This is a genomic window from Nitrospirillum amazonense, assembly GCF_007828035.1.
In the GTDB taxonomy this organism is placed as follows: Bacteria; Pseudomonadota; Alphaproteobacteria; order Azospirillales; family Azospirillaceae; genus Nitrospirillum; species Nitrospirillum amazonense.
This window is the reverse complement of sequence record NZ_VITV01000003.1, coordinates 456,030-511,336: the sequence shown is the minus strand read 5'-3', so window position 1 is coordinate 511,336 and position 55,307 is coordinate 456,030. Positions and strand designations below refer to the sequence as shown.

Genomic DNA, 55,307 nt, shown 5'->3' with positions numbered 1-55,307 from the left:
GGCGGGGGGCAGCACCGGATCGGCGTCGAGGACGGGCATGTCCGCAGGCGGCCATTTACCTTCCAGCCGGCCGCCATCGAGCCGGGCAAGCGTACGCTCCAGCGCGTCATCGGCCAGCGCCACGGGACGCTGGCTGTTCAGCAGGGCGCCGCCCAGCGCTTCCCACACCCGCACCTGGTGGCGGCAGACGGGGCAGAAGTCCAGATGGGTGGCCACAACCAGCGCGGGGCCATCGGCCAGCGTGCCGGCCGCGTGGCGCGACAGCAGCTCGGCGTCGGGATGGTGGGTGGGGCAGGGCAGGGAGGGGGGTGGGCGCATGGCAGCGATCATCGTTCAGTCCCCCCGGGATCGATCACGCCGCGCAGGCGGGCCATGGCCAGGCGCAGGCGCGACTTGACCGTCCCCAGTGGAATACCCAGGCGGCGGGCGATGTCCGGGTGCGGCGCGTCTTCAAAAAAAGAAAGCCGCACGACCGCCAATTGATCCGGGGGCAGGGTGTCGAGGGTGGCGCGCAGGCGGTCCGCCGCCTCCGCCGCGGACAACAGGTCGTCCGCCGGCTCAGGCTCGGACGGCGTCAGGCTTTCCTGCGCCACGGCGGCCTCCGCCGCGCGGCTGCGACGCGCCGCGTCGATGCGCAGGTTGCGGGCGATGGTGAAGATCCAGGTGGCGGCCCGCGCGCGGGATGGGTCGAAGATGGCCGCCTTGCGCCAGACGGTCAGCATAACCTCCTGCGCCAGCTCCTCCGCCTCCATGGACGGCAGGCCGGTGGTCAGGAGATAGCTTTTTATACGGGGGGCATAATGCCGGAACAGGGCCGAGAACGCGGCGCGGTCGCCCTGTGTGGCGATGGCCCGCAGGTGGCGGGCGTGCACATCCTCCAACACGACCGTGCCAGCCGTGGCGCCGGCCGCGGCGCGGCCTTCCGGCAGGATACCATCTCCACCGCCGGTCAAGCGGCCGTCCCCCGGCCGGGGCCAGGACATGCCGAGCCGGCCGGTCGATGGCCGGCGGCGGGGGGATGCGGTTCGAAGGGTGCGAGCGTCATGCATGCCACTCTATACGAACCACGGCGGATTTGGATCAGCCGCTGTAGCGACTGATCCAGCATTCACCCTGGCGCGTATAGGGGGCACAAGCTTTTACTGCCGGGCGTGGGAGGCATGGGGCCGATGTCGGACATGGATGCGGACTTGGCGGATGCAGAGAACCCCGGCGTCCCAATGTCCGGCCACAGCGGCCTCTACCGGGGCTGGGTGGCCCACCGCCGCACCTGGCCGCGCCGCCACCATTTGCGTTATCGCGTCTGGTCCATGCTTCTGGACCTGGATGAGCTGCCGGCCCTGCACCTGCGGCTTCGGCTTTTCTCCCACAACAGTTTCAATCTGCTGTCCTTTCATGACGCGGATCATGGGGACGGTTCCGGCAGGCCCCTAGCGGACCAGGTGGCGGGCCTGCTGGCCGAGGCCGGAGCGGGGTACGACGGCGGCGCGATCCGGCTATGGTGCATGCCCCGCGTCCTGGGCTACGTCTTCAACCCCATCAGCATTTATTTCTGCCATCGCCGCGACGGCACGCTCTGCGCCCTGGTGCATGAGGTGAACAACACCTTTGGATTGCGGCACAGCTACGTCATCCCGGTGGATGCCCAGGCCACCGCCGATGGCGTGGTGCGCCAGCACTGCACCAAACACCTTCATGTCTCTCCCTTCCTGGACATGGACGCGCGGTATGAGTTCCGTGTGTCCCCGCCCGCAGAGCGCTTGACCGTTGCCATTCAGGTGCGCCCTGGCGAGGACCGGGACGGTCGGTCCGCGCCCATTCTGTCGGCCTGCTTCAGCGGGCGGCGCCTGGCGCTGACTGATGTCGGCGTCCTGGTTGCTTGGGTGGCGCAGCCGCTGCTGACCTGGAAGGTCGTGGCCGCGATCCACTGGCAGGCCCTGAAGCTGTGGCTGAAGGGGGTCGGCTTCCGGTCCAGCCCGCCGCCGCCGCCCCGCTCCGTCACCATCGTCACCTCCGCCGACCCTGGCCTCTAGGACTTCACCACCCATGTCATTGGACGTCTCTCCCACCCCCGTGGCCTCATCCCCATCCCTGCAACGGCTGCCTGCCGCCCTGGTGTCGCGCCTGATGGCGCGGCTGGCGGTGGGGCAGGTCACGGTGCGGTTGCCGGACGGCACTCGGCTGACGCGGCGGGCGGCGCAGCCTGGGCCCGAGGGCGTGTTGGAACTCCATCGCTGGCGCGCCGTGCGGCGGTTGGCGCTGGGCGGCGACATCGCCTTCGCCGAGGCCTATGCCGATGGCGATTGGTCCAGCCCCGACCTGCCGGCCTTGCTGGAACTGGCGGCGCGCAACATTTCGCGGCTGGACGGCGCCATGGCCGGTACGCCGCTGGCCCGCATGATGAACCGGCTGCTGCATCGCGGCCGCGCCAACACCCGGGCCGGCAGCCGCCGCAACATCATCGCCCATTATGATTTGGGGAATGACTTCTATGCCCGCTGGCTGGACCAGGGCATGGCCTATTCCTCCGCTCTCTATACGTCTCCCAATCAATCGCTGGAGGCGGCGCAGGCGGTCAAGCTGGACCGCATCGTCCAGCTGCTGGGCATCAGCGGCGGGGAGCGGGTGCTGGAGATCGGCTGCGGCTGGGGTGGCTTGGCGGAACGGATCGCGCGCGAAGGCTGCCATGTCACCGGCTTGACCTTGTCGCCCGCCCAGCTGGCGGCGGCGCAGGACCGGTTGATCGAGGCCGATCTGGGCTGCCGCGCGGATCTGCGCCTGCAGGACTATCGCGACGTCACCGGCACCTACGACCGCATCGTTTCCATCGAAATGCTGGAGGCGGTGGGGGAACGCTACTGGCCACTGTATTTCCGGACGCTGCGCCAGCGCCTGTCCGATGACGGGGTGGCGGTGCTGCAGGTCATCACCATCGACGATGCCCGCTTCGAGCATTACCGCAGCAATGTCGACTTCATCCAGCGCCACGTTTTCCCGGGCGGCATGCTGCCGCCCCCCGGCCGCCTTGCGCGGGAGGCGGCGGCGGCCGGGCTGCGACTGGACGGGGCGGAAACCTTTGGCGACAGCTACGCCCGCACCCTGGCGGAATGGCGTCGCCGCTTCCATGCCGCCTGGGCCGACATCCAGGCCCAGGGCTTCCCGCCCCGCTTCCGCCGGCTATGGGATTATTATCTGGCGTATTGCGAGGCGGGATTCCGCGCCGGCCTGATCGATGTGGGGCTCTATCGCCTGGTGCCGGCGTCCGGTGCTTGAGGCCTATCAGGCCACCCTGCGCAGGGGCTCGCGTACCGACAGGCGCACCTTCATGCCGGCGCGGGGGGCGCCCAGGGTGATGCCGCCCTCCGGCACCTGGGCGGCCAGCGGCCCGGATAGCGCTTCGATGTCGAAGGTGGTGACCAGCATGGCGGCCAGGGCCGTCAGCTCCGCCGTCGCCAGCTGTGCCCCGATACAGGTGCGCGGGCCGGCGCCGAAGGGCACATAGGCGAACTTGTCCGGCTGCGGGCCTTCCAGGAAGCGGGCGGGCTTGAGGTCCAGCGGGTCCGCCCACTGGTCCGGCTGGCGGTGCAGGGCCCAGGGGCACAGCAGGATCGAGGCGCCCTTGGGAATGGCCACGCCCGACACCACGTCGTCGGCCAGGGCCGTGCGGGCGAACCACCAGGCACTGGGGTAGAGGCGCAGCACCTCCTGCACCAGGGCGCGGGTGCGGGGCAGCTCGCGCAGTAGGCCGGGGCGCAGCTCCCCGTCGGCGGGCAGCCTCTCCTCCACCTCCTGCCGCAGCCAGGCGGCCAGATCCGGTCGCCGGGCCAGGGCGTAGGCCAGCCAGCAGCCGGCGGTGGCCGTGGTTTCGAATCCCGCCACCAGGGCGGTGATAGCCTCGTCCCGCATGACCGCCGGGCCGTACTCCGCGACCAGGGGGTGCAAGGCCGCCAAGAAGCCCTTGGGGGCCTGGGCGAAGCCGGCGATCTGGCGCTCCATTTCCGCGATGGCGCCGCGGAAGGCCCGGCCTTCCCGCGTGGGCAGGTACATATCCAGATCCACCAGCCGCCACATGGACAGGCTGAGATGGCGATGGGCGACGCAGCCCGCCCGGTAGATGGCATCCGCGGCCGCCGCGTCCTCCAGCCGTTCATGGAACAGGGCCGCGATCACCATGCGCATGGTCAGCCGGCCCATCAGGCCATGCAAGTCGATCTCGGACCCGCTGGTCCGTGCCAGGCCCGCCGCCTCCCGCGCCAGCACGCACAGGGCCAGCTCCAGCCCGTGGTTCAGGCGGCTTTGCGAAAAGGCGGCCTTGGCGGCCTGGCGCGCGGCTTCCCAGCGCGGGCCGCTGGCGGTCACCATGCCCTCGCCGAACAGGGGGCGCAGGCGCGCCTGTTCCGCCCCCTTGCCATAGGCGTCACGGTTTTCCACGAGCACGCGCTGGAAGCCCGCCGGATGGCTGATCAGGAAGGCGGGCTTGGGGCCCAGGCGCAGGGCCACAGGGGCATCGGCACCGATGCCGTGGCGCTCGACGAAGCCGATGGGATCGGCGGCGAAATCGGGCAGATCGCCCAGCAGGGCGCGCCGCAGGGTGGTGATGAAGCTCATGGATTGGTCTCCGTCAGGCGGCGCGCGGATCGGCGCCGGCGGTGATCCTGGATGAGGGGCTGCCAGCGTAGGCCGGCACATCCAGGGCGATGATCACGGCATGGATATCGCCCTTGTGGCCTTGGCCGACATGGATGGGGGCGGTCTCCTCCGTCACCGGCAGGCCGCACAGGCGCACAAAGCGGCCGAAGGCTGGTTCCACCACCGCGATCAGGCGGGTGGCAGCGCGCGCCACGCCGAAGGCGCCGATGGCCTGCACCAGCACCTTGCCGACGTCACGCCGATGGGCCACGTCGGGGCAAATGACGAAGCGGCTGATTTCCCACACGTCCGGGGCGTGGGGGGCCGGTCTATCCCCCAGCAACATGGGAAAGTCGCGTTCCAGCAGATAGGGTTCGGTGGTGGGCAGCGCCCGCCAATAGCCCACCATGCGGCCCCCCTGCAGGGCCGCGCAGTGCCAGGCCTTCCGGTCGAATCCGTCGAACTCCAGCAGGTCGACCGAGGCCACGTCCCAGCCTAAGCCTTCACGAAAAACCCGGTGCCGCAGCCGCCAGGCTTGGGCCAGCAGCTCCGGCGAGTCCGGTCCTGAAAAACTCACGACGCGCAACGATGACATGGTCCAACTCCGCCCGTTTTTCCGGGGTCAGTACGACATCGTTAGGGGCTTCGAAAAAGCTGGGCAAATGCCGGGGTATTCCCCTCGCGCCGGCCGTGTCGAGGCATCCACCCGCGATGAAGAGATGGCCATGCAAAAGATTGAGGAGATGTTGTCGGCCTTCACGTCCGCCGGAACCTTGGACGCTTTGAAGACCGCCCTGGACAGGCAGGTCGCCAATTTGGGCTTCGATGCCGCCAGCTACGTTGATGTGCGGCGCCTGCCGATTGCCGAGGAACCCGTTCCGTTCTACCAGACGTCGTTACGACCGGATTTTCTAGAGACCTATTTGGCAGAGGATCTTCTGGGGTACGACCCGGTGGTGAACCGGGCGGCCACCACCAACGCGCCCTTCACCTGGGCCGATGTCCCGGAATTCCGGCCGGCCAAGGGCGGCGGCCGGGGGGCGCGCAACCGGGCGCGGCAGGTCATGGATATCGCCCGCGACTTCGGTTACCGCCAGGGTTTCGTGCTGCCGCTGCATGCGGTGGATGGCCACGGCTTCCCCGCCTCCGCCCTGATCAGCCTGTTCTGGCGCCAGGAACCGGAGCTGCTGGACCGGCCGGAACACCGGCCCGCCTGGCTGCGGCTGGCCGGCTCCTTCTATCATGAGCGGGCGCTGAACCTGCGCCGCGAAACGGCGTTGCCGCCCTTGGTCCCGCCCTCGCTGACGGACCGTGAGAGGGAATGTCTGGTGTGGGCCTGCCGCGGCAAGACACGGGCAGAAACGGCCGACATCATGGGTGTTTCCGACCGTACCGTGGAATTCCACCTGACCAACACCATGCGCAAGCTGGGGGTGCACAGCAAGTACCACGCCATCGCGGTGGCGGTGCAACTGCGGCTGATCGCGCCATAAAAAGGCGGCACGACTGATCCGGATCAAGTGATGCGGCCGGCGCATGGTTTATGGCTGGAGGCAGATCCTGATCCGGACATCGCCCGATGCACGACCATCTGTCCCTGCTGCAATCTGCCCCCCTCAGCCTGCCCGCGCTGATGGCCGCCGTGTTCATGGCGGGCCTGACCGGTGGCTTCGGCCATTGCGTGGGCATGTGCGGCCCCTTCGTGCTGGCCCAGGTGGGGGCGGCGGGTGAGGCGTCCGGTCCGGCGCTGGCCCGCGCCGGAGGCGCCTTGCTGTTGCCATATCATCTGGGGCGCTTGACCACCTACGCCGCCCTGGGCGCGGTGGCGGGCGGCCTGTCCGGCCTGGTGGTGCAGGCGACGGAGTATCGCTGGCTGCTGGCCCTGTTCCTGGGCATCGCGGCGCTGCTGTTCCTGCGCCAGGGACTGGCGGGCCTGGGCCGGGTGGCGCCGCGCCTGTTGCGCCTGGTTCCGGCGGGGCGATTCAGCCTGGGGACGGCAGGGGCCGCCCGCCTGACGGCCTTGCTGGCGCGGCCCCTGCGGGGCCTTTTCGCCGACCCGCGCGGCCTCAACGGCTATTTCCTGGGCGTGCTGCTGGGCTTCATTCCGTGCGGCATGGTCTATGCCGCCCTGGCGGTGGCGGTCAGCAGCGGCTCCGCCGCAGGTGGCGCCCTGGTGCTGGCGGCCTTTGCCGTCGGCACTGTGCCTAGCCTGGTGACTGTGGCGGTGGCGGGGCGCGCCGTGGGGCGGCAGTTCGCCGGCCTGGCCGCCTGGATCACCCCGCCGCTCATGCTCCTGAACGCGGCCCTGCTGTTCAGCCTGGCTTTCGGCGTGCTGGACCGGGCGCCCTTCTGATCACGCCGCGCACAGCGCCCGTGCCCGCTCGATGGCGGCCAGCACGTCCCGGCGCCGGGTCCAGGGCAGGAAGTGGCCGGCCCCCTCCAGCGTGCGCACCTCCACCATGGCATGGGTCAGGTGGCGCTGCAGATAGGCGACGTTGCCATAGGGCGATTCCCGGTCGGCGGTGCCGTGCAGGATGACGACGGGGCAGCGCAACTGGCCCAGATCGCGCGCCAGGGCGCGCAGTTCCGGCACGATGGTCAACAATTCCCGGTTGGCATTGCGCAGGGGGCGGGGCAGCAGGCGGCGCCACGGCTCCCGGTCCGCCCAGGGCTGCAGCGGGTGCTGGTGTTCCAGGTCCGGATCGAAGGAGGTCGCGACCAGCACCAGTGCCGCCACGCGGTGCGGCTGCTCCAGGGCCAGGCGGGCCACGACCGGACCGCCCATGGAATGGCCTACCAGGATGGCCGGCGGATTGGCCGGGTTCAGCGACAGCAGCGGCGTCAGGCGCCCGGCCTGCGCCTTCAGCCCTATCAGCGCCTGTTTCGGCTCGCTGCGGCCGAAGCCGGGCCGGTCGGGCGCCAGCAGCGACACCCCCTGGGGCCCGTGCCCCAGGAACCAGCGCCAGCCGCCAGCGCTGCCCGGCGTGCCGTGCACCATGATGATGGGCCTGGCGGCCTGCTCCACCGGATCGGGCCCGGCGGCCAGCACGCTCAGGCCGTGGGCGCCCACGGATAGCCGGTGGACCTGATTCATTCGGATCCGCCGTCGCCCTGGCGGTAGGGGCTTTCGGCCATCAGCGTCTCGATGTCGGCGGCCACGCCCTCCCGTTCCCGCTCCACGAAATCGGCCACGGCGCGGCGCAGGGCGGGATCGACGATATAGTGGGCGCTGTGGGTGGTGACGGGCAGATAGCCGCGCTGCACCTTATGCTCCCCCTGCGCGCCGGCCTCCACCCGTTTCAGCCCGCGCGCGATGGCGAACTCGATGGCGCGATAGTAGCAGGCCTCGAAATGCAGAAAGGGGTAGTCCCCGGCCGAGCCCCAGTTGCGGCCGTACAGGGTGTCATGGCCCATCAGGTTCAGGGCACCCCCCACCCAGCTGGGGCGGCCTTTCGCATCCGGTCGGGCGGGATCGCGGGCCATGACCAGAACGACGCTGTCCGCCATCTCCGCTCCCAGCCGGTGAAAAAAGTCCTCCGTCAGGTAGGCCCAGCCCCACTTGCGGTCGCTGGTGGCGTTGTACAGGCGGAAGAAGGCGTCCCAGTGCTCCTCCCGCAGCTCGGCGCCGGTCAGGGTCAGCACCTCCACACCGCTGTCGGCCACGGCCTGGCGTTCCTTGCGCACTGCCTTGCGCTTGCGGCTGCTGAAGGCGCCGAGGAAGTCGGCGAAGTCGCGGTAGCCGCGGTTCTCCCAATGGTACTGGATGCCGTGGCGGTCCAGCCAGCCGGCGCCCGTCAGCGCGGTCCTGTCTTCCGGGGTGGGGAAGGTTACGTGGACGGACGACAGCTTGTTGTCGACCGCCGCGGCGCGCAGTGCCGCCACCATCAAGCGGCGCACGCCGTCGGGATCGGGGCAGGCGGGATCCGCCATCAGGCGAGGCCCGGTCACGGGCGTGAAGGGGACCGAGACCTGGAGCTTGGGGTAATATTCCCCGCCGGCGCGCTCATAGGCGTTGGCCCAGCCCTGGTCGAACACGTATTCGCCGTAGGAATGGGACTTCAGGTACAGGGGCGCCGCGCCCACCAGCCGGCCCTGGGCGTCGCGCACCGTCAGATGCTGCGGCAGCCAGCCGGTCTTGCGCCCGACGGAGCCGCTGTCCTCCAGGATGCGCAGGAAGGTATGGCGGGTGAAGGGATGGCCGGGATAGGCGTCATTGGCCGCGAGCCGGTCCCAATCCGCCGCGTCCAGCGCGCCGATGCGCGGCGCCACGGCCACCTTGAGACCTGTCGTCCAGTCGCTGCTTCCATCCGCCATCACGCTATCCCGCTCTACCGGCACCCGACGTAAATAGTCGGGTGCCGACGGGCATTTAACAAGGGCGGGCGAACAGGTATGCGGCTTCAGGCCACTTCCAGGATCGCTTCCACTTCCACGGCCACGCCCAGGGGCAGCGAGGCGGCGCTGACGGCGGAGCGGGCATGGCGGCCGGCGTCGCCGAAGACCTGCACAAAGGTTTCCGAGGCGCCGTTGATGACCTTGGGCTGGTCGGTGAAGTCGGCGGTGGAGTTGACGAAACCCACCAGCTTCACCACGCGCACCACGCGGTCCAGGTCGCCGTCCAGGGCGGCCTTGGCCTGGGCGATCAGGTTCAACGCGCACAGGCGGGCGGCTTCCTGCCCCTGCTCGACGGTGAAATTGTCGCCCAGCTTGCCAACGCAGCGCAGCTCCCCATTCCAGAAGGTCACCTGGCCGGACAGGAACAGGGTGTTGCCGGTGCGTACGGCCGGCACATAGGCCGCCACCGGGATGGCCGGGGTCGGCAGTTCGATGGCGAGTTCTTTCAGACGGGCGTCGATACGGCCGGCCATGGTGTCCTCCAGTGGATCGTTACGATTGAAACGGTTCTTGCGGCCGGACCATAGCGCCATCCGGCGCCGGCAGCCAGCCGCGGCGTGTGAAGCTATCGCGTAAAAGCCGGGTGGTCAGCACTGCCATGGCCGCACCCCCCAGCACGTCGGACGGATAGTGCGCGCCCACCCACAGCCGGGTGGTGGCCAGCGCCAAGGCCAGCGCCAACAGCCCCAGGCGCCCGCGCGGCCAGAGGATGCCGACCGACAGGGCCAGCGCCACCAGCGTGTCGGCGTGGCCCGAAGGGAAGGAATAGTAGCGGAAGCCCATGTGGAAGGGCTGGGGCCAGATGGCGCCTTCGGTCAGGAACACCACCGGCCGGGGGCGGCCCACCACGGCCTTGACGGCGTCCACCGCCAAGCCGGAGAGGGCGACCGCCAGGAACACGAAGGCCACGGCCCCCAGCCAGCGGCCCAGCCGTTCGCGTTGCGCCCCCTCCGCCTGGGCGCGGGCGGTCACCAGGGCGATGGCCGCCAGGCCCAGGGGCACCAGGCTGTAGAGGCTGTCGCCCGTCCGCGTCAGGTGATGGCTGAGAGCCCTGGTCCAGGGCGGCAGATCGGCCGCCCACCGGGTGAAGGGCCGGTCGACCCACAGTACCAGGCCGGCCTCCAGCACCAGGAAGCCGGCCCAAGCCATCAACGTCCTGCGGTTCACGGCTGCGGCGTCGCCTGTGCTGGCTGGTCCGCCGCCGGCGGCTGGGGCGCAGGTTCGGTCGCCGCTGGCGCGTTCTGGGGGGCGCCGGCGCGGTACAGGGCCAGGTTGGCCCAATTGCCCCGGGAATAGTTGAAGCCCCGGAAGTGCTTGACCAGCTCCGGCGACAGGCCGCGCGCGGCCAGCTGGGCGGCGAAGGCCGGCTCTTCCTTGTCGCGCACCAGCGCCAGGGCGCAACCGGGATCGTCGGCCAGGTGGTTGGCCACCATGTCGGGCTCACCCAGCTTGGTCTTGGTGCCAGCCAGGAAAACCAGGCTGGGCTCGGTGTAGCCGGCGGCGGCAAGCGTGGTGGTGGGACACAGGCGGTGGTCGGCCACGGCCTGGGCGATGGTGGGGCTCAGCCACATGGCCTTCAGGCTGGGCATGACCAGCCCCAGGATGGAGATCATGCTGAGGGCGCCGCCCGCGGCGACGCCCAGGGTCAGCCGCTTCAGGCAACCGATGCGCTCCAGCACCACGAAGGCGATGCCGGTGGCCAGCGCCAGGCCGCCGGCGACGAAGCCGGCCGGTAGGTTGGTGCCCTCCAGCCGCAGCGGCGCGCCGGCACCCAGCACGGCCAGGGCGGCGGTGATGATCAGATAAAGGATGACGACCGCCCAGCGGCCGATGCGGCCGGCCAGCGGGGGCCGGACACGCTCTTCCCGGGGGACGTTGCGGTTGGCGGCCTTCTCGGCCGCCGCCTTGGCGTCGATGCGCGACAGCAGCGCCGCCATCCCCAGCAAGGCCAGGGCGGGGAAGGTGGGCAGGACGTAGTGGGGCAGCTTGGTCGCCACCGCCTCGAAGATCAGCCAGGTGGGCACGATCCAGGCGAGGCAGAAGCGCACGGCGTCGTCATGGCGGCGGCGCCAGGCCCAGGCGGCGCCCAGGCCCACCAGCAGGCTGCCCGGCCAGAAACTGAGCCAGAAGGTGATGAGATAGTAGCCGGGCGGGCCGGCGTGCTTCTCCTGGCCCGAATTCACCTTTCCCAGGAACTCGTGCCCGATGGCGTCGGCGAAGAACTGCCCCTTGGTGGCGATGGCGATCAGGATGGCCCAAGGTAACACCATGGCCAGCACGATGGCCAGGCCGGGCAAGGGGCGCAGGCTTTTCAGCCAGGACCAGTCGCGGTCGGCGAAGCCCAGGGTGATGATGCTGCCCAGCACGGGCAGCAGGATGACCGGCCCCTTGATCAGGATGCCCACGCCCAGGGCGATCCAGAAGGTCAGCGTCAGGCCCCAGGTGGGGGGCATGGGCTTGCGCCGGTCCAGATAGATGCGGCCCAGCGCGCCCATGGCGGCCACCACGGTGGCGAGCAGCACGGCGTCGGTCTTGGCCATGCGCGCCTCGACGCTCAGCAGGACGCAGACGGACATCAGCAGGGCGGCGCCGAAGCCGGCGGTGGCGCCGAACAGCAGCTGACCCGCCCAGGCGGTCAGCAGCACGGCGGCGACGGCGCCGATTAGCGAGGGCAGGCGGTAGGCCCAGATGGGCGTGGTCTCGGGGTCATGCTCGCCGGTGACGGCCTGCACCGCCGTGACCGTGGCGCTCTGCAGCCAGTGAATGCCCACCGGCTTCTTGTTGCGCGCCTCATCCTGGAAGCGGATGGAGACGAAGTCGCGGGTTTCCAGCATCTGCCGCGTCGCCTGGGCGAAGCGGCTCTCATCCCGGTCGAAGGGGGGGATGGTGGTGAAGCCCGGCAGGAAGGTCGCCAGCGCCAGCAGCGCCAGGATGACATAGTGCACGGGCCGCAGGACGGCGGGGCGGAAGGTGTCGTTCATCGATCGGGCGTCCCGTCAGGTCGCGGCGGCGGCTTCGGCGCGCTTGTGCTTATGGATCAGGTGCAGGTTGCGGGCATAGACCACCAGGCCGGGCAGCTGGCCGATGATGATGACCAGATCGGGCTTCAGCAGGCCGTACAGCAGCACGAGGGCGCCGCCCGCCAGGCTGAAATACCAGAAGGTCACGGGCACGACGCTGCGGCCGGCGCGCTCGCTGGAGATCCACTGCACGATGAAGCGCGACATGAACATGGCCTGGCCGAACAGGCCGAAGGCCGCGATCCAGCCGTTCTTGCCCAGCGCTTCCTGCCACCAGTGCATCAGGAACTGGGCGATGTGGTCCCACACCATGGGTCAGACCTCCCGAACCGTGCCGGGCATGGTGTTCCGCCGCAGCATCCACAGCATGCCCAAGAGGTCGAAGAAGCCGACGAAGGCGCGGCCGATGTTGGTGTACTTGGACCGGCCGGCATGGCGCTTGCGGTCATTGATGGGCACGTTGGCCATCTTCCAGCCGCTGTAGGTCGCGACCGTGGGGATGAAGCGGTGCACGGCGTCGAACTGCGGCAGTTCCAGCATGGCCGCGCGGTGGACCAGCTTGAAGCCGCAGCCCGTGTCGGGGCATCCGTCGCGCAGCAGGGCGCGGCGGATGCCGTTGCCCAGGCGCGAGGTGATCTTCTTGGCCAGGGTGTCGTCGCGGCGGCGGCGGATGCCGCACACCACCTTCACCTCCGCGTCCCGTTCCACCGCCGCCAGCATGGGCGCGATATCGCGAGGATCGTTCTGCATGTCGCCGTCGACCATCATGATCCAGTCGGTCTTGGCGGCATGGCAGCCCGTGCGGATGGCGCGGCTTTTGCCCGCCCGCTTGCCGTGGCGCACGACGCGCACGAAAGGATACTTGGCCTTGGCCTGCTGCAGCTCATCCGGCGTGCCGTCCGTGCTGCCATCGTCAACGAACAGAACCTCATAGTCCCCGGGGTAGGGAGCGACGGCTTGCAGTTCTTCCAGCAGCGGCAGGATGTTCCCCTGCTCGTTCAGGACGGAAATCAGGATGGTGTAGCGCAAACCCATCACCTCGGGGCACGAAGGGCATAAAAATGGACCGGGCCGCCGCCTGGCGAAGGCGGTCCGGATCATTTGGGCCAGAAAGCTACAGATTGCCGCCAGCGTCAACAAGGGCGGCCTTGTCCCGCCGGCCGCATAGGGCAGGGGTGCCCTGCGGCGGGGCGCCTTGAACGGCGCCGCCCCCGGGGTCTCGCGGCGTGTGAGGGATGGGTTGGTCAGGCCACCGAGGCCAGAGGGGGAGCCAGCGGGGTACCCAGGGCCAGGACGTCGGCGACGCTGACGCTGCGCACGCCGGCCGCCATCCAGTCACGGCGGGCGGCGGTGAGCGAGCCGTGCAGGTCGATGGCGCGGCAGGCGTCCTCCACGATCAAGGCCTCGAAGCCCAGGCGGGCGGCGTCGGTGGCGGAGTAGGCCACGCAATAATCCGTGGCCAGCCCGGCCAGGTAGACGCGGTGGATGCCGCGTTCCCGCAAGGCGCCGGCCAAGCCCGTCGGCGTCACCCTGTCGTTCTCAAAAAAGGCGGAATAGCTGTCGATGTGGGGGCGGAAGCCCTTGCGCACCACCAGCTGCGCCTTCTCCACCGCCGGCGCCAGCCCGGGGTGGAACGCAGCACCGGCGGAGCCCTGGACGCAATGGTCGGGCCAGAGCATCTGCGGGCCGTAGGGCATTTGCACCATGTCATAGGGCCGATGCCCGGGATGGGCGCTGGCGAAGGAGCGATGGCCGGCCGGATGCCAGTCCTGGGTCAGGATCACGGTGTTGAAATGGGCCGCCAAGTCGTTGGCCGGCCCCACCACTGCGTCGCCGTCCTTAACCGCCAGGGCGCCCCCGGGACAGAAGTCATTCTGAATATCAATCAGGATCAAGGCATCGGTGTCAGTGTGCATGAGGACGACCTAGCGTTAAAAAGGGCGATTTCCGCGAGAAGGGCGTGTCGCGGGATGGCGTTCAGTGAACATCGTGCCCAAAGGCGCCGTCGCCTTCACACGGGAGAGCCATTCACTGAAACACATCGTACATGAAAAAACCCTCCCGAACCGCAGTTCGGGAGGGCTGATTCTTTTAGGATTATGGCACTAGGCCCTCTGTCCAGCAGGGGCTTACTTCAGGATACGGTTCCACCAGCCCTTCTTGGGCTGTTCCACCACCGGGTTCAGCTCCACCGAGGGGTGGATTGCCGGGGTGGCGGTCTCGGCGGGCGTGGCCTCGGCCGCGGGCTCCACCACCACCGGCTCGGCCACCGCCGTGTCGGCTATGGGCGCGTCAGCTACAGGCGCTTCGACCGGGGCTGCCTCAGCGACCAGAGCATCCGCCGGGGCGTCCACGGGGGCGGCCTTTTTGCGGCTGCGGGTGGCGCGCTTGGGCTTGGCCGGAGCCTCCTCCGCGACCGGCTCGGCGGCCGGGACCGCTTCGACCGGGGCAGCCTCAGCCACCGGAACCTCGGCGGCGGGAGCCTCCTCCGCCACCGGTGCGGCCTTTTTGCGGCTGCGGGTGGCGCGCTTGGGCTTGGCCGGAACCTCCTCCGCGACCGGCTCGGCGGCGGGGGCCGCTTCGACCGGGGCGGCCTCGGCCACCGGAGCTTCGACGGCCGGCGCGTTCACCGGGATGGCGTCGGCGGGGATCGTCTCCACCGGCTCGGTGGCGGGCACAGGCACGGCCTCGCCTTCGGGCGATATGGTCACGCCCTCGGCATCGACAGAGTCCTCGCCCTCGGCACCAGCCTCTTGATCCTCACCCTCGGCGGCGCCCTCGACACCGTGACGGCCGCGACGGCGGCCGCCGCGCTTGCCGCGCCGGCGCTTCTTGCGCTCGCCATTGGCGTCATCGCCCTCGGCCGTTTCCACAGATTCGGCACCTTCGCCATCGGCATCCTCGCCAACGGCCAGGTCGGCCTCCTCGGCGACGGGCTCACCCTCCTCGGCCGCGTCCACGGCCTGCGGCGCGCCCTCGTACCGGTCCTGACCACCGCCACGGCGGCGGCGGCGGCGGCGGCGGCGGTCATGGCCATTGCCTTCGCCGTTGGCGGCTTCGGCCGTGGTCTCTTCGACCTCGTCTTCAGTGACCTCGTCCTCCACCTCGTCCACGTGCTCCAGCGCACGATCGGTCTCGGCGTAGATGCGCTCGGCGCTCACGGCGGCGGCGGGCTGGTCGTCAGCGGCCGTGCGGGCGCGGATGCGTTCCAGACGATGGTCCGGCGGTACCAGGCTGTCGTCGGTCGAGAGGAAGACGCGCAGGCCATAGCGGCGCTCGATGGCCGTCAAGGCGTCGCGCTTCTGGTTCAGGATGTACAGCGTGACCGAGCTGGCGGCCGTCACCGTGATTTCGGTGGAACGGCGGCGGATGCCCTCATCCTCAATGGCGCGCAGGACGGCCAGGGCGGCACTTTCCAGCGACCGCACCATGCCGGTGCCTTCGCAGTGGGGGCAGCGCTCGAAGTTGATTTCCTGCAGCGACGGGCGCAGTCGCTGGCGCGACAGCTCCATCAGGCCGAAGGGCGAGATGCGGCCCAGCTGGATGCGCGCCCGGTCGGCCTTCATCGCCTCCTTCAGGCGCTTCTCGACGGCGGCGTTGTTGCGGCCGTCCTCCATGTCGATGAAGTCGATGACGATCAGGCCGGCCAGGTCACGCAGGCGCAGCTGGCGGGCCACCTCCTCGGCGGCCTCCAGGTTGGTGCGCAGCGCCGTCTCCTCGATGTTCCGCTCCTTGGTGGCGCGGCCGGAGTTGACGTCGATGGCGACCAGGGCTTCCGTCTGGTTGATGACGATGTACCCACCGGAGCGCAGCTGCACCACCGGGTTGAACATGGCGTCGATCTGGTTTTCCACCTGGAAGCGGTGGAACAGCGGAATGTCATCCGTGTACGGCTGGATCTTCTTGGCGTGGCTGGGCATCAGCATGCGCATGAAGTCCTTGGCGGTGCGGTAGCCCGCAGCGCCCTCCACATGCACCTCGTCGATGTCGCTGGCGTACAGGTCGCGGATGGACCGCTTGATGAGGTTCGCTTCCTCGTAGATTAGCGCCGGAGCCACCGCTTGCATGGTCTGCTCGCGGATGTTGTCCCACAGGCGCATCAGGTACTCGAGGTCGCGCTTGATCTCCTGCTTGGACCGTTCCATGCCTGCGGTGCGCAGGATGACGGCCATGCCTTTCGGGATGTCCAGCTCCTCCAGCAACTCCTTCAGGCGCTTGCGATCCTGGGGGTTGGTGATCTTGCGGCTGATGCCGCCGCCCCGGGGAGTGTTGGGCATCAGGACGCAGTAGCGGCCGGGCAGGGAAAGGTAGGTGGTCAGGGCCGCACCCTTGGTGCCGCGCTCTTCCTTCGTCACCTGCACCAGCAGGATCTGCCGGCGGCGGATGACTTCCTGAATCTTGTAGGAGCGCAGCGAGCGCGGACGGCGGCGTTCCTCGCCCTCCTCGTCGGCGTGCGCGGCCTCGCCATGGTGGCCGTTCTCCTGCGGGGCGCGATCCCCGCCGCGATCGTTACGGCCGCGACGGCCCCGGCGGCCGCGGTGACGGCGGCGATCGCCGCCCTGGCGGGCGTTCTCGCCTTCGGTCGCCTCACCGTCGGCGGCCTCGCCCTCTTCACCCTCGTCACCGTCTTCGGCGTCTTCCTCGGTGTCGCCTTCGGTGAATTCGGCGCCCTCGGTGAACTCGGCCGTCTCGCCATCGGCGTCGCCGGTGGCGGCGTGCTCCGCCGGCAGCTCCTCGGTGATGTAGGGCTGCTCGATGGTCAGGGGCTGGGCCGGGGGCACATAGGCGTCTTCCGGATGACCCTCCGGCACCACCAGGTCGGTGGCCACGGTCTCATGCGCGCCGACCTCGTCGGCCACCGCTTCATAAGCGGCGGCGGGGGCGGTCTCGCCTTCCTCATAGCTCACGGCGGAGGCGCCGGCTTCCAGCAGGGGCGGATGCTCGGCCGCGTGCAGGGCCTCCTCCTCCTCGTGCTCCATCGCCTCGCGCTCGCGCTCCAGCTCCTCCTGCTCACGCAGCAGGGCTTCGCGGTCGGCGACCGGGATGCGGTAGTAGTCGGGATGGATTTCAGAGAAGGCGAGGAAGCCGTGGCGGTTGCCGCCGTATTCCACGAAAGCCGCCTGCAGCGACGGCTCCACCCGGATCACCTTGGCAAGATAGATATTGCCCTTCAGCTGCTTCCGGCTGGCGATTTCGAAATCAAGCTCGTCCAGCTTGTTACCATTGACCACGACGACCCGGGTCTGCTCCGGATGCGTGGCGTCGACAAGCATACGCTTGGCCATTTTTTATCCTCATGGCACAGAGACGGCCGGCCCGCGCGACGAACGGGCTGACCGGTGTGCCACCGTTTAGTGCCGAAGCATCGGGTCCCCATCGCCGCCAAGGAAAGAACACCCCGAAACGGCGCTTCCAGGAAGCGGCCAGCGGGGGGGCGGGCGACAGGGACCTGGCGCCGGCCCAGACTTTCAAAGGGGCCAGCGCCGGCTTCGTGGTTTCACAGGACCGAGCATCCTTCCAGGCGTCACACCCACGGATCGCATCACAGCGGACTTGGCTGGCTGCGGCACGAAACCCGGGGGCGACGCCCCCGCCCCGGGGAGGGGCGGGCCAGGATACTGGTTGTCGCGAATTCAAGATAAACACGGGGTGGCCCATACTACAATGAAAGAATCACAGCCCGTGGAGTGTGCCCCTCGGGGTGGAAACGGGGCAGGTCATGACGCGTGTGCCGCTTGCAGCAGGCGCCGGGCCGGTGCCGGCGCCCCTCCGGCGCCACCTATCCGTCGTTTCTTAGACAAGATCTCATGATCATGCTTGAAGCGGTTGATTCAAGGGCGGTATAAGGCCGGGTGCTGAGCCCGTCTCGTTCTGTTTCGGGGGGATGTGTCTTGTCCGCCTTTGGGCGTCGACACCGTTTGTTCTGGGGGCACCGGGGGACGCGGCGCGCGGCCCTGGCCGGGACCCTGGCGGGCACCCTCAGCCTGATATCCGCAGTCATTCCCATGACGGTCTCCGCCGGCAGCCTGGGCACCATCGACATGGCCCAGGCCCAGGTGGCGCAGGCGCAGGTGCTGCGCGTGCCATCCGCGCCCAAGCGCAGCGCGGTGCTGGCCGTGCGCCTGGGTCTGCAGGGCGATGAGACCCGCTTCGTCCTGGAGATGAGCGAGCGCACCGATTACCGCGTGGCCACCTCGGTCAGCCCGACGCAGGTGGTCATCGACCTGCCGTCGGTCAATTGGCAGGCGGCGCTGCCCGGGGCCGGCCGGGGCTTGGTCAAGGCCGTTCGCATGACCAGCAGCCTGACCGGGTCGGCCCAGGTGGTGCTGGAGACGGACGGCCCGGTGCGCGTGGCCAACGCCGATTTCCTGCCGGCGCGTGACGGTCATCCGCCGCGCCTGGTGCTGGACCTGGCCCACGGCGACCTGGGCAGCCTGATGGCGGCCGTCGCCGGCCCGTCCGTGCCGCCAGCGCCCCGCACCGAGGAGAAGGCCGTCGCCGTCCTGCCGGAGGCGCCGCCTGCTGGCGTACCGTCCGTGGGGGCGGCCGTGGTGCCCGCCGCCAGCCGGGTAGGCGCCTTGCCAGCCCTGCCGACCGATCCGCCGCCCCTGCCCAAGGCGGGGCCGGTGGTGATGGTGCCGCCGGCGCCGGGTGCCAAGCCCACCCTGCGCGACCGCACGCCCCTGATCGTGCTGGATCCCGGTCACGGCGGCGATGATCCGGGGGCGACATCCGTCACCGGCGCCTATGAGAAGGACATCACGCTGGCCATGGCCCGGGCGGTGGCCCGCGCGCTGGAGGCCACCGGCCGCTATCGCGTGGCGCTGACCCGGGACAGCGACGTCTTCATCCCCCTGCGCGAGCGGCCCGGGAAGGCGCGGGCGCTGGGTGCCGACCTGTTCATCTCCCTGCATGCCGACATCGTGGTGGGACGGCCGGTGCGTGGCCTGTCGGTCTACACTCTGTCGGACAAGGCCACCGATCGCGAGGCCGACATGCTGGCCCAGCGCGAAAACCGGTCCGACGCCATCGTCGGCATGGACCTGGCGGACCAGAGCGCGCAGGTGGCCAGCATCCTGATCGACCTGGCGCAGCGCGACACCCGCAACCAGTCCCGGCGCCTGGCCAATCTTGTGGTGGAATCGGTGGGGCGCGACATCGCGCTGTTGAACTCGCCCCTGCGTTCCGCCGGTTTCGCCGTGCTGACCGCGCCCGACGTACCGGCCATTCTGGTGGAGATGGGGTACCTCTCCCATCCCACCGATGCCCGCCTGCTGGCCTCGGACAGCCACCGCCGCCGCTTCGCCGCCGACCTGGTGCGTGCCATAGACGGCTATTTTGGGCCGCGCCGGGCCGCCTCCCGCAAATAGGGCCCGCAAATAAGCCACACTCGGCGCGACAGGCTGTCGCCGCCAGTCGTGCGCCTGGGGCATGCGCGCCGCCGCCGCCCGGACGGCGACAGGGCGGGCGCTTCCTGCTAGGGTGCCGCCGTCTTTCGGTCTTATCGCCTGCGGGTGTCGGTCGGTTCCATGCGCATTCTCGTCAAGCTGTTGGTCGTGTTGTTGATTCTGGCGGGCGCCGGCTGCGTCGGCCTCTACCTGGGCTATCGCCATTACGCGGCCGACCTGCCGGACTATCACCAGCTGGTGGACTACCAGCCGCCCACCGCCACGCGGGTGCAGGCCGGCGACGGCCGCCTGATCGCGGAGTTCGCGGCCGAGCGGCGCGTGTTCGTGCCCATCAGCCTGATCCCCAAGCGCGTGCGCCAGGCCTTCGTCTCGGCCGAGGACCAGAACTTTTACCAGCATGGCGGCGTGGACTGGCTGGCTATCGCCCGCGCCATGGCCACCAACGTGGAGCGCGTGGGGCAGGATCGGCGGCCCATCGGCGCCAGCACCATCACCCAGCAGGTGACGCGCCTGTTCCTGCTGAACAACGAGGTCAGCTATGTCCGCAAGATCAAGGAGGCCATCCTCTCCTACCGGATCGAGGACGCCCTGTCCAAGGACCGCATCCTTGAGCTGTACCTGAACGAGATTTTCCTGGGCAACCGCGCCTTCGGCGTGGCGGCCGCGGCCCTGAACTACTTCAACAAGTCGCTGGATGAGCTGACGGTGGATGAGGCGGCCTTCCTGGCCAGCCTGCCCAAGGCGCCGGATCGCTATTACCGCGACCGCTTCCATGACGCCGCCATCGCCCGCCGCAACTACGTGCTGGGCCGCATGGCGGAGGATGGCTACATCACCGCGGCCGAGGCCAAGGAGGCGCAAGGCCGTCCCCTGACCTTCCGCGACCGCCATTCCGAGGGCCAGGTCGATGCCGACTACTTCGTGGAGGAGGTTCGGCGCGAGCTGTTGTCGGTCTACGGCGAGTCCAAGCTGTATGAGGGCGGCCTGTCCATCCGCACCACCCTGGATCCCAAGCTGCAGCAGGCGGCGGTGGAGGCCCTGCGCCATGGGCTGGAGGCGTTCGATCGCCGCAAGGGCTGGCGCGGCCCGGTGGCCCATCTGGACGGCCCGGCCAACTGGCAGGACCAGCTGGCCAAGGCGACCCTTCCGGCCGGTGGCGAACGCTGGCAGCTGGCCGTGGTGCTGAAGGCCGATGGGGAAGAGGCCGCCATTGGCCTGAAGGACGGCAGCCAGGGCAAGCTGCTGCCGGCCGACGTGCGCTGGGCCAAGCGGGCCAACGCGCTGACGCCCGGCGACCTGATCATGGTCGATGCCGCGATGTCGGAGGCCAAGCCGGCGGCGAAGGGCCAGAAGGCGGAGGAGCCGGCGCCCATTCCCGGCGTCTACGCCCTGCGCCAGATTCCCGAGCTGCAAGGCGCCGTGGTGGCCATGGACCCGCGCACCGGCCGCGTCCTGGCCATGAGCGGCGGCTTCAGCGCCCGCATCAGCGCCTTCAACCGTGCCACGCAGGCCAACCGCCAGCCGGGCTCCGCCTTCAAGCCCTTCGTCTACCTGGCGGCGCTGGACCGGGGCTTCACTCCCTCCAGCCTGGTGCTGGACGCGCCCTTCTCGCTGGAACAGGGGGCGGGGCAGGAGAAGTGGCGGCCCAGCAACTACACCGACCAGTTCTACGGCCCTACGCCGCTGCGGGTGGGCATCGAGAAGTCGCGCAACGTCATGACGGTGCGCCTGGCGCAGAACATCGGCATGCCGGCGGTGGTGAACGAGGCCAAGCTGTTCGGCATCAGCGACCACCTGGCGCCGGAACTGTCCATGGCCCTGGGTGCTGGCGAGACCACGGTGCTGAAGCTGACCACCGCCTACGCCATGCTGGACAACGGCGGCAAGCGCATCACCCCCACCTTCGTCGACCGGGTGCAGGACGCCGCCGGCAAGACCATCTACCGCCACGACCAGCGCGCCTGCGACGGCTGCCAGCTGACGCCGGGCTCCATCGCCCCCACCGCTGATGTCGGCGCGGTGCCGGACGTGCCCGACACGCGCGAGCAGATCGAGGATCCCCGCACCGTCTACCAGATCGTCAACATCCTGCAGGGCGTGGTTGATCGCGGCACGGCGGCGGCGCTGCGCGTGCTGGGCAAGACCCTGGCGGGCAAGACCGGCACCACCAACGACAGCCAGGACGCCTGGTTCGTTGGCTTCTCCCCCGATCTGGTGTTCGGCGTTTTCACCGGCTATGACCAGCCGCGCTCCCTGGGCGACCATGAGACGGGCGCCTCGGTGGCCGTTCCCATCTTCAAGGAGTTCATGGAGACGGCGCTGGCCGACAAGCCCTCGCTGCCCTTCCGCGTGCCGCCCGGCGTGCGCCTGGTGCGCGTGAACCCCGAGACCGGCCGCCTGGCCGAGCCCGGCGACCGCAAGGCCATCTGGGAAGCCTTCATCCCCGGCACGGAACCCAAGGGCGGCGAAGGCGTGCTGGACGGTGGCGACGGCGGCAGCGTCTGGGTGCAGGCCACCCCGGCGGCGCAACAGCAGAGCACGCAGATGGGGACGGGAACGGGGACCGTTTATTGAGTATGCCTCAGGTGTGAACAAACGGGCCGCCCCGGCGATGGAGCGGCCCGTTTCATTTCGTACGCTAAACTTACGCGGCCGGCTTCAGGCGGGCGGCGGCGCTGGAGTGGGACAGGTTGGGCCTCAGCTTCTGGCGGGCGTCTTCATAGGCCTGCCAGTCGGCCGGGTCAGGCAGGGCCGGGATGGTGATCAGCTCGCCCTGGTCCAGGCCGACGAGGGACGCATCCACCATCTCCTCCGCCGACATCACCCATTCCTGCGGGAGGTTGTCGGCCGGCACGCCGGCCACGTCCCAGAATTCCGTCCGCGTGGCCCCGGGCAGCACGGCCTGGACACGGAGGCCCTTGCCCGCCAGCTCATGATGCAGAGATTGAGTGAATGCCACGACGAAGGCCTTGGTGCCGCCGTAGGTGCCGTTCATCAGCTCCGGCACGATGCCAACGACGGAGGCGATGTTGATGACCAGGCCGCCACCCCGCGCCACCAGACCGGGGACCGCGGCGTAGGTCAGGCGGGTCAGGGCCGTGACGTTCAACTGGATCATCGCCTCCATGGCGTCCACGTTGCCCTCCAGCAGCGGGGCGGTTGCCCCCACGCCGGCATTATTGACGAGGGCGGTGATGCTGCGGTCTTCCCGCAGGCGGGCTTCGACGGCGCGCAGGTCGGCCGGCTTGGTCAGGTCGGCCGCCAGCACCTCCACTTTGCGCCCGGTCTCGGCCGCCAGGCGCTGGGCGTGGCTCTCCAGCCGGGCGGCGTTGCGCGCCACCAGGATGAGGTCATAGCCGCGGCGGGCCAGGCGGTCGGCGTAGATGGCGCCGATGCCGGAGGAGGCGCCGGTGACGACGGCGGTGCCCTTGGAGGAAGAAATGGTGCTCATGATCCGGTTCCCTTGTGTATGGGCCGGCGGGGCGCCGGCGTTGACAAGGGGAGAATACGAGCGCACGGTCGTGGCCTGAATGTCATTGATGCCACCTTTTAGGACATCATATTCGGCAGGGTGTTGCCGGCAGTGTGTTGGAGGTCGCCATGCGGCGCGTTGGTCTCGTTGTCTTCCCCGGTTTCCAGATTCTGGACCTGGTAGTGGTCACCGTATTCGAGGTGGCGAACGTCATCGCCGGGCGCGCCATCTATGATGTGCACCTGGTGTCGGAGACGGGCGGCCTGGTCGTCAGCTCCGCCGGGGTGGCCGTCGACAGCCGCGCCCCGGACGAGTTGGCCTATGATACGCTGATGGTGGCCGGGCAGATGGAGGTCACGCCGACGTCGCCTGGGCTGGTGGACCTGGTCCGGGACGCTGCCCGTGTTTCCCGCCGCACGGCCAGTGTTTGTACCGGCGCCTTTATCCTGGCTGAGGCCGGCCTGTTGGAGGGCCGGCGGGCCACCACCCACTGGGTCTATGCTCGCACGCTGCAGCGGGATTTTCCCGCGGTGCGTATGGATGAGGACTGCATCTTCATCCAGGACGGACCCATCTGGACCTCCGCCGGCATGACCGCCGCGATCGACCTGTCGCTGGCCCTGGTGGAGGCTGACCTGGGCGTGGAGATATCGCGGGCCGTGGCGCGCAAGATGGTGGTCTATCACCGCCGTCCGGGCGGGCAGTCCCAGTTCTCCGCCCTGCTGGAACTGGAGCCCCGGTCGGACCGCATCCAGAAGGCGCTGCGCTATGCGCGGGAGAACCTGACGGCGGATCTGTCGGTGGAGCGGCTGGCGGAGGTGGCGAACCTCAGCCCCCGGCAGTTCAGCCGCGCCTTCCATGCCGAAACCGGCCAGTCGCCGGCCAAAGCGGTGGAGAACTTGCGGCTGGAGGCCGCGCGCGTGCTGATGGAGGAGGGGCGCCACCCCATCGAGATCATCGTGCGCGAGACCGGCTTTGGCGATCGTGAGCGCATGCGCCGCGCTTTCCTGCGCGCCTTTGGCCAGCCGCCCCAGGCCTTCCAGAGGATGGCGCGGCTCAGCGCCTGATTAAAAAGTATTTTAATCGGTCATCGGCTGAGGGCGATGTATACGGGGAAATATAACGAAAATCCCGTAGGAAGTCCTCATCATGATCCGTCACACCGCCGTCGGCGCTGTGGTGTCAAGTTTGCTTGTCTTAGGCGCGCTGGCTGGCTCGGCGCATGCAGCAGGCACCGATGCCATCAGCGATTACTTCGACAATTGGTACACCCGCGTGGACCAAGCCCAGTCGACCCAGCCCAGCTGGGTGACACCCCTGGTCACGGTGACCCCGCGGCTGGAGCAGGAATTCCGCTTCGACCAGACCAACCAGTACCAGGGCACCGGCGCCATGGTTCGCAACTATGGCGGCGGCAAAGGTCTGGAATTGATCCCCTCCGCCACCACCGAGGTGGTGCTGAACATCCCGCCCTATCAGGTGCGCAGCAACGTCAAGCCGGTGCAGGGCTTCGGGGATGACCCCGTGCTGCTGGTGAAGCAGCGCCTGCTGTCCGCCAATGCGGCGCAAGGCGACTACATCGTCACGGCCTTCCTGGGCTTCCAGGCGCCCACCGGCATCAAGGCCTTCACCAACGACGCCTGGCTGGTGACGCCGACGCTGGCCGCCGGCAAGGGCTTCGGCCGCTTCGACGTGCAGGGCACCCTGGGCGTGGCCATCCCCATGGCGCATGAGAACACCATCGGCACGGCGGTGGCCACCAACGTCACCTTCCAGTACCACCTGGACGACTATTTCTGGCCGGAGCTGGAGGTGAACGATACCTACTGGTCCGGCGGCCTGCGCGACGGCAAGAACCAGGTGCTGCTGACCCCTGGTATCATCTTCGGCCGCTTCCCGCTGGGCGGCCATTCCAAGGCCAACTTCGGCTTCGGTTACCAGTTCGCCGTTTCGCCCAGCCTGCAGCGGGAGCCGGCGCTGACCCCGACCCTGGACCACGCCTGGGTCTTCACCGGCCGCGTCTCGTTCTAGGCGGGCCGGTCAGATTGGGATGCTCAGGCCGCCCAGTGTTTGGCGCAGGGCGGCCGTCTCGTCCTCGCCATTGGCCGCCTCGAATTCCCGCTGGGCTTCCCGCCATAGGGGGGTGCCGGCGCGCAGGGCCTCGCGGCCCTTGTCGGTCAGGGTAATCTCATGGCTGCGCCGGTCGGTGGGGCAGGGGGTGGTCTGGATCAGGCCCTCCCGCTCCAGCGGGCGCAAATTCTTGCCGGTGGTGGTGCGGTCCAGATCCAGACGCGCCGCCATCTCGTTCACCGACAGCGTGCCGGCCTCGTACACCATCGCCAGCATCGAGAACTGCGTTATGCGCAGACCGGCAGGCGCCAGCTTGGCGTCATAGAAATTGGTCATCCGCCGCGCCGCCCGTCGTAGGGCGCCGCAGTTGCAATGGGCGACGCCGTCGCGCTGCTGGTCGAAACTCATTCCGCTCTCCTTCCGCCGCTGTTTTATCAGGCGCTGGCGCACCGCGCCAGATAGGAGTATATGCTTCTATTTAAGAGCATATCCGCCTATTTCATCCAGACGGGGACGAGAATCATGACCACCGACATCGGCACGGCGCCGGCGGAGACCTTATCCGGGGCCGGGGAAGGCGCCCGGGTGGAGGCCAAGCCGGTGCCCCCCGCCCGCCACGCCCTGCTGCACGAGCCGATCGTGCCGACCATGCTGCGTCTGGCCCTGCCCACCATCGTGGTGCTGGTCATCCAGACGGCCGTCGGCGTGGCGGAGACGTATTATGTCAGCGCGCTGGGCACGGACGCCCTGGTGGGGGCGGCCCTGGTGTTGCCGGTGTCCATGCTGATGACCATGGTGGCGGCCGGCGGTATCGGCGGCGGCGTGGCGGCGGCGGTATCACGTGCCATGGGGGCGGGACGGGTGCGCGATGCCAACGCCCTGGTGTTCCACGCCCTGGTCCTGGCCATCGCCTTCGGCCTGGTCTTCACCCTGGCCCTGCGGCTGGGCGGGCCGGCGCTGTATCGAACGCTGGGCGGCACCGGCGGGGCGCTGGACGCGGCGCTGTCCTATTCCGGCTGGCTGTTCGCCGGCGCCATTCCGGTCTGGATCATCAACCTCATGTCGGCCGTGCTGCGCGGCATCGGCAATGTGCGGGTGCCGGCGCTGGTCACCCTGGTGGGGGCGGCGGTCATGATCCCGCTGTCGCCCTTCCTGATCTTCGGCATCGGGCCCATTCACGGCTTCGGTGTCGCCGGCGCCGGTATGGCGGTCAGCGGCTATTACACCGTGGCGGCGCTGGTGCTGCTGGCCTATATGGTGCGCGGCCGGTCGGGCCTGGTCCTGCGCCGGGTGCCGCTGGAGGGGCGGCTGTTCCGGGACATCCTGGGCGTGGGCATCGTCTCGGCCCTCAGCGCCTTGCAACTGAACCTGATCACCCTCCTGGTGACCGGCGCCGTCGGCCGCTTCGGGACGGAGGCGCTGGCCGGCTTCGGCATGGGCTCTCGCCTCGACTACCTGCTGATCCCGCTGCTGTTCGGCCTGGGTACGGCGGTGCTGACCTTGGTGGGCACAGCCATGGGAGCGGGCAACCAGGCCCGAGCGCGCCGTGTCGCCTGGATCGGCGCCCTGATGGGGGCCGCGGTGACGGAGATGATTGGCTTGGCCGTGGCGCTGTGGCCGTCCGCCTGGGTTGACCTGTTCAGCCACGACCCCGCCGTGTTGGCCCATGGCGCCCATTACCTGCGCACGGTGGGGCCGGTTTATGGCGCTGTGGGCCTGACCTTCATCCTTGGCTTCGCCTCTCAGGGCGGTGGCCGACCCCTGTGGGCTTTCCTGGCGGGTACGCTGCGCCTGATTGTCGCGGCGGGGTTGGGGTGGCTGGCGGTGGGTTTGGGCGCCGGCCTCGACATTTTGTTCAGCCTGGTGGCCGCGGCATCCCTGGCCTCCGCCGCGCTGTGTGTTGCCGCCACCCTCAGCGGCGCCATCTGGCGGCCGGGGCGGGAGTGATTCCATAAAGTTGTATTAACTGCATATTGCAATCATTTAAGTTGACTCCCGGGCGGCCTCGGGCCAGAAAAGTTCGGCCAAGACAACGAAGCCGTGGCCTGACCATCCTGCCGCTCGGGAGGCGGCGCCCAGACGCTGGACCCGCCCCCCGGTCCGCAGGGACCGTGCTGTTTTTGACCATTCGATGATGTCAGGTCCCCGCCCCCGGGCGGGGCGGTCGCACCCGCGCGCCTTCCGCGACCCTTCGAAAACAGTGGCCCTTTCAAAACAGTGGGGAAAACAATGACGATCATCCAGCCCTATGGCGTTGCCATCACCCAGGCCATCGCGAGCGGCGACCTGGAGGAAATGAAGCGGGCCAAGGCCCTGGCCGAGGACCATGTCCAGCGCTACGGCGATATCCCGACGCTGCTGACGCACCTGAAGGCGGCCATCGCCAAGCTCGAGGCCGGCAAGACGCCCTGATCCCGCCAGCCGGGACGGGGCCTTTTCATATCCGAAACCACAACTTATGAGGGAAATATCATGAGCCACATTCCCCTTTACGCCGTCGCCGCCACCCAGGCCATCGCCAAGGGCGACCTGGCGCACCTGAAGAGCCTGCACGCCGAGGCCGAGAAGCACCTGCAGGAATACGGCGACGTCGCCACCGTGCTGCAGCTGCTGAAGGTGGAAATCGCCAAGGCCGAGGCCGGCAAGCACTAATCCCAAGCGCCAAACCCGGGAGGAAAACCATGTCATCCCTTCACGTCCTTTACGGCGTTGCCATCACCGACGCCATCGCCAAGGGCGACCTGGCGGAGCTGAAGAAGCTGGCCGCCGAGGCCGAGGCGCATGTGCGGCAGTACGGCGACGTCCCCACCCTGCTGACGCACCTGAAGCTGGAGATCGCCAAGGCCGAGGCACGCAAGCCCTGAGCCCGGTGCCGTCTTGAGGCCGGCCGGCGCTTTCGGGTGCCGGCCGCTTTCCCGCCTATTTTTCAAGGAACCCGCCCCATGGACACCAGCGCGTCCGCCCTGCCACCATCCCAGGAGGCGCCCGTCCGCTTCCGCCGAATGGAGGACCACCACAACCTGGTGCCGGTGCATGTGGTGTGGGAAATCACGCTGGCCTGCAACCTGAAGTGCCAGCACTGCGGCTCCCGCGCCGGCCGGCCGCGCGCCGATGAGCTGACGACGGCGGAGGCGCTGGACCTGGTGGACCAGCTGGCGGCCCTCGGCACGCGGGAGATGACCCTAATCGGGGGGGAGGCGTATCTGCGCCGCGACTGGATCGACATCGTGCGACGCTGCCGCGAGCATGGTATGCGCACCGCCATCCAGACCGGCGCCCGCAACCTGACAGACGCCCGCCTGGACCAGGCGGTGGAGGCGGGCCTGCAGGGATTGGGCGTCTCCATCGACGGCCTGCCGGAGTTGCACGACCGGGTGCGCGGTGTCCCCGGCTCCTACGACCAGGCCATCAGCGCGCTGCGCCGGGCCAAGGTGCTGGGCCTGGACGTGTCGGTCAACACCCAGATCGGGCCGGAGACGCCGGCCCATCTGCCGGACCTGATGGACCGCATCATCGAAGCGGGTGCCACCCATTGGCAGATCCAGCTGACCGTGGCCATGGGCAACGCCGTCGACAACCCCGACCTGCTGTTGCAGCCCTATCAGCTGATCGACGTCATGCCGCTGCTGGCCCGCCTGTACCAGGAGGGGGTGGAGCGCGGGCTGCTGATGATCGTGGGCAACAACATCGGCTATTTCGGCCCCTATGAGCGCATGTGGCGCGGCTATGGCGACGAGACCATGCACTGGACCGGCTGCGCGGCCGGCCAGACCACCATCGGCATCGAGGCCGACGGCACCATCAAGGGCTGCCCCTCGCTGGCCACCTCGCTCTATTCCGCCGGCCATGTGCGCGACATGACGGTAGAGGACATCTGGCGCCATACGGAGCGCATCAGCTTCGGCCGCCTGCGCTCGGTGGAGGAGATGTGGGGCTATTGCCGCACCTGCTACTACGCCGACGCCTGCCGCGCCGGTTGCACCTGGACATCCGAATCGCTGCTGGGCCGCCGGGGCAACAACCCCTATTGCCACCACCGGGTGCTGGACCTGGCCAAGCACGGCCTGCGCGAGCGGGTGGTGAAGGTGAAGGAGGCGCCGCCGGAAAGCTTCGCCATCGGTGAATTCGCCCTGATCACCGAGGCCATCCCGGGCGTGACGGACGCCCCACCCCTGCCGGCGCACAACCCGGCCCAGGTACACATCCACCCCCGCGAACGCGCGGCGGGCGGCGGCACCACCCCGCCGAAGCTGGACGTCTGCCGGGGCTGCGACCAGTACATCTGGCCGCATGAAGAGACCTGCCCCCATTGCGGCTCAGACGTGGCCGCCGAGGCCGCCCGCCACGCGGAGGACACCGCCCGGCGCCGCGCCCTGATCGATCAGGCCAAACGCTTCCTGGCGGGGGTGCGGGCGGCGAGCGTGGCGGAGTAAGGGCTCACACCCCCGCCTGCAGGCCCTTCACGAACTCCGACAGGCCCACCTGGCGGCGGCGCACCAGGCGTTCGGCGGTCAGGATGGCGTGGGCCTTGGCGACGGAGCTGTCCACGTCGTTGTTGATGATGACGTAGTCGTACTCGGCCCAGTGGCTCATCTCGTTGGCCGCCTTGCTCATGCGCTTGGCGATCTCGGCCTGGCTGTCCTGGGCGCGGCTAGTCAGGCGGCGTTCCAGTTCGCGGGCCGACGGCGGCAGGATGAAGATGCTGACCAGATCGTCGCGGGCCTTTTCCTTCAGCTGCTGCGTGCCCTGCCAGTCGATGTCGAACAGCACGTCGCGGCCGCCGGCCAGCGCCTGCTCCACCGGCTCGCGCGGGGTGCCGTAGTAGTTGTCGAAGACCTTGGCGTATTCCAGCAGCTTGCCCTGGTTCACCATCAGGTCGAACTCGGTGAGGCTGGTGAAGTGGTAGTCCACGCCGGCCACCTCGCCCGGCCGCTTGGCGCGGGTGGTGGCGGAGACCGACATGGTCAGCTCATCGTCCTGCTCCAGCAGACGGCGGGCGATGGTGGTCTTGCCGGCGCCGGACGGCGACGACAGCACCAGCATCAGGCCGCGGCGGTGCATGTAGGGGGGCAGGGCGGGGGACGGGGCGTCGGCGGTCATGGGCGTACTCACTAGGGGGGGCGTGCTCATTCGATATTCTGGACCTGTTCGCGGAACTGCTCGATCGTGGCCTTCAAGGACAGACCGATGCGGGTCAATTCCACGTCGGCGGACTTGGAACAGAGGGTGTTGGCCTCACGGTTGAATTCCTGGCACAGGAAGTCCAGGCGCCGGCCCACGGCGGCCCCCTCGGCCAGCATGTCGCGGGCCTGGGCGATATGGGCGCGCAGCCGGTCCAGTTCCTCCTGCACGTCGGCCTTGGCGATCAGCAGGGCCGCCTCCTGGGCCAGTCGTTCCTCCGGCAGGGCCGGCACGGCGTCCAGCAGGGCCTGCACCTGGGTCTTCAGCTTGTCCCGGAGTGTCGCGGGCTGCAGCGCGGCGGTGCTGGCGGCGGCCTCGGTCAGCGACGCGATCTCATCCAGGTGGCCGGTCAGTACCGCGTGCAGGCGGGCACCCTCGGCGGCGCGGGCGCTGGCCAGGGCCAGGATGGCCTGCGTCACGGTCTTACCGATGGCAGCCTCAAGTTCCGCCCGTTCTTCCGGCTGTTCCGTCTCCTCGCCCGTGTCGATGACGCCGCGTACGGACAGCAGGGCGTCGATGCGGGGCGGGGCGGCGCCCGCCCCCTCGATCTCCCGCGCCAGTTCCAGCACCTGGGCCAGGAACTCGCGGTTCAGGCGCAGCGGCGCGGCGGCGGCAGTGCGGTTGACGGTCAGGTTCAGGGTGACGTTGCCGCGGCGGATCAGGCGGTTCACCTCCGCGCGGGCCAGGGCCTCGATGGCGTCGAAGCCGGAGGGCTGGCGGGTGCGCAGGTCCAGCGCGCGGCCGTTGACGCTCTTCACCTCGACGATCCACGAGGTGCCGCCGGCGGCACCTTCCGCGCGGGCGAAGCCGGTCATGCTGGCGAGGGGGGAAGTCTTGCTCAAAGGGCGGGTCCAAGGGAAGGAGGAGGGCGACAGGGACGCAATCTCCGCCGCGCTGCCGGCTGGACCGGCGGCGAGACATGCTGCATCGTCTTGAGGCTAGGGTTATAGCCCGTGGCGGCGGCGACAAACAAGCAAGGCCCGGGGGTGGGCCGGTTGCGGTAAGTGCGTGGCCCCATTGATGATGCGGGCTCCACCACGAGGACAATAGAGGGGGACGGGCGGTGCAGTCGCCGAACAGCATTCTGATCACCGGCGCGTCAAGCGGCATTGGCGAGGCCCTGGCCTTGGCCTATGCGGTACGTGGGCGTCAGCTGTGGCTGACCGGCCGTGATTCGGCGCGGCTGGACGCGGTGGCCGACGCCGCGCGCGCCAAGGGCGCCCGGGTGACGGCGGCCACGCTGGACGTGCTGGACCGCCAGGCGCTGGCCGACTGGATCATTGCCGCCGACAACGGCGTGCCCATCGACCTCGCCATCGCCAACGCCGGCATCTCCGGCGGCACCGGCGGCGGCGGCGCCGCCACCTCGGGTGAGACGGAGGAGCAGGCGCGCCGCATCCTGGCCGTGAACATCGAGGGCGTGCTGAACACCGTCCACCCCCTGATCCCCCGCATGGTCGCGCGCAAGCGCGGGCAACTGGCGCTGATGTCCTCGCTGGCCGCCTTCCGCGGCATGCCGGGGGCGCCCGCCTACTGTGCTTCCAAGGCGGCGGTGCGGTCATATGGCGAGGGCCTGCGGGGGGAACTGATGGGCAAGGGGGTGCAGGTCAACGTCATCTGCCCCGGCTTCGTGCGCAGCCGCATGACGGCGGTGAACAGCTTCCCCATGCCCTTCCTGATGGACGCGGACAAGGCCGCGCGCATCGTCGTGCGGGGCTTGGCCGCCAACCGGGCGCGCATCGCCTTCCCCTGGCCCACCTATGCTGTATCCTGGCTGCTGGGTGTTCTGCCCCCGGGCCTAACCGACGCCCTGCTGGCCCAGGCCCCGCGCAAGGTTTAGGGCGCCAGTCTGGCGATGGCGTCGGCCAGGCGGTCCAACTCAGCCTCCGTCGTCAGATAGCTCAGGGACGCGCGGGCGATTTCCGTCAGGCCCCGCGCTGTCATGTCCAGCGGCGTGTAGGGCACGCCGTTGGCGCCCAGGGTCAGGCCCTGGTCCATCAGCCGGGCGCGCACCGCCGAGCCGGCCAGGCCTTCCACCGTGAAGGACACCAGGCCGCTGCGCGTTTCCGGATCGCCGATGTCGCGCACAGTGACGCCGGGGATGGCGTCCAGTCGTCCGCGCAGGCCTTGCGCCAGATGGTGGATGCGGGCGCGGATGTGGTCGATGCCAAGAGCCAGAGCTTGCTCCAAGGCGTTGCCCAGGCCCAGCAGCAGGGCCACCGAGGCCTCCGACGATTCCAGGCGGCGGGCGTCATCGCGGGGCGACACCGGGCCATGGTCTGCCCCCCAATGCGTGGCCCAGGGCGAGGACTGCACGTCCAGCCAGGCCGGCGTGACCTTGTCCAGGAAATCGCGGCGGACATACAGCAGGGCGGTGCCGCGTGGCCCCCGCAGGTGCTTGCGCCCCGGTGCCTTCAGCATGTCGCAGCCCAGCACCCGCACGTCCACGGGGATTTGCCCCACCACCTGGGCGGCGTCGATGACATAGGGGATGCCGGCGGCGCGGGTCACCCGGCCCACCGCCGCCGCGTCATTGACCAGGCCGCCATTGGCCGCCCCCCAGGTCAGGCTGACCAGCCGCACGCGGTCGTCGATCAGGCCGGCCAGGGCCTCGGCGTCCACCCGGCCGTCCTCCAGGCTGGGAATCACCTCCACTCCGGCGCCGGCGCGGGCGGCTTTGTCGCGCAGGGTGGTCAGGTTGCCGCCCCATTCCTGGCGGCCAACCAGAACGCGGTCACCGGGGCGCAAGGGCGGCAGGCTGGCGATGGCGGTGCCCCAGGCGGCGGATCCGCCGGTGGCGAAGGCGATTTCCTCCGGGGTGGCGTTCAGCAGGGTGGCCGCCGCCGCGCGCGTCCGCGCCACGCCGTCCGCCGCCATCACCGCCGCCTCCATGGGGCCGACCTCGGCCTCCAGGGCCAGATGATCGGTGATGGCCGCCAGGGTGCGGCGGGAGGACAGGCTGGCGCCGGCGTGGTTGAAGTGCACGCGGGGGCCAGCGCAGCCGGGCGTATCGGCGCGCAGCGCTTCGATCAGGGTGTCGCTCAGGACAGGCATGGGGATCACTCCGCCAATTCGATGATGGCCTCGACCTCCACCGCCGCGCCGCGCGGCAGGGCGGCGGTGCCGACGGCGGATCGGGCGTGGCGCCCGGCTTCGCCGAACACGGCCACCATCAGGTCCGACGCGCCGTTGGCCACCAGCGGCTGTTGGGTGAAGTCCGATGCGCTGGCGACGAAGACGGTCAGCTTGACCACCTGGCGCACCTTGGCCAGGTCGTCGCCCGCCGCCTTGGCGATATGGGCGATGACGTTCAGGGCTGCGGCCTGGGCCGCCCGCACGCCATCCTCCACCGCGACCTGGTCCCCCAGCTGGCCCTGGGCGCCCGCCGGATCGATCTGCCCCGCCACGAACAGCAAGGGCCCCACCCGGGTGGTGGAGACATAGTTGGCGGCGGGGCTGGAGGGCTGCGGCAGGGTCAGGCCCAGGGACTGGACCTTTCCGGCGATCGAGACGGGCATGGCGCGGCATTCCTTGACGGCGGAATTCAATAATGTGGCGCCAGGATGCCCGCCGACAACGCTCGCCGCCAATTCAAAGGGGCACGGGGGAGTGATCGATCTGGCTCATGGGTCGGTCGCAGGTTACAGTCCGGTCCATGCGCCTGTCCCCCATCCTGCCGCCCCTGCCGGCCCTGCGCGCCTTCGAGGCGGCCGGCCGGCTGCTCAGCTTTCGCCAGGCGGGGGAGGAACTGCTGATCACCCAGAGCGCCGTCAGCCACCACATCCGCCAACTGGAGGACAGCCTGGGCGTGCCCCTGTTCCTCCGCCACGCCCGGGGCGTGACCTTGACGGAGGCCGGCGCCCAATATCTGGCGGCGGTGCGCCAGGCCTTCGGCCTGATCGCGGAGGCCACGCGCGACGTGCGGGCCCATGCAACGCGCCAGACGCTGCGGGTCAGCATGGTCCCGTCCTTCGCCGCCAACTGGCTGGTGCCGCGCCTGGACCGCTTTGCCGCCGCCCACCCGGACATCGACCTGGTCCTGGACCCCACGCTGCGCAAGGTGGACGTGCCGAATGGCGAGGCCGACATCGGCATCCGCTATGGCGCGGGGCCGGAGGCCGGTGACGGCTTGGCGGGCCGGTTGCTGCACATGGACCGCCTGGCACCCGTGGCCGCACCCGCCCTTCTGCGGCGCGGGCCGCCGCTCCGGGCGCCACGTGACCTTCTTGCCCATCCGCTGCTGTTTACCATCCGCCCGCTGGAGTGGCGGGTGTGGGCGGCGGCGGCGGGCGTGGAGTTGCAGGCGGCCCGCACCGTGCAGCTCACCGACTACAACATCGTGCTGCAGGCGGCGGTGGAGGCGCAGGGCATCGCCATGGGCCGGGCTCTGTTGGTCCAGGATCGCGTGCGGGCCGGCACGTTGGTGTCGTTGTTCCCGGAGGTGGTGGTGGAGACGCCCCAGGTGGCCCACTGGCTGGTCTGGGCATCGGCGCGGGCGCCGACGCCGGCCATGACGGCCTTCACCGACTGGGTCGTGGCGGCGGTGGCTGATGCCGCCCCGGCCGCCTCCGGCGGCATGCTTGATGTCGCCCTGGCCGCCTCTGGCGGCATGCTTGATGTCGGGGGAAACGGTCTCTAGACTGCAAACATAAGTCGTGGTGGTCCTGCGACGATCTTGGGGTGCTCTGTCCACTGCCTGGGCGTCTTGGGGTTGGTTGGGGAACAGGCTCCTTGGCATCACATGCAGATGGTCGACCGGATCGGGACACGGGCGTGGGTGCAGCCAAGCTGCGTACGCTGGAACTTGGCCGTTTCCTTGCCGCGACCATCATCGTCCTGACTCACCTCCTCCTGTGGGTGAACAAGCTGGTGGCCCCGGGCACGGATCCGCTCTTGGGCGGATGGCGGCCTCCCGGGGCGTTCGGCGTGACTTATTTCTTCGTGCTGTCCGGCTTTGTCATGATGACGGCGCATCACCGGGATTGGGGCGACGCCGCCGCCGCGCCGCGCTTCTGGTGGCGGCGGCTGTGCCGCATCTATCCCACTTATTGGTTGGCCTTGCTGATCCCGGTTTACTACCTGCACAGCACCGTGGCGCCGGCGTCGCTGGCGCAGATGTATCTGCTCTCGCCCTGGCACGATAAGGATTTCATTCCCGCCGCCTGGTCGTTGCGCCATGAGCTGGTGTTCTATTTCTTCTTTGGCTTGGCGCTGATGCCGCGCGTTGGCCGTCCCATCCTGGCCCTCTGGATCGGCGCCACCCTTTGGCGGTGGGTGCCGTGGCCGGCGCTGGACATGCTGCGCCTGCCGCATCCCACCTGGCTCAATCACGTGGTGGAAACCTATTTGGGCGAGCGGCTTTTCAGTTACTTCAATTTTTATTTCATCGCGGGGCTGGCCGCCGGCTGGATCTTCCTCAAACGCCGCCCGGGTCCCCGGGCCAGCTTGGCCCTGGTGGCGCTGGGCGTGGTGACCATCCTGGCGACGTTGCCGGAGATCGATTGGGGCAGGGACTATGGGACGCCGGCCATGATGATGCGGATGTCCGTCCTGTTCGCCGTCACGCTGCTGGGCCTGGCGGGGCTGGAACGTCATGGCATGCTGCGACTGGGCCGCTTCGCCGATCGGGCGGGCGCCTTGTCCTATCCCCTCTATATTCTTCACATGCCGCTGCTACTGGCGCTGGAATTGAACCTGCCGGCGTTCACTGCGGGCGGATGGGCCCTGCGCGGGCTTTTCCTCGCCGGCCTCTTGCTGCTCTATGCCGCTTCCCTGCTGGTCAGCCTCACGTTTGACCAGCCGATGCAGCGCGCGTTGCGTGCCCTTGGGCGGTATGTGGGGGGACTGAGGGCGCGGCCAGCGGCCGATTCCCTTCCCGGGGAGGCGGTGGCGCCGCAGCGCCCCAACTTCTGACGCGTCGCGCCTCAGTCCCGCGTATAGCCCCATACCGCCGCCGGCGGAATGTTGGAGACGGCCCAGCCCAGGCGCTTGCCCGACAGGTGCAGGGCCTGGCGGCGCAGGGGGGAGCGCAGGGAATAGGTGAAGGACAGGAATTGCCGGCCCTTAGGCATGACGGCATAGGCCTCATCCATGATAAGGCGCTGCGCTTCCGCCGGGATCAGGATCATGGGGATGCCGCAGACGATGGTGCCGACCTTGCCCACCCATTGCGGCGGCAGCAGGCTGCGCACGTCCTTCACATCGCCCAGCAGCACGGTGACGCCGGGGAACTTGGCCGTCATGTAGGCGTGCAGTTCCTTGTCCCGCTCGATGACGAACAGGCGCGAGGCGGGGATGCCGGAGTCCAGCAGGGCCTTGGTGATGGCGCCCGTGCCGCCACCATACTCCACCACGATCTCATCCGCCTCGCGCCGCACATGGCGGGCCATCAGGCGACCCAGCGACGGTGCCGAGGGGGTGATGGAGGCGATGGAGACGGGGTTGGCGGCCCAGCGGCGGAAGAACAGCCAGGCGGGATTCTCATTGGCCGGGCTCTGCGCCCGGGGGGAATGGCCGCGCGGATGGCAGCTCTGGGCGGAACCCCGGGCGGCGAACTTCTTGCCGTTCAAGGTCGTCTCGGCGCGGTCGGTCGGCATGATTCAGGCGTTCCTCAGCATCGGCATTCCAGCGGCGGTGCGCCCAAACCGGGGCGTCAAGGCTCTGTTCAGGTCGGTACTCGGGGGGCCCAGGCCCCCGAAACGGTCGCGTGCACGGAACATAGGGGCAGAGATGGCATGCACCGCCCCGATTTGCAATGACGGGTGTGTTACACCCCCGTTTCCGTTACGCAATTCCGGATTAGACTTTAGGGGCGGGGTGCGGCGGTGGGGCGCAGGGCACGGGCGCTGGGCGGCATCGTGTGTTGGCTCATGCCCCTGCCGCCATCGCTTCCTCCAGCTGTTCCGACAGGGTCAGCCAGGCTTCTTCGGCGGCGTCCAGGTCCTTCTGCACCTGGCCCAGCTCGATCTGCAGCTTGGTCACAGCCTCCTTCGGACCCTGGTACAGGGCGGGGTCGGCCAGCTTCTCGTCCAGCTTGGCCTTCTTGGTGCCCAGCTGGCCCATGCGCTTTTCCGCGTCCTCCACCTTGCGGCGCAGGGGGGCCAATTGCTGGCGCAGCTCGGCGGCGGCCCGCCGCTCTTCCTTGCGGTCACGGCCGGCGGCGGGGGTGACGTCGCGTGAGGCGCTGTCGCTGCGCCGCTGGTCCAGCAGCCAGGCGCGGTATTCGTCCAGGTCGCCGTCATAGGGCTTGCACGTGCCGTCGGCCACCAGCCACAGCCGGTCGGCCGTCAGTTCCACCAGGTGGGGGTCGTGGCTGATGAGGATGACGGCGCCCTGATAGCCGTTGATGGCCTCCACCAGGGCCTCGCGGCTGTCGATGTCCAGGTGGTTGGTCGGCTCGTCCAGCAGCAGGATGCCCGGCGCCTCGCGGCTCATCAGCGCGAACAGCAGCCGCGCCTTTTCCCCGCCCGACAGGTCGCGGATCAGGGTGTCGGCCTTCACCTGGGGGAAGCCGAAGCGGCCCAGGTGGTTGCGCACCTGCTGCTCGGTGGTCCCCTTCATGGCGGCCTGGGTCTGCTGCACCGGCGTCCAGGCCAGGTTCAGCTCTTCCGCTTGGTGCTGGGCGAAGTAGCCGACCTTCAGCTTGGAGGAGCGTCGGACCTCGCCGCCCATGGGGGCCAGCCGCCCGGCCAGCATCTTCACCAGCGTGGACTTGCCGTTGCCGTTGGCGCCCAGCAGGGCGATGCGGTCCTCGGGATCGATGCGCAGGTTCAGGTTGCGCAGGATGGCCTTGTCGCCATAGCCGACGACGGCGCCGTCCATGTTGATCAGCGGTGGCGACAACTCCTCGGGTGAGGGGAAGTCGAACCGGGTGCGGTGCTCCTCCAGCACGGTGATGGCCGGGCCCAGCTTCTCCAGCGCCTTCAGGCGGCTTTGCGCCTGCTTGGCCTTGGTGGCCTTGGCGCGGAAGCGGTCCACAAAGTCCTGCATATGTTTGCGCTGGGCTTCCTGCTTGGCCGACTGGGCCTTCAGGTTCTCCAGTTTGGCGGCGCGCACGGTGACGAACTGGTCATAGCCGCCGCTGTAGGCGGTCAGCTTCTGCTGATCCAGGTGGATGGTCGTGGTCGGGACCTTGTTCAGCAGCTCCCGGTCATGGCTGATCAGCAGGATGGTGTGGGGGTAGTTCTTGAGATAGCTCTCCAGCCACACCGTGGCTTCCAGGTCCAGATGGTTGGTCGGCTCGTCCAGCAGCAGCAGGTCGGGCTGGGTGAACAGCACGCCGGCCAGCGCCACGCGCATGCGCCATCCGCCGGAGAAGTCGGCGCACGGCCGTTGCTGCGCTGCCGCGTCGAAACCCAGGCCGGACAGGATCTGCGCCGCCCGTGCTTCCGCCGAATGGGCACCGATGTCGGCCAGGCGGGTATGCACCTCCGCGATGCGTGTGGGATCGGTGGCGGTCTCGGCCTCCGCCAGCAGGGCGGTGCGTTCGGTGTCCGCCGCCATGACCGTGTCCAGCAGGCTGGTGGCGCCGGCAGGCACCTCCTGCCGCACCATGCCCATGCGCACGCCGCCGGGTAGGGTGATCTCCCCACCGTCGGGGTGCAGCTCTCCCGCAATCAGCTTGAACAGGGTGGACTTGCCTGTGCCGTTGCGCCCCACCAGCGCCACTTTGTGGCCCTTGGGCACGACGACGGAGGCCTGATCCAGAAGGGTGCGGCCGGCGATGCGGTAGGTGAGGTCGGTGATGGTCAGCATGCCGGCCCTCTTAGCATGAGGCGCGCATGGATGGCAGGGGCGAATGGACAAGACGACGCGACTGAGGCGGTTGCAGATTCAGCCTGCCTTGCCGGTCGTTGTGCTAGGATACCGCCGGGTCCCTCAGGACAGAAGGTCGTTTTCATGGCGCTGACAGACGATCCCGTTCTCTACCGTTTCCGTTCCGCCATTGATGAGATGTATGGCGACCGGCTTGACCGTGTGGTGCTTTTCGGTTCCCGCGCCCGGGGTGACGCGCGGGCTGATTCCGACTACGATGTGGCTATATTCCTGAAATCCCTCACCGATCGCTGGAAGGAACTGGATCGGCTGGCGGCCTTGCGGGTGCGCATGATTGATGCAACCGGCGCGTTCTTTGACGCCAAGCCCTATCTCGCGTCGGCTTATAATGAACGCACGCCGTTGATGCATGAAATCCGGCAGGATGGCGTCTTCTTATGACGCCAGAGGCTGAGCAGTTTCTGGCCAAGGCGCGTCATCTGCTGGATGAGACGGCTACCATGCTGCGCGGCGGCCTGAACGATGCCGCCGGCCGCAACGCGTATCTTGCGGCTTACCATGCGGCACGTGCCTTCATTCGAGCACACCGGTAAGATCGCGAAGACCCATAACGGGGTTCAGACGGAATTCCTGCGTTTGACCAAAGATGACCAGCGGTTGGCCCCGGAAATGCGTATCTTCCTGTCACAAGCCTACAATCTCAAGGCGATCGCGGATTATGAAACCGGACCCGACGCTGAGGTCGGGTCTCAGCGAGCCGCGCAGGCGGTGGAGGGTGCCAAATTGTTCGTCGTTCAAGTGATTAGCTTGATTGAGACCTTTTGAACCCCGACACTCTCGCCCCGCGCACATGCCCCCGTTGCCGGTGTGGCACATGAACCTTGGGTTACGGCAGTTGCAGCCCCGCGTGCGCCCGTATATAACGCCGCCACTTTCGAGATTCCTCGTATCAAATCCCAGGAGATCCGGCCATGGCCGTCGAACAGACCTTCTCGATCATTAAGCCCGACGCCACCCGTCGCAACCTGACCGGCAAGATCAACGCCAAGTTCGAGGAAGCCGGTCTGCGCATCGTCGCGCAGAAGCGCATCCAGATGACCAAGCAGCAGGCCGAGAAGTTCTATGAGGTGCACGCCGCCCGCCCGTTCTACGGCGACCTGGTGTCCTTCATGACCTCCGGCCCGGTGGTCGTGCAGGTCCTGGAAGGTGAGAACGCCGTGGCCCGCAACCGCGAGATCATGGGCGCCACCAACCCGGCCAACGCCGACGCCGGCACCATCCGCAAGGAATTCGCGGAATCGATCGAAGCCAACTCCGTCCACGGCTCCGACAGCCTGGAGAACGCGAAGATCGAGATCGCCTACTTCTTCGCCGGCACCGAGATCGTCGGCTGACCGCCGGCGTCACGGATGACGATCTAAGGAAAGCGGCCCTGGGGATGCCTCAGGGCCGCTTTTCTTTTGTCCGCGCCGGCCCCTCTTGGGCGTAAAGGGGGGGGCAACCATGGGTTTAGGGGATTGGAAACGGCGGGATTTTGCCACTAAATTAGGCGGCGGCGGGCGCTGGCGCGGTTTTGCGCATTTTTCTGGCCGCGCGGTCAAAAAAAACCTGACCAAATGGTCAAATTCATGTCACTCTCCATTCCATAAATTACGGGCTATAGAATACGGGTCCGCCTGGCCGACAGGGGCCGGGCGCCTGCTGGGAGAGTGGCTTTGGCACAGCGTCAAGACGGCTTCGGCATCCATCCCTCCATCCCCTACGCGGCCCCCGACGGCCGTGGGGCCGGCCCGGGCTTGAGCGGCAGCGTTCCGAACAACATGGACGCCTTCTGGATGCCGTTTACGGCCAACCGCCAGTTCAAGAAGGCGCCGCGGCTGTTCGTGGGTGCCAAGGACATGCACTACACCACCGACGACGGGCGCCAGGTGCTGGACGGCACCGCCGGCCTGTGGTGCGTGAACGCCGGCCATTGCCGGCCTGAGATCGTTCAGGCGGTACAGGCTCAGGTGGCGGCCATGGACTACGCCCCCGCCTTCCAGATGGGCCATCCGGGCGCCTTCGAGCTGGCGGCGCAACTGGCGGCCCTGCTGCCCACCGGCATGGACAAGGTGTTCTTCACCAATTCCGGTTCCGAATCCGTGGACACCGCGCTGAAGGTGGCGCTCGCCTACCATCGCGCCCGGGGGGAGGGGACGCGCACCCGCTTCATTGGGCGCGAGCGCGGCTACCACGGCGTGGGCTTCGGCGGTATCTCCGTCGGCGGCATCGTCACCAACCGCAAGTTTTTCGGGCCCATGCTGGCCGGCGTCGACCATCTGCCGCACACCCATGACAAGGCACACCAGGCCTTCACCAAAGGCCAGCCGGAATGGGGCGCGCACTTGGCGGATGAGCTGGAGCGCATCGTCACCCTGCACGACGCCTCCACCATCGCCGCCGTGATCGTGGAGCCGGTGGCGGGGTCCACCGGCGTGCTGCTGCCGCCCAAGGGCTATCTGGAAAAGCTGCGGGCCATCTGCGACCGCCACGGCATCCTGCTGATCTTCGATGAGGTCATCACCGGCTTTGGCCGCCTGGGCGCGCCCTTCGCCACCGACTATTTCGGCGTGGTGCCGGACATCATCACGGCGGCCAAGGGGCTGACCAACGCCACGGTTCCCATGGGCGCGGTATTCTTCAAGAACCACATCTACGACGCCTTCATGACCGGGCCGGAGAACGCCATCGAGCTGTTCCACGGCTACACCTATTCCGGCCACCCGCTGGCCACCGCCGCCGGGCTGGCGACCCTGAAGATCTACAAGGAAGAGGGGCTGCTGACCCGGGGGGCGGAACTGGCGTCCTATTGGCAGGAGGCGGCGCACAGCCTGCGCGGCCTGCCCCATGTCATCGACGTGCGCAACCTGGGCCTGATCGCCGGCATCGAGCTGGAGCCCATCGCCGGCAAGCCCACGGCGCGCGCCTTCGACGCCTTCCTGCGCGCCTTCGAGAAGGGTCTGCTGATCCGCACCACCGGCGACATCATCGCCCTGTCGCCGCCGCTGATTATCGAGAAAAGCCACATCGACCAAATCTTCGGCACGCTGGCCGAGGTGTTGCGGGAACTGCCGTGAGGATTGACGACCCAAAGGCGACGAATGGCTCGGCAGAAAATAAAGATCGAAAAATAAAACGAACAAAGGCATACGCCTGCGACACGCGTACCTCTGAACAGGATCGCCGGAAACGCACGACCGTTCCGGCGGTGGCCCAGTAAAGGGCGGGAAAAGACGGGAGCAGTAGATGAGTGGCGTAAACGGGGCCGCCCACAGTAACCAGCTTAGCCTGGACCGGGACTTGGTCTCCCCCTTCACCGCCCTGCAAGCCATGGCGGAGAGCAGCCGGTGTCTCTATTGTTACGAGGCGGCCTGTGTTACGGCCTGCCCCACCGCGATCGACATTCCGGGCTTCATCCGCAAGATCGGCACCGGCAATGTGAAGGGGGCCGCCCGCACCATCCTGGACGCCAACATCATGGGCGGCACCTGCGCCCGCGCCTGCCCGACGGAGGTGCTGTGCGAGCAGGCCTGCGTGCGCAACAAGGCGGAGGCGGAACCGGTGCTGATCGGCAGGCTGCAACGCTATGCCACCGATGTGCTGTTCAAGGCGGGCGTGCAGCCCTTCACGCGACAGGCGCCGACCGGCAAGCATGTCGCGGTGGTGGGCGGCGGCCCGGCCGGCCTCGCCTGCGCCCACCGGCTGGCCCTGCTGGGGCACGAGGTCACGGTGTTCGAGGCCCGGGCCAAGGCCGGCGGCCTGAACGAATATGGCCTGGCCGCCTACAAGATGGTCGACGATTTCGCCCAGCGCGAGGTGGACTTCATCCTGTCCCTGGGCGGCATCACGGTGAAGACGGGCGTGGCCCTGGGCCGCGACGTCACGCTGGCCCAACTGCGCCAGGACCATGACGCCGTGTTCCTGGGCCTTGGTTTGGCGGGCATCAACACCTTGGGCGTGGCCGGCGAGAATTTGGCCGGTGTGGCCGACGCGGTGGACGTCATCGCCGCGCTGCGTCAGCGGGCCGCCCCGCCGGTGGCCCTGGCCGGCCCCCTGGCTGGGCGCCGGGTGGTGGTCATTGGTGGCGGCAACACGGCGGTGGACGCCGCCATCCAGTCGCTATGCGCGGGGGCGGCGGAGGTCACCATGGCTTACCGCCGGGGCACGGCCGAGATGGGCGCCACCGGGCATGAGCAGGATCTGGCCCGCACCCAGGGGGTGGTCCTGCGCACCTGGCTGGCGCCGCGCGAGATCCTGGGGGCCGGCGGCGCTGTCAGCGGCGTCGTGCTGGAACGCATGGCGATGGATGCCGGCCGCCTGGTTGGGACCGGCGAGACGGTGACCATCCCTTGCGACGTGGTGCTGAAGGCTGTGGGGCAGAAGCTGACGCCCGGCGGGCTGGACGGCCTGGCCCTGGCGGGTGGCCGCATCCAGGTGGACGAGACCCTGGCCACCAGCCTGCCCGGCGTCTATGCCGGCGGCGATTGCATCAAAAGCGGCGAGGACCTGACCGTGCAGTCTGTGGCGGACGGCAAGGCAGCGGCATTCGCCATCGACGCTTATCTTAAGGCTTGAGCAGGGAGGGACGACCCATGGCCGATCTTCGCGGCACCATCGCCGGCATCAAATCGCCCAACCCGTTCTGGCTGGCATCCGCCCCGCCCACGGACAAGGAATACAACATCGTCCGGGCCTTCAAGGCCGGTTGGGGGGGGGTGGTGTGGAAGACCCTGGGCGAGGACCCGCCCGTGGTCAACGTCAGCAGCCGCTATGGCGCCCTGCTGGACAGCAACCGCACCATGATCGGCTTCAACAACATCGAGCTGATCACCGACCGCCCGCTGGAGGTCAACCTGCGGGAGATCGCGGCGGTCAAGAAGGCCTGGCCCGACCGCGCCGTCGTTGTCTCCCTCATGGCGGTGATGACGGAGGAGGCATGGGCCGGCCTGGCCCGGCGGATCGAGCCCACCGGCGCCGACGGGCTGGAGCTGAACTTCGGCTGCCCCCACGGCATGTGTGAGCGCGGCATGGGCTCCGCCATCGGCCAGGTGCCGGAAATGGTGGAGCAGGTGACCCGCTGGGTGAAGAACGCCACCCGCTTGCCGGTGATCGTGAAGCTGACGCCCAACATCACCAACGTGCTGTGGTCGGCGGAAGCGGCGAAGCGCGGTGGGGCCGACGCCGTGTCGCTGATCAACACCATCAACTCTATCGCCTCCATCGACCTGGACGCCATGGCGCCTACCCCCACCGTGGGCGGCAAGGGTACCCACGGCGGATACTGCGGCCCGGCGGTGAAGCCCATTGCGCTGAACATGGTGGCGGAGATCGCGCGAAATCCGGACACGCGGGGCCTGCCCATCTCCGGCATCGGCGGCATCGGCACCTGGCGCGACGCGGCGGAGTTCCTGGCCCTGGGCTGCGGTTCCGTCCAGGTCTGCACCGCCGCCATGACCTACGGCTTCCGCATCGTGGAAGACATGATCGACGGGCTGTCGGCCTGGATGGATGAGAAGGGCTATCGCACCCTGGCCGATTTCCAGGGCCGCGCCGTGCCCAACGTCGTCAACTGGAACGACCTGAACATGAACTTCGTCACCAAGGCGAAGATCGACCAGGATTTGTGCATAGACTGCGGCCGCTGCCACATCGCCTGCGAGGACACCTCGCACCAGGCCATCCGCATCCTGCCCGGCGACGGCAAGCGCCTGTTCGAGGTGGTGGATGAGGAATGCGTGGGCTGCAACCTGTGTGCCCATGTCTGCCCCGTGCCGGACTGCATCACCATGCATGAGCAGGAGACGGGCCGTCCCTACCTGACCTGGCCGGAGCATCCGCAGAACCCCGCCCGCGTCCTGCCGCCAAAAGCCGCCGAATAAGCTGGAGCGTTTGCGATATGAGCACGGAAGCAAAATTCGGAACGAACGTCGCCATCAATGGCAGCCGGCTGTGGGACAGCCTGATGGAGATGGCCAAGATCGGCGCCACGCCCAAGGGCGGCGTCTGCCGCCTGGCCCTGACGGACCTGGACAAGCAGAGCCGCGACCTGTTCGTGCGCTGGTGTGAGGATGCCGGCTGCACCATCACGGTGGACGCCATCGGCAACATCTTCGCCCGCCGCCCCGGCCGCAATAACGCGCTGCCGCCCATCCTGATGGGCAGCCACCTGGATAGCCAGCCCACGGGCGGCAAGTTCGACGGCGTTTATGGCGTCCTGGCCGGGCTGGAGGTGGTGCGCACCCTGAACGACCTGAACTACCAGACCGAGGCGCCCATCGAGGTCGTGGCCTGGACCAATGAGGAAGGGTCTCGTTTCGCACCGGCCATGGTGGCCTCGGGCGTTTTCGCCGGCACCTTCGACCTCGAGTACGGCCTGTCGCGCAAGGATCTGGACGGCAAGACCATGGGAGAGGAGCTGGCGCGCATCGGCTACGCCGGCGACACGCCCATCCGCGGCCGAGACCTGGGCGCCTACTTCGAGGCGCATATCGAGCAGGGGCCCATCCTGGAGGCGGAGGACAAGACCATCGGCGTGGTCACCGACTGCCAGGGCCAGCGCTGGTATGAGGTCACCTTCACCGGGCAGGAGGCCCACGCCGGCCCTACGCCCATGAGCCGCCGGCGCGATGCCCTGCTGGGCGCCGCGCGCGTGGTGGACGCGGTCAACCGTATCGGCCTGGAACACGCCCCCTTGGCCTGCGCCACCGTGGGCCTGATGCAGATCCACCCCAATTCCCGCAACGTCATCCCTGGCCGGGTGTTCTTCACCGTCGACTTCCGCCACCCCGACGACGCCGTGCTGGCGGAGATGGACGCCAAGTTGCGTAACGCGGTTACACGAGTCGCCCAGGAAATCGGCCTGGAAACGGAATTCGAGCAGATTTGGTACTATGCCCCGGTGAAGTTCGACGCGGGTTGCGTCGATGCCGTGCGCGGCGCCGTGGCGGAATTGGGCTACAGCAACCGCGACATGGTGTCCGGGGCGGGGCACGACGCCTGCTACCTCGCCCGTGTAACCCCGACATCGATGATCTTCATTCCTTGTGTGGACGGCATCAGCCATAACGAGATTGAACACGCGCATCCGGAATGGTGTGAGGCTGGGTGCAATGTTCTGTTGCGGGCCGTGGTGGCCAAGGCCGACGCCACCTGACCCGCTTTCCAGGCAATGGGTCGAGGGGTTGGGAGTACAGATGGCGCAGGGTGTTGGGGGAGCGTCCAAGAAGGACCAGAAGACGGTACGGGCGGACGCGTCGGCCGCGGCGCCCGAGGGCGGGATTCGGCGGGAGAACCTGCGGCGCATCCTGACGGCGGCGGAACAGGTGTTCGCCGAGCAAGGTTACGGTGGCGCCACCACGGCGGCCATCGCGCTGCGCGCCGGCCTGCCCAAGGCCAACGTGCATTATTATTTCAGCACGAAGCACGACCTGTACCGCGCCGTGCTGGCCGATATCCTGAAGCAATGGCTGGACCCCCTGGCCCACGTCACGCCGGACAGTGACCCGGCCCAGGCGCTGGCGGGTTACATCCGCGCTAAGATGCGGGCCACGCGCGACCGCCCGGTGGTGTCCAAGGTCTTCGCCAGCGAGATCATCCACGGTGCCGCCGAGATCGAAGGTTTCCTGACGTCCGACCTGAAGAAACTGGTTGATGAGAAGTCGGCCGTGCTGGACGGCTGGATCGCCGAGGGCCGCATGGCGCCGGTGGATACCCGGCACTTCTTTTTCTTCATCTGGGCGGTGACCCAGCACTACGCCGACTTCGACGCCCAGGTGCGGGCCGTGCTGGGCCGCAAGAAGCTGACCCGTCGCGACTTCGACGCCATCACGGTGGAGGTCGTGCGCTTCATCCTGCGGGGTGCCGGGCTGTCGCTGCCCGCCGCTTAGTCCATTGAGAAGGGAGTTACCCATGACCACCACCCCCTCCGCCCGCACCCTGATCCGGGGCGGCACCGTGGTCACCGCCGACCAGACCTTCCGCGCCGATGTCTACGCCGAGGATGGGGTGATCAAGGCGGTAGGACCGGACCTGGACGCGCCGGCGGGCGTGACGGTGGTGGATGCTGGCGGCTGCTACGTCATGCCAGGCGGCATCGACCCGCACACGCACATGCAGTTGCCCTTCATGGGCACGGTGGCCAGCGATGATTTCTATACCGGCACGGCGGCGGGCCTGGCCGGCGGCACCACCATGATCATCGACTTCGTCATCCCCAACCCCAAGCAGAACGTGATGGAGGCCTACCGCACCTGGCGCGGCTGGGCGGAGAAGGCGGCGGCCGATTATTCCTTCCACGTCGCCATCACCTGGTGGGACGACAGCGTGCACGCCGACATGGGCACCCTGGTGCGTGAGCACGGCGTGAACAGCTTCAAGCACTTCATGGCCTACAAGAACGCCATCATGTGCGATGACGAGGTGCTGGTGAACAGCTTCACCCGTGCCCTGGAACTGGGGGCCATGCCCACCGTCCATGCCGAGAACGGCGAGCTGGTGTTCCAACTGCAGAAGCAGCTGCTGGCCCAGGGCCTGACCGGCCCCGAGGCCCACCCCCTGTCCCGCCCCACGGCGGTGGAGGGGGAGGCGGCCAACCGCGCCATCCAGATCGCCAAGGTGCTGGGTGTGCCGCTGTACATCGTGCATGTCAGCTGCCGCGAGGCGCTGGAGGCCATCGCGCGCGGCCGCATGGACGGCCACCGCGTCTATGGCGAGGTGCTGGCCGGCCACCTGCTGGTGGACGACAGCGTCTACCGCCATCCCGATTTCGAGGTGGCGGCCGCCTATGTCATGAGCCCGCCCTTCCGTCCCAAGGAGCATCAGGCGGCCCTGTGGCATGGCCTGCAATCGGGCACCCTGCACACCACCGCCACCGACCATTGCTGCTTCTGCGCGCCGCAGAAAGCCGCCGGCCGCCATGATTTCACCCGCATCCCCAACGGGACGGGCGGGGTGGAGGACCGCATGGCCGTGCTGTGGCATCACGGGGTGAACAGCGGCCGGCTGACCATGAACGAATTCGTCAAGGTCACCTCGGCCAACGCCGCGCAGATCTTCAACATCTACCCGCGCAAGGGTTCGGTCGCCGTCGGTGCCGACGCTGACCTCGTGGTGTGGGACCCGGCGGCCACCAAGACCATCTCCGCCAAGACCCATCACCAGAACGTGGACTACAACATTTTCGAGGGCATGGAGGTGAAGGGCCTGCCGCGCGTGACCCTGACCGCCGGCCGCGTCGCCTGGCAGGACGGCGACCTGCGGGCTGTGCGCGGCGCCGGCCGCCACGTCAACCGCCCGGCCTTCGCCCCCGGCTTCGACGCCGCCGCCAAGCGCAAGGAGGCCCTGAAGCCCACGGGGGTAGACCGGGGCTGAGTGGCCCTAATTTTTCTCAAAAAATAAGAAAATGAGAACGGGATTGGGATTGCCGCAGGTATAAGCAACCATAAGGTTGGGCTGGGGGCACATATGGGCACAGGGCACGGGGTCGATACGACCTCCGAAATCTGGAATGCGGATCTGGCGCCGGTGGATGCGGCTCACCGCACCTGGCGATGGATACACTTCGCGGCGCTGTGGGTGGGCATGGTCATGTGCATCCCCTCCTACATGCTGGCGTCGGGCCTGATCGAACAAGGCATGTCGGCGTGGCAGGCCGTCGGCACGGTGCTGCTGGGCAACCTGATCGTGCTGGTGCCCATGCTGCTGGTGGGCCATTCCGGCGCCAAGTACGGCGTGCCCTTCGCCGTCATCGTCCGCTCTGCCTTCGGGGTGCGCGGCAACAAGCTGCCCGCCCTGCTGCGCGCGCTGATCGCCTGTGGCTGGTTCGGTATCCAGTGCTGGGTGGGCGGCAGCGCCATCTACGCCATCGGCAACATCCTGACCGCGGGCGCGCTGGACGGGGCCAAGCTGGGCTGGGTCGGCATCAACGCCGGCCAGCTGGTGTGCTTCTTCCTGTTCTGGGCCCTGCACCTCTATTTCATTGCCAAGGGGCCCGAATCCATCCGCTGGGTCGAGACGGTGACGGCGCCCCTGAAGATCCTGATCATCCTGGCGCTGCTGTGGTGGGCCTATGACAAGGCCGGCGGTTTCGGCAGCCTGCTGTCCGCTCCGTCGCAGTTCGGCTCCGGCGGCGCCAAGGAGGGCGGGTTCTGGGCGGCCTTCCTGCCGGGCCTGACGGCCATGGTGGGGTACTGGTCCACCCTGGCCATCAACATCCCGGACTTCACCCGCTTCGCCCGCAGTCAGAAGGACCAGTACCAGGGCCAGGCGCTGGGTCTGCCGCTGCCCATGGCGGGCCTGGCCTTCATCAGTGTGGCCGTGACGTCGGCGACCATCACCGTCTATGGCAAGGCCATCTGGGATCCGGTGGACCTGGCCGGCCGGATGGAGGGCTTTGCCGTCGCCATCGGCCTCGCCATCATCGTCATCGACACGCTGTGCGTGAACCTGGCGGCCAACACCGTGGGGCCGGCCTACGACTTCGCCGCCATTTTCCCCCGGGCGGTGAACTTCAGCCGCGGCGGCTACATCACCGCCGCCATCGGCGTCATCATGATGCCGTGGAAGCTGATCGAGAGCACCGAGGGTTACATCTTCACCTGGCTGCTGGGCTATGGCGCTCTGCTGGGGCCGCTGCTGGGCATCATGCTGGCCGACTATTGGCTGGTGCGCCGCGCGCGCCTGAGCCTGGAAGGCCTGTTCGACCTTGACGGACCCTACGCCTACAGCGGCGGCTGGAACCTGACGGCCCTGGCGGCCTTCGTCCTCGCCGTGCTGCCCAATATCCCGGGCTTCCTGCACGCCGCCTTCCCGGCGGCCTTCGCCGGCGTGCCGGCCTTCTTCCAGGCCATCTACAGCTACGCCTGGTTCACTGGCCTGTTCATTTCCACCATCCTGTACGCCGCGCTCATGCGCCGGCCGGCGGCATGATGACTTGTGACGAAGTGGAGGCCAGGCCCAGGAAACCGTAGCCTGGGCCAAGACGGCGCCTCCGCCGCCTGCCATAGTCCCAGGCATCGAGGCATGGGAGGACGACGATGGCGGTGGCACCCCTGAAGCCGCAGGCGGAGGTGGCGAATTTCCTGAACCTGGACATCCGCGTGGGCCGGGTGGCGGAGGTCCAGCCTTTCCCCAAAGCGCGCAACCCGTCCTACAAGGTGGCGGTGGATCTGGGCGACCTAGGCATCAAATGGTCCAGTGCCCAGATCACGCACTACGCCCCCGATGACCTGGTGGGCGCCCAGGTGGTCTGCGTCTGTAATTTCCCGCCGCGCAACATCGCCGGCTTCCTGTCTGAGGTTCTGATCCTGGGCGCCCGCAACGCCGAGGGCAACGTCATCGTGCTGACCCCGTGGTCGGCCGTGCCGCCGGGCGAGACGGTCTACTGAGGGTTCAGGCCCCCCGCATCAGCCGGATGAAGTCATCGGCGAAGGTGTCGGCGTCGCAGAGGGGGGAGGCCGCCATGGCCGGGCGCAGCCGCTGGCGCAGGTCGGCGACCTCGTCCAGGTTGGTGGCCAGCCGAACGGCGATGTCGACATACTCCTGCACGGTTGTCGCCATGAGCGACCTCAGCCCCAGCACGCTGAGGAAGCAGGTGGAGTGGCGGCCCGAAAAGGTCTGCCCCGTCAGCGTCACCACGGGCAGGCCCATCCATAGCGATTCAAGGGTGGTCGTGCTGCCGGCATAGGGGAACGGGTCCAGCGCGATGTCGACGCGTTCCTTGCAGGCGACATGCTCCGCCGGCGAGGTGGCACCAATGAAATCGATGCGGGCGGCATCGATGCCGTCCTCGCGGAACTGGGCAAGGATGCGGGTCTGCAGCGGCAATTCGTCCATGCCCCGCGTCTTCATCAGCAGCCGGGACCCCGGCACCCGGTTCAGGATGCGCGACCAGCACGCGATGACGCCGGCGTTGATCTTGGCGGCGATGTTGAAGCAGCCGAAGGTGACGTGGCCGTTGCGCAGCGCCGGCAATGGCGTCACCGCGGGGAAGAAGGCCGGCGGGTCATAGCAGAGGAAGCTGTGCGGCATGCGCACGACCCTTTCGGTATAAAACCCCTCGGCCCCCGCCGGGATATGGTGGGGATCGACGATGATCATGTCCATCTGCGGCAGCCCTGTCGTCGCCATATAGCCGGCCCATGTCGCCTGCCGGGTGGCGGGCCGCAGGGCGAACACGTCCAGCCTGTTGCCGGCGATATGGCCGGTCAGGTCGATCAGCAGGTCGATGTCGTCGTCGCGCACCTGCTGCGCCACCGTTTGGGCGTCCGCGCCCTGGATGGGCCGCCAGACGCAGACGGCCTGTACACGGCGCGTCAGCGCGTCCTCCACCCGCTGGTTGGCATAGGCGATCAGCGTCACTCCCCGGGCGGCCAGGGCTTCCAGCGCCCGTATGGTGAAATAGCCGACCGGATGGTTGCGGAAATCGCCGGAGACCAACCCGACACGCCAGGTTTGGCCGGGGTGCCGACGCGCCGGGGGCGGCGGCACCGGCCGCGCGTGCCGGTCCGCCCAGGCCACATGATCGGCCCGGACCTGGGCCAGGGTGACGTCGGGATGGAAAAGGCGCGTGAAAACCAGGTTGGAATGGATGTCCGCCCGCGCTGGCGCGACGGTCACGGCCTGGGTCAATGCCGCCAGCGCCTCATCGATTTCCCCAAGGTCGCGCAGGGCGTTGCCCAGCGTCAGAAGGATGCCGGCGTCGTTCGGCGCCAAGGTTTGCGCGCGGCGGACATGGGTCAGGGCGGCGGCGGGCCGGCCCATGGCCAGCAGCAGGTCGCCATACGCCGCCTGTGCCAGGGCGGAATCCGGCAGATCGCGGGCGCACCGTTCCAGTAGGGTGCGCGCCTCCTCGGCCCGATCAAGGCGACGCATCAGCAAGCCCAGCCCCAGCGTGGCCTGGCCGCTGCCCGCGTCCAGCGCGATGGCGCGCCGGAAAAGCTGTTCCGCCAGGGCATCGTCGCCCAGTTCCATGAAAGCGTCGGCCAGCGTGGTCAGGGCCTGCGGCGGGGTGTCGTCGCCCCGGCCCAACCAATCGCTCAAGGCGCGACGGGCGTCGGACTTTCGGCTCTGGGCGGTCAGGACATTGGCCAGCATGACGATCGGCTCGACGGCCGCGGGGGCGAGCGCGAGGGTCTGCCGCGCCAATTCCTCGGCGGCGGCCATCTCACCCATCGCCAGCCGGTGCGCCGTCAACTTAAGGCGCAAGGGCACGTCCGCCGGGCGATGGGCCACCGCCGATGCCAAAGCTGGCCCCAGGTCGGCGGATTGGGCCTGTTCCAGCGCCGTGATCAGGCCGGTCCAGCAGTCGGCATGGTGTGGGCTCAGCGCGATGCCGTCTCGGAAGCTGGTGGCCGCCTCGGCCGGCTGGCCGGTTCGCAGCAGGGCCAGGCCCAGGTTGCGGTGCGTTTCCACACGCCCGGGGTTCGCCTTGATGGCGCGGCGGAGCGGGGCGACGGCGTCCTGGGCTTGGTCCAGGCGCAGCAGGGCGGCGCCCAGGTTGGTCAGGGCATCGGCCATGGTGGGATTCAATTGCAGGGCCCGCCGGCAGGCGGCCACCGCCCCCGCCGCATCCCCGGCCTCCAGCAGCACCATTCCCAGGTTGGAATGAAATTCCGGCACCCGCTTGTTCAGCGCGATGGCTTGGCCAATGAGGGCGACGCCGTCGGCGGCCCGGCCGGTTTGGGCATACAGCACCCCCAACAGGTTGCGGGCATGCCCGGCGTCGCCTGTTTCGATGGCGCGACGATAGTGTTGCTCCGCCTCGGCGAATTGACCCGCCTGATGAAACCGGATCGCCGCATGCAGGTGGTTCGACATTGTTTAGGGCCCTGAAGTCATTTGATGAACTGATATGTCGCGGTGCCGTGCGGCGCAATGCCCACGCGGACCTTTGGGATAAGGCCCCTATACCCAGATATGATGGCGCCTGGCCGTTCCCAAAACCACACTGCCCTTCATCAACGGCGCCTTATTCACAACGAGGGCCGAGACCACGCGTCAAGGAGGCGGTCAGATGGATTGGGACAGGGTTCGGGTGTTCCACACGGTGGCGGAGGCCGGCAGCTTCACCCATGCCGGCGCGATTCTGGCCCTCAGCCAGTCGGCCATCAGCCGGCAGATCAGCAGCCTGGAACAGCAATTGAAGGCCCGCCTGTTCCACCGCCATGCCCGTGGCCTGGTGCTGACCGAGCAGGGAGAGGTGCTGTACCAGACCGCCCGCGACGTCATCGACCGCCTGGCGATGGCGGAGGCGAGGGTGAGCGACAGCCTGGAACAGGCGGGCGGCACCCTGCGGATCAGCACCACGGCGGCCTTCGCCCAATGGCTGGCGCCCCGGCTGAAGGCCTTCCAGGACCGGCATGCGGACGTACGCGTGGTGCTGCAGTTGGATGAGGGCAACGCCAACCTGGCGCTGCGCCAGGCCGACGTCGCCATCCGCATGGGCGCGCCCAGCCAGCTGGACTTGATCCAGCGGCCGCTGTTCGCCACCCACATCCAGGCGTACGCCACGGCGGACTACGTCCGGGCCCACGGTCTGCCGCAGCGGCCGGAGGATTTGGACGGGCACCGCCTGATCGCCTACCGCGACAGCCTGACGGCCCCCGGCTCCGCCCTGGCGGCGGAGGGAAACTGGCTGCTGCGCGCGGGGGCGGGGGAGGAGGGTGGGCGCCAGCCGGCCCTGGCGGTCGATGACGCGCAGGCAGTGCATCTCGCCATCCGCAGTGGCCTCGGCATCGGCACGCTGCCCTGTTTCTTCGCCGAGGATGCCAAGGCCCAGGACCAGGGCCTGATCCGGATTCTGCCGGCGGTGCCGGCGCCGCGCCTGGATGCCTATCTGGTCTACGCCGTGGCGCTGCGAGGCTCAAAACGCATCGGCGCCTTCCGCGACTTCGTGATGCACGAACTGCGGAAGGCGCCGATGGGTAAGGCGGCCTGATGGCCCAACCTGATGGCCCAGGGGGAAAGGCTAGACCTTGCCCAACAGCAGGGCCAGGACCAGGATGATGTCGCCGACGATCATCAGGAACATGGAGAAGCCCCAGCCCAGGGCGAAGTGCGCCAGGAACATCAGCAGCAGCAGAACGACGGAGATGATGCCCGCCTTCACGAAGCGGGTGAACGAATGCCAGCCGTCGGCATGTTCCTTGACCACCGCGTCGCTGACCGCGACCGCACCGCTGTGAGCACCGGCCATATCTTGCCCTCCCTTATCCCGAGACGAAACCCGTTTCCCAAGGTTTATGCGCAAACGCGGGCCCCTGGCAAGGGGCCGCGTTGTTCGCCGAACGGTTCAGGTCACGCCTTGGTTGTGGCCTGCAGCCACCCGCGGATGGCGCCGGCGTTCCGGGCGGTGGCGGCGATGTGGCCGTCCGGCCGCACCAGCACCCAGGTGCCCGGGGTGAGGTCATAGGCCTGGGCGACGTGGCCGGCGTCGTCCATCAGGTCGGCCGCCTGGTCGCTGCCCTGAGGGGCCACGGTGACAGCCTTGACGCTTTCCGGCCAATTGCCGCCCAGAGCCTCCCGGTCGATGCCGTAACCCAGCAGGGTGAGATGCGGACCTTGGAAGATGTCGAACAGGCGGATGGCGCTACCCTCCGCCGTCTGGCAAGGAGCGTCGGGGGCGCGGTCTCCCGCCCTCACCCGCCCGTGATCGGCCCGGGCTTCGGTGCCCAGCGGGCCGTCGCGGTAGCTCAGGTCCAACTCGCGCGTCTCCCGGCCCCGGCGCATCCCCTCTGCCGTGCCCATCTGGCCCAGCAGCCGGCCGCTGAGGCCCAGCACGTGGGCGGCGATGGGCCGGCGCTCCGCCTCATAGCTGTCCAACAGGCCGTCAGGCGCCCCCCGCAGCACGGCGGCCAGCTTCCAGCCCAGGTTATAGGCGTCCTGCACGCTGGTGTTGAGGCCCTGGCCGCCCGTCGGCGGGTGCACATGGGCGGCGTCGCCGGCGATGAACACGCGGCCCACGCGGTAGCGGTCGGCCAGACGCAGGTTGACGCGCAGGGTGGACAGCCAGGTGGGTTCCCCCACCGTCAGGTCGTCGCGGCCGGTGCGTTCCCGCACGATGGCGCTGATCAGGTCCCGAGTGGGGGTCACCTCATCCGGCACCTGGGCCACCACCTGGAACAGGTCGGTGCCGGCCAGGGGGCACAGCGCCAACTGGGCGCCGGGGGTGTGCCAGCGATGCCAGGCGTCGAAGCCCAGGCCGGCGATGGGCATGTCGCCGATGACGGCGCGGAAGGGCAGCGTCTCCCCCGGGAAGCCGATGGCCAGCGCGTGGCGGACGAAGCTGCGGCCGCCATCGGTGCCCACCAGGTAGCGGGC

53 protein-coding genes (2 of these 53 cut by a window edge) are annotated in these 55,307 nt (G+C 68.6%); 29 read left to right on the top strand and 24 right to left on the bottom strand.

Going from position 1 to position 55,307, the window contains the following annotated elements; genetic code table 11:
- Together FBZ87_RS10180 and FBZ87_RS10175 are read right to left on the bottom strand one after the other, a co-directional pair.
- Positions 1–318, bottom strand: partial view of a ChrR family anti-sigma-E factor gene (locus FBZ87_RS10180; RefSeq protein WP_186454685.1) — the 5' portion only. It extends 354 nt beyond the left edge of the window; only the first 318 of its 672 coding nucleotides appear in the window; it begins with the start codon at positions 316–318; the stop codon falls past the left edge of the window.
- A gap of 8 nt (positions 319–326) precedes the next feature.
- Complete coding sequence (locus tag FBZ87_RS10175; protein WP_246134330.1) at positions 327–953, bottom strand: sigma-70 family RNA polymerase sigma factor; 627 nt, start codon at positions 951–953, stop codon at positions 327–329.
- A gap of 216 nt (positions 954–1,169) precedes the next feature.
- Here FBZ87_RS10175 and FBZ87_RS10170 point away from each other — a divergent pair, with 216 nt between their 5' ends.
- Both FBZ87_RS10170 and FBZ87_RS10165 read left to right on the top strand, forming a co-directional pair.
- Complete coding sequence (locus FBZ87_RS10170) at positions 1,170–2,033, top strand: DUF1365 domain-containing protein (RefSeq protein ID WP_342780903.1); 864 nt, start codon at positions 1,170–1,172, stop codon at positions 2,031–2,033.
- A gap of 13 nt (positions 2,034–2,046) precedes the next feature.
- Positions 2,047–3,273 carry an SAM-dependent methyltransferase gene (locus FBZ87_RS10165; protein WP_246134329.1) on the top strand — a complete coding sequence of 409 codons (1,227 nt, stop codon included), beginning with the start codon at positions 2,047–2,049 and terminating at the stop codon, positions 3,271–3,273.
- Positions 3,274–3,279: 6 nt separating this feature from the next.
- Here the strand turns inward: FBZ87_RS10165 and FBZ87_RS10160 are convergent, their stop codons facing one another.
- Together FBZ87_RS10160 and FBZ87_RS10155 are read right to left on the bottom strand one after the other, a co-directional pair.
- On the bottom strand, positions 3,280–4,608 hold the full coding sequence (locus FBZ87_RS10160; protein WP_186454684.1) for a cytochrome P450: 1,329 nt from the start codon (positions 4,606–4,608) through the stop codon (positions 3,280–3,282).
- A 13-nt stretch (positions 4,609–4,621) separates the two neighbouring features.
- Positions 4,622–5,224: an acyl-homoserine-lactone synthase gene (locus FBZ87_RS10155; protein ID WP_145610201.1), complete on the bottom strand. Its 603-nt coding sequence runs from the start codon at positions 5,222–5,224 to the stop codon at positions 4,622–4,624.
- A 130-nt stretch (positions 5,225–5,354) separates the two neighbouring features.
- On the opposite strand from FBZ87_RS10155, the gene FBZ87_RS10150 reads away from it, so the two are divergent.
- Both FBZ87_RS10150 and FBZ87_RS10145 read left to right on the top strand, forming a co-directional pair.
- A complete protein-coding gene (locus FBZ87_RS10150) occupies positions 5,355–6,122 on the top strand; it encodes a LuxR family transcriptional regulator (RefSeq protein ID WP_186454683.1) in 768 nt (255 codons plus the stop codon).
- Between the two features lie 86 nt (positions 6,123–6,208).
- Positions 6,209–6,982, top strand: a complete 774-nt coding sequence (locus FBZ87_RS10145; protein WP_145610199.1) for a sulfite exporter TauE/SafE family protein — start codon at positions 6,209–6,211, stop codon at positions 6,980–6,982.
- Here the strand turns inward: FBZ87_RS10145 and FBZ87_RS10140 are convergent, their stop codons facing one another.
- From FBZ87_RS10140 to FBZ87_RS10100, 9 genes are all read right to left on the bottom strand, one after another.
- Positions 6,983–7,723, bottom strand: coding sequence for an alpha/beta fold hydrolase (locus FBZ87_RS10140; RefSeq protein WP_145610198.1), 741 nt, complete (start codon positions 7,721–7,723; stop codon positions 6,983–6,985).
- Positions 7,720–8,943 carry a GNAT family N-acetyltransferase gene (locus tag FBZ87_RS10135; protein WP_145610197.1) on the bottom strand — a complete coding sequence of 408 codons (1,224 nt, stop codon included), beginning with the start codon at positions 8,941–8,943 and terminating at the stop codon, positions 7,720–7,722. The genes FBZ87_RS10140 and FBZ87_RS10135 overlap by 4 nt, the downstream gene beginning before the upstream one ends.
- An 86-nt stretch (positions 8,944–9,029) precedes the next feature.
- Positions 9,030–9,497, bottom strand: coding sequence for a RidA family protein (locus FBZ87_RS10130; RefSeq protein ID WP_088873137.1), 468 nt, complete (start codon positions 9,495–9,497; stop codon positions 9,030–9,032).
- A gap of 19 nt (positions 9,498–9,516) precedes the next feature.
- Positions 9,517–10,173, bottom strand: a complete 657-nt coding sequence (locus FBZ87_RS10125) for a phosphatase PAP2 family protein (protein WP_145610196.1) — start codon at positions 10,171–10,173, stop codon at positions 9,517–9,519.
- A gap of 14 nt (positions 10,174–10,187) precedes the next feature.
- Positions 10,188–12,005 (bottom strand): ArnT family glycosyltransferase, encoded by a 1,818-nt coding sequence (locus FBZ87_RS10120; RefSeq protein ID WP_145610195.1) that lies wholly within the window; start codon positions 12,003–12,005, stop codon positions 10,188–10,190.
- Between the two features lie 15 nt (positions 12,006–12,020).
- The gene (locus tag FBZ87_RS10115; protein WP_145610194.1) at positions 12,021–12,356 is read right to left on the bottom strand and encodes a lipid-A-disaccharide synthase N-terminal domain-containing protein; all 336 of its coding nucleotides are present in this window, start codon (positions 12,354–12,356) and stop codon (positions 12,021–12,023) included.
- Positions 12,357–12,359: 3 nt separating this feature from the next.
- Positions 12,360–13,079 (bottom strand): glycosyltransferase family 2 protein, encoded by a 720-nt coding sequence (locus FBZ87_RS10110; RefSeq protein WP_145610193.1) that lies wholly within the window; start codon positions 13,077–13,079, stop codon positions 12,360–12,362.
- Between the two features lie 209 nt (positions 13,080–13,288).
- On the bottom strand, positions 13,289–13,960 hold the full coding sequence (gene pncA / locus FBZ87_RS10105; RefSeq protein WP_145610192.1) for a bifunctional nicotinamidase/pyrazinamidase: 672 nt from the start codon (positions 13,958–13,960) through the stop codon (positions 13,289–13,291).
- Between the two features lie 213 nt (positions 13,961–14,173).
- Positions 14,174–17,329, bottom strand: a complete 3,156-nt coding sequence (locus FBZ87_RS10100) for a ribonuclease E/G (RefSeq protein ID WP_145610191.1) — start codon at positions 17,327–17,329, stop codon at positions 14,174–14,176.
- Positions 17,330–18,049: 720 nt separating this feature from the next.
- Between FBZ87_RS10100 and FBZ87_RS10095 the strand changes: the two genes are divergently transcribed.
- Both FBZ87_RS10095 and FBZ87_RS10090 read left to right on the top strand, forming a co-directional pair.
- Entirely contained in the window at positions 18,050–19,414 is a 1,365-nt protein-coding gene (locus tag FBZ87_RS10095) for an N-acetylmuramoyl-L-alanine amidase (protein WP_145610190.1), read from the top strand.
- 159 nt (positions 19,415–19,573) lie between these two features.
- Positions 19,574–22,027: a penicillin-binding protein 1A gene (locus tag FBZ87_RS10090; RefSeq protein ID WP_246134327.1), complete on the top strand. Its 2,454-nt coding sequence runs from the start codon at positions 19,574–19,576 to the stop codon at positions 22,025–22,027.
- Between the two features lie 70 nt (positions 22,028–22,097).
- On the opposite strand, the gene FBZ87_RS10085 is transcribed toward FBZ87_RS10090, so the two are convergent.
- Positions 22,098–22,904, bottom strand: coding sequence for an SDR family NAD(P)-dependent oxidoreductase (locus tag FBZ87_RS10085; protein WP_145610189.1), 807 nt, complete (start codon positions 22,902–22,904; stop codon positions 22,098–22,100).
- 149 nt (positions 22,905–23,053) lie between these two features.
- On the opposite strand from FBZ87_RS10085, the gene FBZ87_RS10080 reads away from it, so the two are divergent.
- Both FBZ87_RS10080 and FBZ87_RS10075 read left to right on the top strand, forming a co-directional pair.
- Complete coding sequence (locus FBZ87_RS10080; RefSeq protein WP_145610188.1) at positions 23,054–23,992, top strand: GlxA family transcriptional regulator; 939 nt, start codon at positions 23,054–23,056, stop codon at positions 23,990–23,992.
- 82 nt (positions 23,993–24,074) lie between these two features.
- Positions 24,075–24,956 (top strand): hypothetical protein, encoded by an 882-nt coding sequence (locus FBZ87_RS10075; RefSeq protein ID WP_145610187.1) that lies wholly within the window; start codon positions 24,075–24,077, stop codon positions 24,954–24,956.
- Between the two features lie 9 nt (positions 24,957–24,965).
- On the opposite strand, the gene FBZ87_RS10070 is transcribed toward FBZ87_RS10075, so the two are convergent.
- The gene (locus FBZ87_RS10070; protein ID WP_145610186.1) at positions 24,966–25,403 is read right to left on the bottom strand and encodes a MarR family winged helix-turn-helix transcriptional regulator; all 438 of its coding nucleotides are present in this window, start codon (positions 25,401–25,403) and stop codon (positions 24,966–24,968) included.
- 114 nt (positions 25,404–25,517) lie between these two features.
- Here FBZ87_RS10070 and FBZ87_RS10065 point away from each other — a divergent pair, with 114 nt between their 5' ends.
- From FBZ87_RS10065 to FBZ87_RS10045, 5 genes are all read left to right on the top strand, one after another.
- Complete coding sequence (locus FBZ87_RS10065) at positions 25,518–26,942, top strand: MATE family efflux transporter (protein ID WP_145610185.1); 1,425 nt, start codon at positions 25,518–25,520, stop codon at positions 26,940–26,942.
- Positions 26,943–27,224: 282 nt separating this feature from the next.
- Positions 27,225–27,407 (top strand): DUF1843 domain-containing protein, encoded by a 183-nt coding sequence (locus FBZ87_RS10060; protein ID WP_040847170.1) that lies wholly within the window; start codon positions 27,225–27,227, stop codon positions 27,405–27,407.
- A 60-nt stretch (positions 27,408–27,467) separates the two neighbouring features.
- A complete protein-coding gene (locus tag FBZ87_RS10055) occupies positions 27,468–27,647 on the top strand; it encodes a DUF1843 domain-containing protein (protein ID WP_145610184.1) in 180 nt (59 codons plus the stop codon).
- Positions 27,648–27,676: 29 nt separating this feature from the next.
- Positions 27,677–27,859: a DUF1843 domain-containing protein gene (locus FBZ87_RS10050; protein WP_145610183.1), complete on the top strand. Its 183-nt coding sequence runs from the start codon at positions 27,677–27,679 to the stop codon at positions 27,857–27,859.
- Between the two features lie 78 nt (positions 27,860–27,937).
- Complete coding sequence (locus FBZ87_RS10045; protein ID WP_145610182.1) at positions 27,938–29,428, top strand: GDL motif peptide-associated radical SAM/SPASM maturase; 1,491 nt, start codon at positions 27,938–27,940, stop codon at positions 29,426–29,428.
- A 4-nt stretch (positions 29,429–29,432) separates the two neighbouring features.
- Here FBZ87_RS10045 and gmk read toward each other — a convergent pair whose 3' ends face one another.
- Both gmk and FBZ87_RS10035 read right to left on the bottom strand, forming a co-directional pair.
- Complete coding sequence (gene gmk / locus FBZ87_RS10040) at positions 29,433–30,095, bottom strand: guanylate kinase (RefSeq protein ID WP_145610451.1); 663 nt, start codon at positions 30,093–30,095, stop codon at positions 29,433–29,435.
- 26 nt (positions 30,096–30,121) lie between these two features.
- A complete protein-coding gene (locus FBZ87_RS10035) occupies positions 30,122–30,991 on the bottom strand; it encodes a YicC/YloC family endoribonuclease (RefSeq protein WP_145610450.1) in 870 nt (289 codons plus the stop codon).
- A 248-nt stretch (positions 30,992–31,239) separates the two neighbouring features.
- Between FBZ87_RS10035 and FBZ87_RS10030 the strand changes: the two genes are divergently transcribed.
- Entirely contained in the window at positions 31,240–32,016 is a 777-nt protein-coding gene (locus FBZ87_RS10030; protein ID WP_145610181.1) for an SDR family NAD(P)-dependent oxidoreductase, read from the top strand.
- Here FBZ87_RS10030 and FBZ87_RS10025 read toward each other — a convergent pair.
- Both FBZ87_RS10025 and FBZ87_RS10020 read right to left on the bottom strand, forming a co-directional pair.
- Positions 32,013–33,230, bottom strand: a complete 1,218-nt coding sequence (locus FBZ87_RS10025) for an aminotransferase class V-fold PLP-dependent enzyme (protein ID WP_211106909.1) — start codon at positions 33,228–33,230, stop codon at positions 32,013–32,015. The two genes, FBZ87_RS10030 and FBZ87_RS10025, sit on opposite strands and share 4 nt — an antisense overlap.
- Before the next feature lie 5 nt (positions 33,231–33,235).
- Positions 33,236–33,694, bottom strand: a complete 459-nt coding sequence (locus tag FBZ87_RS10020; protein ID WP_145610180.1) for a RidA family protein — start codon at positions 33,692–33,694, stop codon at positions 33,236–33,238.
- Between the two features lie 137 nt (positions 33,695–33,831).
- Here FBZ87_RS10020 and gcvA point away from each other — a divergent pair, with 137 nt between their 5' ends.
- Together gcvA and FBZ87_RS10010 are read left to right on the top strand one after the other, a co-directional pair.
- Positions 33,832–34,815 carry a transcriptional regulator GcvA gene (gene gcvA, locus FBZ87_RS10015; protein WP_145610179.1) on the top strand — a complete coding sequence of 328 codons (984 nt, stop codon included), beginning with the start codon at positions 33,832–33,834 and terminating at the stop codon, positions 34,813–34,815.
- 134 nt (positions 34,816–34,949) lie between these two features.
- A complete protein-coding gene (locus FBZ87_RS10010) occupies positions 34,950–36,089 on the top strand; it encodes an acyltransferase family protein (RefSeq protein WP_186454682.1) in 1,140 nt (379 codons plus the stop codon).
- Positions 36,090–36,100: 11 nt separating this feature from the next.
- Here the strand turns inward: FBZ87_RS10010 and FBZ87_RS10005 are convergent, their stop codons facing one another.
- The gene (locus FBZ87_RS10005; RefSeq protein WP_246134326.1) at positions 36,101–36,772 is read right to left on the bottom strand and encodes a class I SAM-dependent methyltransferase; all 672 of its coding nucleotides are present in this window, start codon (positions 36,770–36,772) and stop codon (positions 36,101–36,103) included.
- A 271-nt stretch (positions 36,773–37,043) separates the two neighbouring features.
- Positions 37,044–38,930 (bottom strand): ABC-F family ATP-binding cassette domain-containing protein, encoded by a 1,887-nt coding sequence (locus FBZ87_RS10000; RefSeq protein WP_145610177.1) that lies wholly within the window; start codon positions 38,928–38,930, stop codon positions 37,044–37,046.
- 144 nt (positions 38,931–39,074) lie between these two features.
- Between FBZ87_RS10000 and FBZ87_RS09995 the strand changes: the two genes are divergently transcribed.
- From FBZ87_RS09995 to FBZ87_RS09945, 12 genes are all read left to right on the top strand, one after another.
- The gene (locus tag FBZ87_RS09995) at positions 39,075–39,392 is read left to right on the top strand and encodes a nucleotidyltransferase domain-containing protein (RefSeq protein WP_145610176.1); all 318 of its coding nucleotides are present in this window, start codon (positions 39,075–39,077) and stop codon (positions 39,390–39,392) included.
- Positions 39,389–39,544, top strand: a complete 156-nt coding sequence (locus FBZ87_RS29680) for a hypothetical protein (RefSeq protein ID WP_246134325.1) — start codon at positions 39,389–39,391, stop codon at positions 39,542–39,544. The genes FBZ87_RS09995 and FBZ87_RS29680 overlap by 4 nt, the downstream gene beginning before the upstream one ends.
- 43 nt (positions 39,545–39,587) lie before the next feature.
- The gene (locus FBZ87_RS29675; RefSeq protein ID WP_246134324.1) at positions 39,588–39,776 is read left to right on the top strand and encodes a hypothetical protein; all 189 of its coding nucleotides are present in this window, start codon (positions 39,588–39,590) and stop codon (positions 39,774–39,776) included.
- 146 nt (positions 39,777–39,922) lie between these two features.
- Positions 39,923–40,345, top strand: coding sequence for a nucleoside-diphosphate kinase (gene ndk / locus FBZ87_RS09985; RefSeq protein ID WP_040844830.1), 423 nt, complete (start codon positions 39,923–39,925; stop codon positions 40,343–40,345).
- Between the two features lie 426 nt (positions 40,346–40,771).
- Positions 40,772–42,067 carry an omega-aminotransferase AptA gene (gene aptA, locus FBZ87_RS09980; protein ID WP_145610447.1) on the top strand — a complete coding sequence of 432 codons (1,296 nt, stop codon included), beginning with the start codon at positions 40,772–40,774 and terminating at the stop codon, positions 42,065–42,067.
- A 169-nt stretch (positions 42,068–42,236) separates the two neighbouring features.
- Complete coding sequence (locus FBZ87_RS09975; RefSeq protein ID WP_145610175.1) at positions 42,237–43,565, top strand: NAD(P)-dependent oxidoreductase; 1,329 nt, start codon at positions 42,237–42,239, stop codon at positions 43,563–43,565.
- A gap of 17 nt (positions 43,566–43,582) precedes the next feature.
- Positions 43,583–44,869, top strand: coding sequence for an NAD-dependent dihydropyrimidine dehydrogenase subunit PreA (gene preA, locus FBZ87_RS09970; protein WP_145610174.1), 1,287 nt, complete (start codon positions 43,583–43,585; stop codon positions 44,867–44,869).
- Positions 44,870–44,886: 17 nt separating this feature from the next.
- Entirely contained in the window at positions 44,887–46,143 is a 1,257-nt protein-coding gene (locus tag FBZ87_RS09965; protein ID WP_145610173.1) for a Zn-dependent hydrolase, read from the top strand.
- 40 nt (positions 46,144–46,183) lie between these two features.
- Entirely contained in the window at positions 46,184–46,876 is a 693-nt protein-coding gene (locus tag FBZ87_RS09960) for a TetR/AcrR family transcriptional regulator (RefSeq protein ID WP_145610172.1), read from the top strand.
- 22 nt (positions 46,877–46,898) lie between these two features.
- On the top strand, positions 46,899–48,359 hold the full coding sequence (gene hydA / locus FBZ87_RS09955; protein ID WP_145610171.1) for a dihydropyrimidinase: 1,461 nt from the start codon (positions 46,899–46,901) through the stop codon (positions 48,357–48,359).
- Positions 48,360–48,452: 93 nt separating this feature from the next.
- Positions 48,453–49,916, top strand: coding sequence for an NCS1 family nucleobase:cation symporter-1 (locus FBZ87_RS09950; RefSeq protein WP_145610170.1), 1,464 nt, complete (start codon positions 48,453–48,455; stop codon positions 49,914–49,916).
- A 107-nt stretch (positions 49,917–50,023) separates the two neighbouring features.
- Positions 50,024–50,374 carry a tRNA-binding protein gene (locus FBZ87_RS09945; protein WP_145610169.1) on the top strand — a complete coding sequence of 117 codons (351 nt, stop codon included), beginning with the start codon at positions 50,024–50,026 and terminating at the stop codon, positions 50,372–50,374.
- A 4-nt stretch (positions 50,375–50,378) separates the two neighbouring features.
- Here the strand turns inward: FBZ87_RS09945 and FBZ87_RS09940 are convergent, their stop codons facing one another.
- Positions 50,379–52,805 (bottom strand): tetratricopeptide repeat protein, encoded by a 2,427-nt coding sequence (locus FBZ87_RS09940; RefSeq protein WP_145610168.1) that lies wholly within the window; start codon positions 52,803–52,805, stop codon positions 50,379–50,381.
- Positions 52,806–53,001: 196 nt separating this feature from the next.
- Between FBZ87_RS09940 and FBZ87_RS09935 the strand changes: the two genes are divergently transcribed.
- Positions 53,002–53,925 (top strand): LysR family transcriptional regulator, encoded by a 924-nt coding sequence (locus FBZ87_RS09935; protein ID WP_145610167.1) that lies wholly within the window; start codon positions 53,002–53,004, stop codon positions 53,923–53,925.
- A 30-nt stretch (positions 53,926–53,955) separates the two neighbouring features.
- Here the strand turns inward: FBZ87_RS09935 and FBZ87_RS09930 are convergent, their stop codons facing one another.
- Positions 53,956–54,183: a hypothetical protein gene (locus tag FBZ87_RS09930; protein WP_004272315.1), complete on the bottom strand. Its 228-nt coding sequence runs from the start codon at positions 54,181–54,183 to the stop codon at positions 53,956–53,958.
- Between the two features lie 101 nt (positions 54,184–54,284).
- On the bottom strand, positions 54,285–55,307 hold the 3' portion of the coding sequence (locus FBZ87_RS09925; RefSeq protein WP_145610166.1) for an FAD-dependent oxidoreductase. It continues 471 nt past the right edge of the window; the window shows 1,023 of its 1,494 coding nt (coding positions 472–1,494); its start codon lies beyond the right edge, outside the window — the gene reads right to left on this strand; it ends in the stop codon at positions 54,285–54,287.

Excerpts from the sequence above, each read along its gene's own strand:
- FBZ87_RS10170 (WP_342780903.1), top strand. The coding sequence starts at position 1,170 with ATGTCGGACATGGATGCGGACTTGGCGGATGCAGAGAACCCCGGCGTC.
- FBZ87_RS10165 (WP_246134329.1), top strand. The coding sequence starts at position 2,047 with ATGTCATTGGACGTCTCTCCCACCCCCGTGGCCTCATCCCCATCCCTG.
- FBZ87_RS10160 (WP_186454684.1), bottom strand. The coding sequence starts at position 4,608 with ATGAGCTTCATCACCACCCTGCGGCGCGCCCTGCTGGGCGATCTGCCC.
- FBZ87_RS10155 (WP_145610201.1), bottom strand. The coding sequence starts at position 5,224 with ATGTCATCGTTGCGCGTCGTGAGTTTTTCAGGACCGGACTCGCCGGAG.
- FBZ87_RS10150 (WP_186454683.1), top strand. The coding sequence starts at position 5,355 with ATGCAAAAGATTGAGGAGATGTTGTCGGCCTTCACGTCCGCCGGAACC.
- FBZ87_RS10145 (WP_145610199.1), top strand. The coding sequence starts at position 6,209 with ATGCACGACCATCTGTCCCTGCTGCAATCTGCCCCCCTCAGCCTGCCC.
- FBZ87_RS10140 (WP_145610198.1), bottom strand. The coding sequence starts at position 7,723 with ATGAATCAGGTCCACCGGCTATCCGTGGGCGCCCACGGCCTGAGCGTG.
- FBZ87_RS10135 (WP_145610197.1), bottom strand. The coding sequence starts at position 8,943 with ATGGCGGATGGAAGCAGCGACTGGACGACAGGTCTCAAGGTGGCCGTG.
- FBZ87_RS10130 (WP_088873137.1), bottom strand. The coding sequence starts at position 9,497 with ATGGCCGGCCGTATCGACGCCCGTCTGAAAGAACTCGCCATCGAACTG.
- FBZ87_RS10125 (WP_145610196.1), bottom strand. The coding sequence starts at position 10,173 with ATGGCTTGGGCCGGCTTCCTGGTGCTGGAGGCCGGCCTGGTACTGTGG.
- FBZ87_RS10120 (WP_145610195.1), bottom strand. The coding sequence starts at position 12,005 with ATGAACGACACCTTCCGCCCCGCCGTCCTGCGGCCCGTGCACTATGTC.
- FBZ87_RS10115 (WP_145610194.1), bottom strand. The coding sequence starts at position 12,356 with ATGGTGTGGGACCACATCGCCCAGTTCCTGATGCACTGGTGGCAGGAA.
- FBZ87_RS10110 (WP_145610193.1), bottom strand. The coding sequence starts at position 13,079 with ATGGGTTTGCGCTACACCATCCTGATTTCCGTCCTGAACGAGCAGGGG.
- pncA (WP_145610192.1), bottom strand. The coding sequence starts at position 13,960 with ATGCACACTGACACCGATGCCTTGATCCTGATTGATATTCAGAATGAC.
- FBZ87_RS10100 (WP_145610191.1), bottom strand. The coding sequence starts at position 17,329 with ATGGCCAAGCGTATGCTTGTCGACGCCACGCATCCGGAGCAGACCCGG.
- FBZ87_RS10095 (WP_145610190.1), top strand. The coding sequence starts at position 18,050 with ATGACGGTCTCCGCCGGCAGCCTGGGCACCATCGACATGGCCCAGGCC.
- FBZ87_RS10090 (WP_246134327.1), top strand. The coding sequence starts at position 19,574 with ATGCGCATTCTCGTCAAGCTGTTGGTCGTGTTGTTGATTCTGGCGGGC.
- FBZ87_RS10085 (WP_145610189.1), bottom strand. The coding sequence starts at position 22,904 with ATGAGCACCATTTCTTCCTCCAAGGGCACCGCCGTCGTCACCGGCGCC.
- FBZ87_RS10080 (WP_145610188.1), top strand. The coding sequence starts at position 23,054 with ATGCGGCGCGTTGGTCTCGTTGTCTTCCCCGGTTTCCAGATTCTGGAC.
- FBZ87_RS10075 (WP_145610187.1), top strand. The coding sequence starts at position 24,075 with ATGATCCGTCACACCGCCGTCGGCGCTGTGGTGTCAAGTTTGCTTGTC.
- FBZ87_RS10070 (WP_145610186.1), bottom strand. The coding sequence starts at position 25,403 with ATGAGTTTCGACCAGCAGCGCGACGGCGTCGCCCATTGCAACTGCGGC.
- FBZ87_RS10065 (WP_145610185.1), top strand. The coding sequence starts at position 25,518 with ATGACCACCGACATCGGCACGGCGCCGGCGGAGACCTTATCCGGGGCC.
- FBZ87_RS10060 (WP_040847170.1), top strand. The coding sequence starts at position 27,225 with ATGACGATCATCCAGCCCTATGGCGTTGCCATCACCCAGGCCATCGCG.
- FBZ87_RS10055 (WP_145610184.1), top strand. The coding sequence starts at position 27,468 with ATGAGCCACATTCCCCTTTACGCCGTCGCCGCCACCCAGGCCATCGCC.
- FBZ87_RS10050 (WP_145610183.1), top strand. The coding sequence starts at position 27,677 with ATGTCATCCCTTCACGTCCTTTACGGCGTTGCCATCACCGACGCCATC.
- FBZ87_RS10045 (WP_145610182.1), top strand. The coding sequence starts at position 27,938 with ATGGACACCAGCGCGTCCGCCCTGCCACCATCCCAGGAGGCGCCCGTC.
- gmk (WP_145610451.1), bottom strand. The coding sequence starts at position 30,095 with ATGACCGCCGACGCCCCGTCCCCCGCCCTGCCCCCCTACATGCACCGC.
- FBZ87_RS10035 (WP_145610450.1), bottom strand. The coding sequence starts at position 30,991 with ATGACCGGCTTCGCCCGCGCGGAAGGTGCCGCCGGCGGCACCTCGTGG.
- FBZ87_RS10025 (WP_211106909.1), bottom strand. The coding sequence starts at position 33,230 with ATGCCTGTCCTGAGCGACACCCTGATCGAAGCGCTGCGCGCCGATACG.
- FBZ87_RS10020 (WP_145610180.1), bottom strand. The coding sequence starts at position 33,694 with ATGCCCGTCTCGATCGCCGGAAAGGTCCAGTCCCTGGGCCTGACCCTG.
- gcvA (WP_145610179.1), top strand. The coding sequence starts at position 33,832 with ATGCGCCTGTCCCCCATCCTGCCGCCCCTGCCGGCCCTGCGCGCCTTC.
- FBZ87_RS10005 (WP_246134326.1), bottom strand. The coding sequence starts at position 36,772 with ATGCCGACCGACCGCGCCGAGACGACCTTGAACGGCAAGAAGTTCGCC.
- FBZ87_RS10000 (WP_145610177.1), bottom strand. The coding sequence starts at position 38,930 with ATGCTGACCATCACCGACCTCACCTACCGCATCGCCGGCCGCACCCTT.
- FBZ87_RS09995 (WP_145610176.1), top strand. The coding sequence starts at position 39,075 with ATGGCGCTGACAGACGATCCCGTTCTCTACCGTTTCCGTTCCGCCATT.
- FBZ87_RS29680 (WP_246134325.1), top strand. The coding sequence starts at position 39,389 with ATGACGCCAGAGGCTGAGCAGTTTCTGGCCAAGGCGCGTCATCTGCTG.
- ndk (WP_040844830.1), top strand. The coding sequence starts at position 39,923 with ATGGCCGTCGAACAGACCTTCTCGATCATTAAGCCCGACGCCACCCGT.
- aptA (WP_145610447.1), top strand. The coding sequence starts at position 40,772 with ATGGACGCCTTCTGGATGCCGTTTACGGCCAACCGCCAGTTCAAGAAG.
- FBZ87_RS09975 (WP_145610175.1), top strand. The coding sequence starts at position 42,237 with ATGAGTGGCGTAAACGGGGCCGCCCACAGTAACCAGCTTAGCCTGGAC.
- preA (WP_145610174.1), top strand. The coding sequence starts at position 43,583 with ATGGCCGATCTTCGCGGCACCATCGCCGGCATCAAATCGCCCAACCCG.
- FBZ87_RS09965 (WP_145610173.1), top strand. The coding sequence starts at position 44,887 with ATGAGCACGGAAGCAAAATTCGGAACGAACGTCGCCATCAATGGCAGC.
- FBZ87_RS09960 (WP_145610172.1), top strand. The coding sequence starts at position 46,184 with ATGGCGCAGGGTGTTGGGGGAGCGTCCAAGAAGGACCAGAAGACGGTA.
- hydA (WP_145610171.1), top strand. The coding sequence starts at position 46,899 with ATGACCACCACCCCCTCCGCCCGCACCCTGATCCGGGGCGGCACCGTG.
- FBZ87_RS09950 (WP_145610170.1), top strand. The coding sequence starts at position 48,453 with ATGGGCACAGGGCACGGGGTCGATACGACCTCCGAAATCTGGAATGCG.
- FBZ87_RS09945 (WP_145610169.1), top strand. The coding sequence starts at position 50,024 with ATGGCGGTGGCACCCCTGAAGCCGCAGGCGGAGGTGGCGAATTTCCTG.
- FBZ87_RS09940 (WP_145610168.1), bottom strand. The coding sequence starts at position 52,805 with ATGTCGAACCACCTGCATGCGGCGATCCGGTTTCATCAGGCGGGTCAA.
- FBZ87_RS09935 (WP_145610167.1), top strand. The coding sequence starts at position 53,002 with ATGGATTGGGACAGGGTTCGGGTGTTCCACACGGTGGCGGAGGCCGGC.
- FBZ87_RS09930 (WP_004272315.1), bottom strand. The coding sequence starts at position 54,183 with ATGGCCGGTGCTCACAGCGGTGCGGTCGCGGTCAGCGACGCGGTGGTC.